Source organism: Proteiniborus ethanoligenes (genome assembly GCF_900107485.1).
Classification (GTDB): Bacteria; Bacillota; Clostridia; order Tissierellales; family Proteiniboraceae; genus Proteiniborus; species Proteiniborus ethanoligenes.
Map to the genome: position 1 here is coordinate 1 of NZ_FNQE01000024.1, position 57,671 is coordinate 57,671.

Annotated in this window: 54 protein-coding genes and 1 other RNA gene (1 of these 55 running past the window's edge); 52 read left to right on the top strand and 3 right to left on the bottom strand. The window is 30.4% G+C overall.

Features of this window, described 5'->3' with window-relative positions:
- A partial coding sequence (locus BLV37_RS10395; protein ID WP_143031505.1) for a transposase occupies nucleotides 1-223 on the top strand: 223 nt, incomplete at its 5' end.
- A 118-nt stretch (nucleotides 224-341) separates the two neighbouring features.
- Here the strand turns inward: BLV37_RS10395 and BLV37_RS10400 are convergent.
- Nucleotides 342-1,331 carry a hypothetical protein gene (locus BLV37_RS10400; RefSeq protein ID WP_208975250.1) on the bottom strand — a complete coding sequence of 330 codons (990 nt, stop codon included), beginning with the start codon at nucleotides 1,329-1,331 and terminating at the stop codon, nucleotides 342-344.
- Nucleotides 1,332-1,639: 308 nt separating this feature from the next.
- On the opposite strand from BLV37_RS10400, the gene BLV37_RS10405 reads away from it, so the two are divergent.
- Nucleotides 1,640-2,326: a Crp/Fnr family transcriptional regulator gene (locus BLV37_RS10405; protein WP_091731024.1), complete on the top strand. Its 687-nt coding sequence runs from the start codon at nucleotides 1,640-1,642 to the stop codon at nucleotides 2,324-2,326.
- 33 nt (nucleotides 2,327-2,359) lie between these two features.
- Here BLV37_RS10405 and BLV37_RS10410 read toward each other — a convergent pair whose 3' ends face one another.
- Complete coding sequence (locus BLV37_RS10410; protein ID WP_091731027.1) at nucleotides 2,360-2,770, bottom strand: hypothetical protein; 411 nt, start codon at nucleotides 2,768-2,770, stop codon at nucleotides 2,360-2,362.
- Nucleotides 2,771-3,096: 326 nt separating this feature from the next.
- On the opposite strand from BLV37_RS10410, the gene BLV37_RS10415 reads away from it, so the two are divergent.
- The 8 genes from BLV37_RS10415 (at nucleotide 3,097) to holA (ending at nucleotide 13,448) form a co-directional block, all read left to right on the top strand.
- Entirely contained in the window at nucleotides 3,097-3,288 is a 192-nt protein-coding gene (locus BLV37_RS10415) for a DUF4177 domain-containing protein (RefSeq protein ID WP_143031506.1), read from the top strand.
- Between the two features lie 213 nt (nucleotides 3,289-3,501).
- Nucleotides 3,502-4,461 carry an AAA family ATPase gene (locus BLV37_RS10420; protein ID WP_091731032.1) on the top strand — a complete coding sequence of 320 codons (960 nt, stop codon included), beginning with the start codon at nucleotides 3,502-3,504 and terminating at the stop codon, nucleotides 4,459-4,461.
- A gap of 13 nt (nucleotides 4,462-4,474) precedes the next feature.
- On the top strand, nucleotides 4,475-5,614 hold the full coding sequence (locus tag BLV37_RS10425) for a DUF58 domain-containing protein (protein WP_176967956.1): 1,140 nt from the start codon (nucleotides 4,475-4,477) through the stop codon (nucleotides 5,612-5,614).
- A gap of 11 nt (nucleotides 5,615-5,625) precedes the next feature.
- A complete protein-coding gene (locus BLV37_RS10430; RefSeq protein ID WP_091731036.1) occupies nucleotides 5,626-7,026 on the top strand; it encodes a DUF4129 domain-containing protein in 1,401 nt (466 codons plus the stop codon).
- Nucleotides 7,027-7,496: 470 nt separating this feature from the next.
- Nucleotides 7,497-8,735, top strand: coding sequence for an arginine deiminase (gene arcA / locus BLV37_RS10435; protein WP_091731039.1), 1,239 nt, complete (start codon nucleotides 7,497-7,499; stop codon nucleotides 8,733-8,735).
- A gap of 24 nt (nucleotides 8,736-8,759) precedes the next feature.
- A complete protein-coding gene (gene argF, locus BLV37_RS10440) occupies nucleotides 8,760-9,752 on the top strand; it encodes an ornithine carbamoyltransferase (protein ID WP_091731041.1) in 993 nt (330 codons plus the stop codon).
- 180 nt (nucleotides 9,753-9,932) lie between these two features.
- Nucleotides 9,933-12,395 carry a DNA internalization-related competence protein ComEC/Rec2 gene (locus tag BLV37_RS10445; protein ID WP_091731043.1) on the top strand — a complete coding sequence of 821 codons (2,463 nt, stop codon included), beginning with the start codon at nucleotides 9,933-9,935 and terminating at the stop codon, nucleotides 12,393-12,395.
- Between the two features lie 18 nt (nucleotides 12,396-12,413).
- Entirely contained in the window at nucleotides 12,414-13,448 is a 1,035-nt protein-coding gene (holA, locus tag BLV37_RS10450) for a DNA polymerase III subunit delta (protein ID WP_091731046.1), read from the top strand.
- A 48-nt stretch (nucleotides 13,449-13,496) separates the two neighbouring features.
- Here the strand turns inward: holA and rpsT are convergent, their stop codons facing one another.
- Nucleotides 13,497-13,760, bottom strand: coding sequence for a 30S ribosomal protein S20 (rpsT, locus tag BLV37_RS10455; RefSeq protein WP_091731048.1), 264 nt, complete (start codon nucleotides 13,758-13,760; stop codon nucleotides 13,497-13,499).
- Nucleotides 13,761-13,964: 204 nt separating this feature from the next.
- Between rpsT and gpr the strand changes: the two genes are divergently transcribed.
- From gpr to BLV37_RS10660, 42 genes are all read left to right on the top strand, one after another.
- The gene (gene gpr, locus BLV37_RS10460) at nucleotides 13,965-14,939 is read left to right on the top strand and encodes a GPR endopeptidase (RefSeq protein ID WP_091731051.1); all 975 of its coding nucleotides are present in this window, start codon (nucleotides 13,965-13,967) and stop codon (nucleotides 14,937-14,939) included.
- Nucleotides 14,940-15,045: 106 nt separating this feature from the next.
- A complete protein-coding gene (gene spoIIP / locus BLV37_RS10465) occupies nucleotides 15,046-16,323 on the top strand; it encodes a stage II sporulation protein P (protein ID WP_091731054.1) in 1,278 nt (425 codons plus the stop codon).
- Nucleotides 16,324-16,401: 78 nt separating this feature from the next.
- Entirely contained in the window at nucleotides 16,402-16,953 is a 552-nt protein-coding gene (gene lepB, locus BLV37_RS10470; RefSeq protein ID WP_244270524.1) for a signal peptidase I, read from the top strand.
- Between the two features lie 45 nt (nucleotides 16,954-16,998).
- A complete protein-coding gene (locus BLV37_RS10475) occupies nucleotides 16,999-17,337 on the top strand; it encodes a hypothetical protein (RefSeq protein WP_091731056.1) in 339 nt (112 codons plus the stop codon).
- An 81-nt stretch (nucleotides 17,338-17,418) separates the two neighbouring features.
- Nucleotides 17,419-19,227, top strand: coding sequence for a translation elongation factor 4 (gene lepA, locus BLV37_RS10480; RefSeq protein WP_091731059.1), 1,809 nt, complete (start codon nucleotides 17,419-17,421; stop codon nucleotides 19,225-19,227).
- Between the two features lie 127 nt (nucleotides 19,228-19,354).
- Nucleotides 19,355-20,491, top strand: coding sequence for a radical SAM family heme chaperone HemW (hemW, locus tag BLV37_RS10485; RefSeq protein ID WP_091731062.1), 1,137 nt, complete (start codon nucleotides 19,355-19,357; stop codon nucleotides 20,489-20,491).
- Nucleotides 20,492-20,644: 153 nt separating this feature from the next.
- Nucleotides 20,645-21,679: a heat-inducible transcriptional repressor HrcA gene (hrcA, locus tag BLV37_RS10490; protein ID WP_091731064.1), complete on the top strand. Its 1,035-nt coding sequence runs from the start codon at nucleotides 20,645-20,647 to the stop codon at nucleotides 21,677-21,679.
- 84 nt (nucleotides 21,680-21,763) lie between these two features.
- Nucleotides 21,764-22,336: a nucleotide exchange factor GrpE gene (grpE, locus tag BLV37_RS10495; protein ID WP_091731066.1), complete on the top strand. Its 573-nt coding sequence runs from the start codon at nucleotides 21,764-21,766 to the stop codon at nucleotides 22,334-22,336.
- 26 nt (nucleotides 22,337-22,362) lie between these two features.
- Nucleotides 22,363-24,192 (top strand): molecular chaperone DnaK, encoded by a 1,830-nt coding sequence (dnaK, locus tag BLV37_RS10500; protein WP_091731068.1) that lies wholly within the window; start codon nucleotides 22,363-22,365, stop codon nucleotides 24,190-24,192.
- Between the two features lie 131 nt (nucleotides 24,193-24,323).
- The gene (gene dnaJ / locus BLV37_RS10505) at nucleotides 24,324-25,454 is read left to right on the top strand and encodes a molecular chaperone DnaJ (RefSeq protein WP_091731071.1); all 1,131 of its coding nucleotides are present in this window, start codon (nucleotides 24,324-24,326) and stop codon (nucleotides 25,452-25,454) included.
- Between the two features lie 160 nt (nucleotides 25,455-25,614).
- Nucleotides 25,615-26,571, top strand: a complete 957-nt coding sequence (gene prmA / locus BLV37_RS10510) for a 50S ribosomal protein L11 methyltransferase (protein WP_091731073.1) — start codon at nucleotides 25,615-25,617, stop codon at nucleotides 26,569-26,571.
- The gene (locus BLV37_RS10515) at nucleotides 26,564-27,313 is read left to right on the top strand and encodes an RsmE family RNA methyltransferase (RefSeq protein ID WP_091731076.1); all 750 of its coding nucleotides are present in this window, start codon (nucleotides 26,564-26,566) and stop codon (nucleotides 27,311-27,313) included. The genes prmA and BLV37_RS10515 overlap by 8 nt, the downstream gene beginning before the upstream one ends.
- A complete protein-coding gene (gene mtaB, locus BLV37_RS10520; protein ID WP_091731079.1) occupies nucleotides 27,310-28,614 on the top strand; it encodes a tRNA (N(6)-L-threonylcarbamoyladenosine(37)-C(2))-methylthiotransferase MtaB in 1,305 nt (434 codons plus the stop codon). The genes BLV37_RS10515 and mtaB overlap by 4 nt, the downstream gene beginning before the upstream one ends.
- 84 nt (nucleotides 28,615-28,698) lie before the next feature.
- Complete coding sequence (locus tag BLV37_RS10525) at nucleotides 28,699-29,043, top strand: histidine triad nucleotide-binding protein (RefSeq protein WP_091731081.1); 345 nt, start codon at nucleotides 28,699-28,701, stop codon at nucleotides 29,041-29,043.
- A gap of 113 nt (nucleotides 29,044-29,156) precedes the next feature.
- The gene (rpsU, locus tag BLV37_RS10530; protein WP_091731084.1) at nucleotides 29,157-29,339 is read left to right on the top strand and encodes a 30S ribosomal protein S21; all 183 of its coding nucleotides are present in this window, start codon (nucleotides 29,157-29,159) and stop codon (nucleotides 29,337-29,339) included.
- Between the two features lie 13 nt (nucleotides 29,340-29,352).
- On the top strand, nucleotides 29,353-29,796 hold the full coding sequence (locus BLV37_RS10535) for a GatB/YqeY domain-containing protein (RefSeq protein ID WP_091731086.1): 444 nt from the start codon (nucleotides 29,353-29,355) through the stop codon (nucleotides 29,794-29,796).
- Nucleotides 29,797-29,931: 135 nt separating this feature from the next.
- Nucleotides 29,932-31,020 carry an endonuclease/exonuclease/phosphatase family protein gene (locus BLV37_RS10540; protein WP_091731089.1) on the top strand — a complete coding sequence of 363 codons (1,089 nt, stop codon included), beginning with the start codon at nucleotides 29,932-29,934 and terminating at the stop codon, nucleotides 31,018-31,020.
- A gap of 112 nt (nucleotides 31,021-31,132) precedes the next feature.
- Complete coding sequence (gene yqfC / locus BLV37_RS10545; protein WP_244270525.1) at nucleotides 31,133-31,411, top strand: sporulation protein YqfC; 279 nt, start codon at nucleotides 31,133-31,135, stop codon at nucleotides 31,409-31,411.
- Between the two features lie 11 nt (nucleotides 31,412-31,422).
- Nucleotides 31,423-32,628 carry a sporulation protein YqfD gene (gene yqfD, locus BLV37_RS10550; protein WP_091731094.1) on the top strand — a complete coding sequence of 402 codons (1,206 nt, stop codon included), beginning with the start codon at nucleotides 31,423-31,425 and terminating at the stop codon, nucleotides 32,626-32,628.
- 2 nt (nucleotides 32,629-32,630) lie between these two features.
- Nucleotides 32,631-33,611: a PhoH family protein gene (locus tag BLV37_RS10555; RefSeq protein WP_176967957.1), complete on the top strand. Its 981-nt coding sequence runs from the start codon at nucleotides 32,631-32,633 to the stop codon at nucleotides 33,609-33,611.
- A 22-nt stretch (nucleotides 33,612-33,633) separates the two neighbouring features.
- On the top strand, nucleotides 33,634-35,730 hold the full coding sequence (locus BLV37_RS10560) for an HD family phosphohydrolase (RefSeq protein WP_091731096.1): 2,097 nt from the start codon (nucleotides 33,634-33,636) through the stop codon (nucleotides 35,728-35,730).
- Complete coding sequence (gene ybeY, locus BLV37_RS10565; protein WP_091731099.1) at nucleotides 35,731-36,189, top strand: rRNA maturation RNase YbeY; 459 nt, start codon at nucleotides 35,731-35,733, stop codon at nucleotides 36,187-36,189. It begins immediately after the preceding gene.
- A 20-nt stretch (nucleotides 36,190-36,209) separates the two neighbouring features.
- Nucleotides 36,210-36,575 (top strand): diacylglycerol kinase, encoded by a 366-nt coding sequence (locus tag BLV37_RS10570; RefSeq protein ID WP_091731101.1) that lies wholly within the window; start codon nucleotides 36,210-36,212, stop codon nucleotides 36,573-36,575.
- Between the two features lie 62 nt (nucleotides 36,576-36,637).
- Complete coding sequence (locus BLV37_RS10575; protein WP_208975252.1) at nucleotides 36,638-37,729, top strand: DUF3048 domain-containing protein; 1,092 nt, start codon at nucleotides 36,638-36,640, stop codon at nucleotides 37,727-37,729.
- Nucleotides 37,730-37,741: 12 nt separating this feature from the next.
- Nucleotides 37,742-38,146, top strand: coding sequence for a cytidine deaminase (locus tag BLV37_RS10580; protein ID WP_091731104.1), 405 nt, complete (start codon nucleotides 37,742-37,744; stop codon nucleotides 38,144-38,146).
- 5 nt (nucleotides 38,147-38,151) lie between these two features.
- Nucleotides 38,152-39,039 carry a GTPase Era gene (gene era, locus BLV37_RS10585; RefSeq protein WP_091731106.1) on the top strand — a complete coding sequence of 296 codons (888 nt, stop codon included), beginning with the start codon at nucleotides 38,152-38,154 and terminating at the stop codon, nucleotides 39,037-39,039.
- A gap of 109 nt (nucleotides 39,040-39,148) precedes the next feature.
- On the top strand, nucleotides 39,149-39,289 hold the full coding sequence (locus BLV37_RS14835; RefSeq protein ID WP_143031507.1) for a YqzL family protein: 141 nt from the start codon (nucleotides 39,149-39,151) through the stop codon (nucleotides 39,287-39,289).
- A 26-nt stretch (nucleotides 39,290-39,315) separates the two neighbouring features.
- Nucleotides 39,316-40,059: a DNA repair protein RecO gene (gene recO / locus BLV37_RS10590; RefSeq protein ID WP_091731108.1), complete on the top strand. Its 744-nt coding sequence runs from the start codon at nucleotides 39,316-39,318 to the stop codon at nucleotides 40,057-40,059.
- Nucleotides 40,060-40,076: 17 nt separating this feature from the next.
- Complete coding sequence (locus BLV37_RS10595) at nucleotides 40,077-40,571, top strand: DUF4342 domain-containing protein (protein ID WP_091731110.1); 495 nt, start codon at nucleotides 40,077-40,079, stop codon at nucleotides 40,569-40,571.
- Between the two features lie 272 nt (nucleotides 40,572-40,843).
- On the top strand, nucleotides 40,844-42,235 hold the full coding sequence (locus tag BLV37_RS10600; protein ID WP_091731113.1) for a glycine--tRNA ligase: 1,392 nt from the start codon (nucleotides 40,844-40,846) through the stop codon (nucleotides 42,233-42,235).
- Nucleotides 42,236-42,390: 155 nt separating this feature from the next.
- Complete coding sequence (gene ccpN / locus BLV37_RS10605; RefSeq protein WP_425287124.1) at nucleotides 42,391-43,023, top strand: transcriptional regulator CcpN; 633 nt, start codon at nucleotides 42,391-42,393, stop codon at nucleotides 43,021-43,023.
- A gap of 11 nt (nucleotides 43,024-43,034) precedes the next feature.
- Nucleotides 43,035-43,850: a pyruvate, water dikinase regulatory protein gene (locus BLV37_RS10610; protein ID WP_091731119.1), complete on the top strand. Its 816-nt coding sequence runs from the start codon at nucleotides 43,035-43,037 to the stop codon at nucleotides 43,848-43,850.
- Between the two features lie 194 nt (nucleotides 43,851-44,044).
- Nucleotides 44,045-45,061: a deoxyguanosinetriphosphate triphosphohydrolase gene (locus tag BLV37_RS10615; protein WP_091731122.1), complete on the top strand. Its 1,017-nt coding sequence runs from the start codon at nucleotides 44,045-44,047 to the stop codon at nucleotides 45,059-45,061.
- Nucleotides 45,062-45,199: 138 nt separating this feature from the next.
- A complete protein-coding gene (dnaG, locus tag BLV37_RS10620; protein ID WP_091731125.1) occupies nucleotides 45,200-47,032 on the top strand; it encodes a DNA primase in 1,833 nt (610 codons plus the stop codon).
- A gap of 25 nt (nucleotides 47,033-47,057) precedes the next feature.
- Entirely contained in the window at nucleotides 47,058-48,170 is a 1,113-nt protein-coding gene (gene rpoD / locus BLV37_RS10625) for an RNA polymerase sigma factor RpoD (RefSeq protein ID WP_091731127.1), read from the top strand.
- Nucleotides 48,171-48,256: 86 nt separating this feature from the next.
- Complete coding sequence (locus BLV37_RS10630) at nucleotides 48,257-48,967, top strand: HAD family hydrolase (RefSeq protein ID WP_244270526.1); 711 nt, start codon at nucleotides 48,257-48,259, stop codon at nucleotides 48,965-48,967.
- Nucleotides 48,968-48,991: 24 nt separating this feature from the next.
- On the top strand, nucleotides 48,992-49,684 hold the full coding sequence (locus tag BLV37_RS10635; protein ID WP_091731133.1) for a tRNA (adenine(22)-N(1))-methyltransferase: 693 nt from the start codon (nucleotides 48,992-48,994) through the stop codon (nucleotides 49,682-49,684).
- Nucleotides 49,678-50,784 carry a Nif3-like dinuclear metal center hexameric protein gene (locus tag BLV37_RS10640; RefSeq protein ID WP_091731136.1) on the top strand — a complete coding sequence of 369 codons (1,107 nt, stop codon included), beginning with the start codon at nucleotides 49,678-49,680 and terminating at the stop codon, nucleotides 50,782-50,784. The genes BLV37_RS10635 and BLV37_RS10640 overlap by 7 nt, the downstream gene beginning before the upstream one ends.
- Nucleotides 50,785-50,823: 39 nt before the next feature.
- Nucleotides 50,824-51,567, top strand: a complete 744-nt coding sequence (locus tag BLV37_RS10645) for a zinc ribbon domain-containing protein (RefSeq protein WP_091731139.1) — start codon at nucleotides 50,824-50,826, stop codon at nucleotides 51,565-51,567.
- 104 nt (nucleotides 51,568-51,671) lie between these two features.
- An RNA gene (gene rnpB, locus BLV37_RS10650) (RNase P RNA component class A) lies at nucleotides 51,672-52,062 on the top strand.
- Between the two features lie 186 nt (nucleotides 52,063-52,248).
- Complete coding sequence (locus BLV37_RS10655; RefSeq protein ID WP_091731141.1) at nucleotides 52,249-57,057, top strand: ATP-binding protein; 4,809 nt, start codon at nucleotides 52,249-52,251, stop codon at nucleotides 57,055-57,057.
- A gap of 13 nt (nucleotides 57,058-57,070) precedes the next feature.
- Nucleotides 57,071-57,671, top strand: partial view of a hypothetical protein gene (locus BLV37_RS10660; protein ID WP_091731144.1) — the 5' portion only. 1,337 nt of this gene lie beyond the right edge of the window; the window shows 601 of its 1,938 coding nt (coding positions 1-601); the start codon lies at nucleotides 57,071-57,073; the stop codon falls past the right edge of the window.

A 57,671-nucleotide genomic window follows, 5' to 3' on the forward strand; every position in this document is an offset into this window, starting at 1 on the left:
CAAGACCACTAGAATGTCAAAGAGAGGTTCAAAATTACTTCGTTATGCCTTAATTAACGCTGCTTGGAATGTTTCACTTAACAACAAAACATTCAATGATTACTTTATGCTTAAAAAGTCTCAAGGTAACAACCATTATGCAGCTCTTGGTCATGTTGCTCATAAGTTGGTACGTGTTATCTTCAAAATTCTTAAAGATAATGTCGCTTTTAATTTAGACTAAATCAAATTTATTTTAAAGCCTATATCTAATAGGTTTATTTAAGCGTGCCCTTTTTTGGATAATTATTTATTTACATATTTTCAAACATTTTTACTTGACATTTCATAGTTGGTCTCCTTTACAAGGTAGAAAAGTTTTTAATTAATAGAATATTTTCTTTATCAAAATACATTATTTTTTTATTCTTATCTATCACTTTATAGTATTTACCCGTTAAATTCAATAGGTAATCTACAGTTTGGGTTGTATCCTCTAAAATGCCTACGTCTATGTTTTCAGATAAAATCTTACCTTCTGCCATAATAAAGGATTCATATTGTTCATTCCAAATCAGTTTTGTATCAAAGTGTGCTTGAGTTATAAGCTTAAAATCTTGAGGGAAGTCGGGAGTAGATGAATTAAGAGCTTCATATTTAAATATTGATTTTGAAATACTAATTCCTATATAATTTTTTTCTGCAATTATATTATCAACAACTGCATTTTCTGCTATTTTATACCACTTAGGCTCAGCAGTTTCAGGAGCATTCCATCTTTCAAAAAAATAAGCAGTATAATCTGTTGATTGTCGAAACACTTCAATAAACTTGTTATTGCTTTGGGAAAAAATTCTAATATAATTATCAATAAAAAATGCACCTATTATTTCATCTAGTACTTCTTCAATAATAATAAAAGATTTATCGAGAGTATTTATTCTAATTGAGGATACATTTTTTATATAGGCAAGATTTTCAATCTTATTATGGAGGATATATTTATCTTCATGTAATCTATATACACCCACAGCTCCCTGGTCCTTAGATAAGTTTATCCATATTATTAGGTCCTCAGAATCATCATAAACTATATCTACTGGATATAGATATAGTTCAATAAACTCAATATAATCTAACCAGTTGTCATATCCTATATCTTGTAGAACAATTTTTTTAATTGCTTCAGTAGAAGTAGCTTTTAAATGTATATCGTCTGAAAAGAAATTATCTATTAGTTTTTTGCTTAATATATTATTTATTGAAGTCATTCGATTAAAAACAAAAACATGAGATTTAGATTCTTCATGTAGCTTAAATATAATTAATGACAAGATAAATAAAATTAACAAAACTATAAATATATGGCTTTTTATCTTCACAATTAATCACCTCAGCTCAATAAATTAAAGGTAATTGAAATTCTAAAATTATACTTATGGCTTTATATAATTACTATTTTCACCAGCTTATATTTATTCGATAAATATAGGGAATTAGAGGGTTTTGCTTAGCATTTTTTAAAAAGAATTTTCCTAAAGTAAATTTCAACAAAACCTATCTTTAAATGTGATTATAGAAGCTTTTGTTTTATTAGTCTATTTAGTATAATAAAATTAAGTTAAACTATATAAAATAAGAAAAAACAATAGGTGATATTATGACTGTGATTGAATATTTGAAAAAAGTTCCCATATTTGAGGGGATGAGATATGAAGAACTAGAAAAGCTTGAAAGAATAACAAAAGAAAGAGCATATAAAAAGGGTAGTGTAATTATTGTAGAAGGTGAAAAAGGGGAAGATGTATTTATTATAAGAACTGGTAAAGTTAAAATATTTAAAACTACTAATGAAGGGAGAGAAATAATACTAGACATTAAAGGGAAATCTAAAATGTTTGCAGAAGTAACATTATTTAGTGAGGGTAAAAATCCAGCTACAGTAGTAGCCATTGAAGATAGTGTAATTCTAAGTATAAATAATAATGAGCTAGAAGAAATAATAAAGCAAAATCCAGATATGGCATTGAATATTATTAGAGTTTTAAGTAAAAGATTGAAAGAATCACAATCAAGAATTAAAAACATGGCTTCAAATGATACATATATTAGAACTGCACAAGTACTAATAAAATTAACAGAGAAATATGGTGTTGAACTAGATAATGGAACTATTGAGTTAAAATTAAATATTACTAGAGAAGAATTGGCTAGTCTAGCTGGTACATCTAGAGAAACTGTAAGCAGAGCACTAAGTCAATTTAGGAAGGAAAAAGCTATAAAAATATCTGGCCGACAAATCTTAATTTTAGACAAAAACAAACTAATCTCTTGGTATAATGGGTGATATTAAAAAAGAAAACCAAACAGGTTTTCTTTTTTAATACTCGTCATCATATAAATCATCTTCATCATACTCTTCATCATTATATAAATCATCATCGTCATCAAAATCGTTATCAAGGTCTTCATCTAAGAAATTTATGTAAGTATCCTCAATATATTCATCTAATTCTCCACTTTGTATTTTGTCTATTTTGTCCTTAACATAATCTAAAATATCATATAATCCTTCACTCTCAAAGGCCTCTGAAACTTCATCTAAAATTTCAACAATAAGGTCTACAATATTAGATAAACCCAAAACAGGCTCCTCTGAATCTTCAAATTCTTTTTCAGAAGTAATATTGGAGATAATATCCAGTGCTACATCAACACCTTCAAGATTGGCATAGTAGATTTCATCATATAGCTTACTTAGTTCATTTAGTTCAATTTTTACCTTGCTCATAATAACCTCCTAAAATAATTAATAATGATATTATAAAATATTGTTTTAAGTATTTTAAAAATAATACATGTAAATATAAAAATATTTTATTTACACAAAGCTGTGTGAAAATAATGAGACAAAGAGGTCTTTTAAAATAAATATGTAGGATACGTTAAATAAATGACAACAATAGTTTGCTTTTGTTTTTTCAAACATAATAAATTTTACTTCAAAGATGCTATAATTTCAATAATTATTATGTATTAAAATCAAAAATAATCTCATTAGATGGTACAATTATAAACATTATTTTTATGTTATAATACAAATGGAGGTAGATTAATTTGAAAAAATTTGAATATAAAGTTGAAAACATAAAAGCATTTGGTGTAACTTCACTAGTATTGACTAAAGAACATGAAAACAAATTCAATTCTTTAGGCGAGGAAGGCTGGGAACTAGTAACATTGAATTCACTTAACAATCCTAGAAACTTAATAGCAGTCTTTAAAAGAGAAATAAGTGGGGGAAAATAAATGGGAGATCTTATTTTTTTTATTAATTTTTCATATGATTCAAAAGCAACGGGGAATCTTTATATTTTTATAGGTATTTTACTTTTCATTTACTCTTTTAATAGAATGAATAGAAAACGAAATAAAATGTAACAAAAATTTAAAGGATTATAAACTAGTTGACTGATATAATATAATAAATATTCTAAAGATTTAAAAAATGGGGGAAATTGTATGGAGATTAAGAAAATTAGTGAGATAGCTTCAAAGGTTAGAAGCAATATTCAAAAGGTAATAGTAGGTAAAGATACTGTTATTGATTTAATATTGACATCAATAATAAGTTCAGGGCATGTATTACTAGAGGATGTGCCTGGACTAGGGAAAACAATGTTAGCAAGATCTTTAGCGAGGTCTGTTGATTGTGATTATAAAAGAATACAGTTTACTCCTGATTTGCTGCCTTCAGATATTTTAGGATTAAATTATTTTAACCAAAAAACAGGTGAATTTCAACTTAAAGAAGGTCCTATTATGAGTCAGATTGTATTGGCAGATGAAATTAACAGAGCTACTCCAAGGACACAATCAAGCTTGTTAGAAGCCATGGAGGAGCATCAAGTTAGTATTGATGGAACAACCTACAGGCTCAAGGAGCCTTTTTTTGTGATAGCTACACAAAATCCTATTGAAACATCAGGCACCTTTCCTTTACCAGAAGCACAACTCGATAGATTTTTTATGAAGCTTTCAATGGGATATCCTAAGTTTGATGATGAGTTTGAAATACTTATGAGATTCAAAGACAAGGATCCAATGAAGCAAATAGGTGCTGTAATTACTCCAGAAGAAATAATAGAAGCAAGACAATCCTACTCAAGGGTTTACGTAGATAAAGAGATAGCTGAGTATATTTTAAAAATAGTTAGAGCAACAAGAGATAATGATGAAATAGAATTAGGAATAAGTCCAAGGGGAAGCTTAGCACTATTTAAGGCCTCACAGGCCTATGCTGCTATCAATGGCAGGGACTATGTATTGCCAGACGATGTAAAGTTGCTTACGAAGCCAGTGTTTACTCATAGAATAATTTTAAACTCCCACGCAGAAATAAAAGGTAGAACCATAGATGATGTATTAGATCATATTATTTTGAAAATTAATGTTCCTGTAGAAAAAAATAGTAATATATAGGAGCTGAATGTTTATGGGTATAACAATAACCATACTTATTCTTCTTATAGTTTCGTCGGCAATTTTAAATAGATGGGAAAGAATATCATTAAAAAATTTTGAATATAAAAGATATCTTGATAAAGAAAGGGTTCTAATTAAAGAACCAGTTAGACTTACTACTGAGATGACAAATCATAAGCTTCTTTTTCTTCCTTGGATAGAAGTAAATGCTAATATCCCTAAGGAAATTATATTTAAAAACCAAAGAGTAGTTTCTCATGCAAATAAAAACGAAAATATTTATAGTGTAGTAACATCATTATTAAGCTATCAAAGAATAAAGAGACATTATACTATCTATTGTTCAAAACGTGGATATTACTCTTTTAGTAACGTAAGATTATCCATTGGAGATTTATTTGGATTTGCAGTTGCCAATAAGGATATTCATTATCCTATGAGCTTAATTGTTTATCCTGAAGTCAAGCCGCTTAGACAGTTACTAGTTCCGTTTAAAAGCATACAAGGAGAGGTATCAGTTAGACGCTGGATAAGCCCTGACAATATAGCTGTAATTGGGGCAAGAGAATATACATCAGATGATAGCTTCAATACTATAGATTGGAAGGCCACTGCTAGGACGAATACATTACATGTAAAAAAACTTGACTATACAGCTGACCCATCTATGCTCCTTTTATTGAATGTACAAACAAACGATATATATTGGCAAGATGTGGATGGTGATATTATTGAAAAAGGAGTAGATATTGCTGCTTCAATTACTCAAAAAGCAATTGATGAAAAGGTTGATGTAGGTTTTTCTTCAAACGCATTCTTTTATGGAGATAAGAGAGAGATTTTTATTAAACCGAAAAACAGTAGAAATCAAAAGATGATTATATTTGATGCATTAGCTAAGACCTCATATTTACCTATTGATAATTTTACGAATTATTTAGAAAAAAACATAAGACTCATAGATAAAAATAGTGTAATTATAATTATAACATCTCATATATCTAAAGACTTAATAAAGAAAACAAATCACATGATAAAATGTGGGTATTGCATAAAGCTAATATTATTAAAGGATTCTTTAAATACAGAAGGGTTATCTAAAGAAGTAGATATTGCTTTCAGCTATAATTATGAAAGAAATATTAAATAAGAAGGTGGCATATGTACACTAAGCTCAGCAATTTATTCAATTTAATAGTTAAAGGCTTGTTTGAGACTGCTGTAATATTAAATACAGGAGTTTTATTCTCTTACTTTTTTTTAAATGTAGATAGCCATTTAGCAATCAGCAAAATTATTATTTTTTCTTTAGTTAATTATTTATGTGTATATGGATTAAATATTTATGTGTTCAAGGAAATGGGGATTTCAAACAGAAATAAACTATCTATATCAGTAGCTGCAATAGGATTATCCTTAATAAGCTCTATTATTACAGCTGATGAAATAGTAGTTATTCATATAATTATATATTTTACAATCTATTTGTTCGTTTGGTATAGAGGCTTAATCAGTATTACAGAAAAAACAGATTTAACTTCTGCAAAAAGTAGCTTTATATTAAACACAGTAATATTTGTAAGTATGATTATATTTTTAAATATATTTGCTGGGGATAGCATTACTACACAAAGAATAAAAATGTATTTCATACTTTATATAGGGGCAGCTTTATCTTATTTTGCTAGAGTTAATCTTGAAAATGCATATAATAAGAGAAATATTAATTCCTTAAATAAAATGAAAAATATAAAAATTATTAAAATAATCTCAACATCGATTATTTTAATAATCTTATTATTTACTTTAACTGGATTCTTTGGTATTTGGAATAAGATACTAGGCAGTAATATTGTAATAAGCATGGGCAATATAATATTAAAAGCCATAGAAGTAATACTATATCCTATAGTATGGCTTATTATGAAATTAGCTGAAAGTGTATTCAAAAGAGGTGATTTTGCTGGATTCCCTATATTAAATGCACCCGAAGGAGCAGAAAAAGCAGAAGATACTGCAGCGGAAATATTGTCTCCAGGGACTCAAGCTTTTATTAATACCTTATTCAATATAGCTAAATGGGCAGTTTTAATAATAATTATGTATCTAATCATTAGAAAAATGATAAAGGCTATAAACAGAAAAGATTTCCTTGAAGATGAAGAGGAAGATGAGGAAAGAGAATTTATCCTTACACCTGATGAGGTTAGAAAAAAAGTAAAAGATACGTTAAACAAATTAGCTACAAATATATCAGGTCTATTTTCAAAGAATAAAGAAAATAACAGAGGAATACCGGTAATTAGGAGCATTTATCTAGACATAGTATTGATTCTTGAAGAAAAAGGCTATAAATTACTAAGCTACCTTACTCCTAAGGAATATTTATCTACCCTTGAAAATACTAAGTATATAAATGCAGGAATGAAGGATTTAACCCAAGCATACAATGATTTTAGGTATGGAGGCAAGGAACCTACAGACGAAAAAGTCAAAGAACTTATAGATATAAAACGGGCTATATATGAATTAAGCAAAGAGAAACAAAATGAAAAAGACTAAAAAGGAGATTAATTTATAATCAAATCTAAAAAAGCAAATAGATGTTTTGAACTCTATAGATGTGGCCTTAGTTGTATTAAGGCTTTTTTTGTGCGAAAAAGCATTTTTATGATGAATAGGAAGGTTCTACTTTGAATTATTTATATAAAAGAGCTTTCTTACGATTTATTAACAAATCTGAAAATTTCAATAATACAGAAAATATATTTTTTTTATTGTATATTTATTTATGATTTTAACCATAGTAAAGGAAAACCTTTTCCTCAAACCCTTAATTCTAATATTTGGAACTTAACCAGGTAAAGAAAGCTATCAAAGTATTGCATAAATATTCAGCTGTTGTATAAATATATTTTTGCGAGAGCTTGACAAGAAGTGAAATATATTAATATAATCAATTTAAGCAAAGAAATTTTTTACAAATTAATGAAAATTATGCATAAACCCTGTATAAAAAAGGAGCTGATTTGGTGTCGGAAAGTAGAAAACTTCTAAATGTGTATTCAGAAATAGGGAGATTAAAAACAGTGCTACTGCATCGCCCAGGTAAGGAGCTAGAAAATCTTGTTCCAGACTATTTAGAAAGATTATTATTTGACGATATTCCTTATCTAGACCTAGCTAGGAGAGAGCATGATAATTTTGCTGAATTGCTTAGAGGCAACGGTGTTGAGGTCTTGTATTTAGAAGACTTAGCTACGGAATCTATTATGGATTCTAATACGAGAGAATGTTTTATTGAGGATTTTTTAGACGAAGGTAATGTAGTTGGAATAGGTACAAGAGAAGTATTGAAAGAGTACTTTGAAAAATTCAATAATAAGGAATTAATTGATAAGCTAATGGCTGGAGTTAGAAAAAGTGAAATCTCCAAGCTAATCAATAGGTCCTTAGTGGATTTAGTAGACACAAATTACCCTTTCGTATTGGATCCTATGCCAAATCTATATTTTACTAGAGATCCTTTTGCTACAATAGGTAATGGAATAGCACTAAATCGTATGAAAACTCATGTTAGAAATAGAGAAACTATATTTGCTAATTATATTTTCCAAAATCATCCTAGATTTAAAAATGCTAATGTCCCTACCTGGTTTGATAGAAAAGAAAATTCACCTCTTGAAGGAGGAGATATACTAGTATTAAATTCCAAGGTTATAGCAGTAGGTATTTCTGCTAGAACAGATGCCGCTGCTATAGAGAAATTTGCAGAAAAAATTCTATATTCAGATCAGCCCTTTGAAACTGTTCTTGCCTTTGATATTCCAAAGAAAAGAGCTTTTATGCATCTTGATACAGTATTTACAATGGTAGATTTTGGTAAATTTACTATACACCCTGAGGTTGAAGGTAGTCTTACGGTTTATGCAATAACTAGAAGTGATAGATTCTACGGTGAACTATTTATTGAAAAGGAAGAATCAACTCTACAAAATATATTACAAAAATATCTTGAGGTTGATAAGATTACTTTAATTCGATGTGCTGGAGGAAATGCCATAGATGCAGCTAGGGAGCAGTGGAGTGATGGCTCTAATACATTAGCTATAGCCCCTGGGGAAGTTATTGTATATGCTAGAAATTATGTTACAAATAAACTATTGGAAGAACATGGGATAACAACTCATGTAATATCTTGTTCAGAGCTATCTAGAGGACGTGGTGGTCCAAGATGTATGAGTATGCCTTTAATTAGGGAAGATTTATAATAAAAAATTTAAGGAGGAGTTTTAATGCCATTTAATTTAAAGGGACGACATTTTTTAACCCTTAGAGATTTTACACCTAAAGAAATAGAATATTTAATTGATTTATCTTCTGAATTGAAAAGATTAAAGTACGCGGGGATAAGACCAAAAAATTTGGAGGGAAAAAATATCGCTCTAATATTTGAAAAACCTTCTACAAGAACTAGATGTGCTTTTACTGTAGCTGCAGTAGATGAAGGGGCACATGCTGAATATCTAGGAAAAGGAGATATTCAACTAGGAAAAAAAGAATCGGTAGCAGACACTGCAAGGGTTTTAGGGAGAATGTTTGATGGAATAGAGTTTAGAGGCTTTAAACATGAAACAGTAGAAGAATTAGCAGAGTATGCAGGAGTACCCGTGTGGAATGGCTTGACAGATAAATATCATCCAACTCAGATATTAGCAGATTTTTTAACTATAAAAGAGCATAAGGGATACCTAAAAGGCATTAAGTTTGCATATGTGGGTGATGGAAGAAACAATATGGCTAATTCTCTTATGATTGGCGGGGCTAAAATGGGAATGGATCTAAGAATAGTATCTCCAAAGGAACTATTCCCAGAAGATGAAATCGTAAATGCTGCTAGGGAAATTGCTAAAGAAACAGGAGGATCTATAACTATTACAGATTCTATTGATGAAGGGGTAAAAGCTGTAGATGTAATATATACAGATGTGTGGGTATCAATGGGAGAAGAAGAGTACTTTGAAGAGAGAATAAAACTTCTAAAGTCATATCAAGTTAATATGGACATGCTAAAGAAAGCTGATGAAGATGTATTGTTTTTACATTGCTTGCCAGCATTCCATGACTTGAAAACCTCTGTTGGGCAAGAAGTTTATGAAAAATACGGACTTACTGAAATGGAAGTTACAAATGAAGTATTTGAAAGTAAGCACTCTGTAGTGTTTGATGAGGCGGAAAACAGAGTACATACTATAAAAGCTGTAATGGTAGCTACCTTAGGAAAATAATTACATTTAAAGAGAAGACTATTAAAATTCAATGCAATGATCTGTAAACTCCCTTATTTGTTAAAGCCTATGTCTTAATTTACTAGATATAGGCTTTAATTTTTGTATCTAGGGGATAAATGTTATGCTATAATACAGATAAATAAGCAATATACTATAACATTGTAAATAGGAGTATTTATGAAGAGATTATTTCTTGTACTACTTATTCCTTTTATTATAGGTATATATATTTCATATTGTGTAGAAGTGGATATTACATCAATATCAATTATTGTTGTTTTACTTGTTGCTGGCTTAACCATGTCTATTATTACAAATAGAGCATATTCTTTAGTCTTATTATTCTTATTTTTCTTCATTGGAATGCTAATGACTGAGAAAAGCTTAGATAAGAATCTAATAGGCTTTACTGATAAAAGCATCACATTGGAGGGAACTATAGAAAATAGGAGCATAATTAACGAAGAAAAAAGCATATACATTGTTAAAGTAATCAATCTATATAGTGATAAGAGCGTATATGAAATAAAAGATGAAAAAGTATTGATTAATTATTACAATAAAGGAACATTAGCTATTGGAGATAAAATAAGAGCTAAGGGCGTACTTTTACTACCTAGAGAGAATACAAATCCTAGGCTGTTTAACTATAGGTTATATTTGCAAACAAAAGACATTCATGCCATTCTTAATACTGATAGCAACTCGTTAATTACTATATCAAAAGGTGAATTAAATAGAGGGGATATATTAAGACGAAATTTTCATACTAGAATCATAGATATTTTAGATAATGTTCTTAGTGAAAAAAATAGTAGCTTGATGAAGTCGGTATTATTAGGTGATAAAAGCTTTTTAGATGACGATACCCAAAGTAGACTTAGAGATTTAGGAATTTCACATATTTTAGCTGTTTCTGGACTTCATATAGGAATTATATATTTGTTTGTATCTGGTATACTTAGGCTTTTAGGCCTTCATAAAAAAATTTCTGTTTGCTTTGCTTTGATATTAGTATGGACATATGGATTCTTAATCTATTTTCCCACATCGGTTTTAAGGACATTAATAATGTTTAGTCTTTTATCCTTATCCACCTTAATCTATAGGAGAAGTGACTCTATCAACACACTTTCATTTGCGGCTATAGTTTTATTATTTTTTAGACCCTTATGGATATTTGACATAGGTTTTCAGTTATCTTTTATCTCTACTGCTTCTATTCTAATATTTACTCCAAGAATTAAAGACTTATTATCCATATACAATAAGAGGATAGCTAAGCTATTATCTCCGTTAATAGCAGTACAAATAGGAATATTTCCTATATTAGCACATCATTTCAATACATATGCATTATTGTCCATTTTTTCAAATCTTATATTGATACCCATATTTTCAATATCACTTATATTATGCTTCATACTAATCCCTATACATCTTATATCCATAGAAATAACTGTGGCTCTGGGGAGTTTATTGAATCTAACCTTAAACCTACAGGATTTCATAATTAATATATTGGACAAGGTTCCATTTATGAATTTGCTCTTGCCATCATCAGGAGTCATATCTATTTTATCCTATTATTTATTGTTTCTTGTTTCCTTGAGAATTATAAATATAAGATTATTTCCATCTAAAATAAATAAGATAGTTTTCAATTATTTAATTTTCGTCCTGCTAATAAGTATGGCATTTATCATAGTTTCAAATGAAACAGTATTAGAGTTTATAGATGTAGGACAAGGTGACAGTTGTCTAGTTAGGACTAAAAATGAGGTGTTTTTAATTGATACAGGAGGTTCAGTCTTTGGAGATTTTGATGTAGGAGAAATGATATTAGTACCCTATCTAATTAAGAAAGGTATTAACAAAATTGATGCAGTATTCATAACACATTTTCATGAGGATCATTCTAAAGGTATGATACCATTGATGAAAAATATAAAAATAGATAATATATTTATTGGATATGAAAATCTGGGAAGTGACATATTTAATGAAATCAGTTATTTAGCTGGAATATATAATATAAGTGTATATAAAATATTAGAAAATGATATGATTCATTTCGATGAAAACAATATTATTAAGGTTTTAAATCCTTCTTATGATATGACAATAAATAATATACAAAATGAAAATGATTTATCCTTGGTCTTACTTCTGGAATCACATAAAAAAAAGATACTATTTACAGGTGATATTGAAAAGGATATAGAATATAAAATGGTTAACAATCATTATATTGATAATGTAGATATTATTAAGGTACCTCATCATGGCAGCAAAACATCTTCTACTTTAGAGCTGATAAGCTTAGCAAGACCATCATATGCAGTAATACAAGTAGGCAAAAATAATTTTGGACATCCGGCTGATGAAATAATCGAAAGATATGAAAGCTTTGGAACGAGTATTTTAAGAAATGACAAAAATGGTTTAATAACTTTTATATTAAGTAAAAACAATATAGAAATAAAAACATTTATTAAGGACAAATCCACATTAAATGATATAATTGTAAATTATAGAGACAGAATATTATATCTATGCTTATATATATTTGGGTTAATAATTTCATGTATTATATATAAAAATAGCAATGATTCCAGAAATACACTATTGGAAGAGTAATAACAAGGAGTGAATATGATGAGCTATAAAAATGTACTGAAGGATATCAAAGATGATAATTTGAAAAATTTATACTTACTATTTGGTAGTGAAATGTATCTAAAAGATTATATTTTATCTAATATCAAAAAAAAATATATAGATGAAGCATTTGAATCCTTAAATTATATACATATTGATGGAAAAGAAGCTAATGCAGCTTCAATAATTAATGCCTGTGAAACTTTACCATTTATGGCAGATAAAAAAATAGTTGTTGTAGAAGAGCTTACTTTATTAACCTCAAAAAAAGAAGAATCACGACTAGATGAGGATGAGCTGTGTAAATATTTAGAAAACATAAATATTTCTACGTGCTTAATTTTTATATCAAGTGAATTGAAAATAGATAACAGAAAAAAAATAATTAAGATCATAAATAAACAAGGGAATATAGTTGAATTATCTAAACTAAAAGATTTAGACCTAACTAAATGGACTCAAAGCATTTTTTCTAAGAACAAAAAAAATATTTCAATGGGGAATATACAATATTTTTTACAGCAGGTGGGATACTACGATAATAATAGTGAGAGGACATTATACGATTTAGAAAATGAGATAAATAAAATATGTAGCTATTTAGGAAGCGAAAATACAGTAGAAAAAGAAGATATTGAAAAAGTTTTAGTTAAATCTCTCCAAAACGACATATTTGCTTTGGTAGACGCACTGGGTCAGAAAAAATCAGATATTGCTTTGTCTATATTTAATGACATGGTTTTAGATAATGAGCCTATCCCAAGAATATTTCCTATGATAATCAGACAGCTTAGACTTCTTGTTATTACAAAACTCTGTGAAGAAAAGGGCTATGGTCAGGGAGATATATCAAAAAAAGTTGGTTTACCTCTTTTTGTAACTAAGAAGCTAATACTTCAAACTAGAAATTTCACCTTAAACAATCTCCATAAAGGGATTAAAGTAGCTCTTGATGTAGATAGATCTATAAAGACAGGAAAGATGGAAGGAAAATTAGCAATAGAAATGTTTATAACAGAATTTAGTTCTTAGGGTCAAAAACTAAAATACTTCGGGCTTAGCCCGAAGTTGTTTTTGTCATTAGACAGCTTGATTTAATCTTTTTGCTAGACGACTTACTTTTCTAGCAGCTGCATTTTTATGAATAGTATTTTTTGCAGAAGCTCTTGAAAGCTTCTTTTCTACTATTTTAAGTAAAGCTTTAGCTGAATCGATGTCTCCGTTTTCTAGGGCCTTGTTGAATTTAGTAATATATGTTTTAATTTCAGACTTTCTAGCCTTATTTAAAGCAGTCTTTACCTTGATAACTTCAATTCTCTTTTTAGCTGATTTAATATTTGCCAACAGGTTCACCCCCTTCAAATACTTTAACAAAAGTAATTTTACCATGAAGAGATATAAATTGCAAGAAAAATATGCTATTTCTTTTATATCCAAGTTTTATTTAAATTATTCATATATACAAAAAGTATAAATATAACTAGCAAGTGCAATTATATTATATATACATTAAAATGCACAGAGATAATAAATTATGGAGGTGTTAAAGTGTTTCAATTAAGAACTGACCTAGCTATTGAAGCAAGAGAGATATTTCAAAGTAAAAATAGAGAAGAACTAAGGGGAGTAGAGGTAGGAGTAGAAAAAAATAAAAACTATGAAATTACTAGAGTTAAAATACTTAATGAATACGGGGAAAAAAAACTTGGAAAGCCTAGAGGTACATATATTACCATTGAAGTACCTTCACTAAAAAAGGCAGACCAAGAGTTAAAGGATGAAATAAGTAAGGTTTTGGCAAAGGAACTCAAGGCTTTGATTAAACCTAGTAAAAGCATGAAATCCTTAGTAGTAGGCTTAGGTAATTGGAATGTAACTCCAGATGCATTAGGTCCAAAGGTTATAGACAAAGTTTATGTGACCAGGCATCTTTTTAAAGCATACAACAAGACAGAGGATGAGACCATGTCAGATGTTTCTGCGATATCACCAGGAGTTATGGGAGTAACAGGAATAGAAACAAGTGAAACAATAAAAGGAATTGTAGAAAAGACTAAGCCTGATATTATAGTAGCAGTTGATGCACTAGCTTCTAGAAAAATGGAAAGGGTTAGTACTACAATTCAAATTACTGATACTGGCATAAGTCCAGGCTCTGGAGTTGGGAATGAAAGAAAAGCATTAAATGAAGAAACCTTAGGTGTTCCTGTAATAGCCATAGGAATACCTACAGTCGTAGATGCAGCTACAATGGTTAATGATACTATGGAATTAATGGTAAGCTCTCTAAAAAAACAAGCAGATAAAGAAACAAGTTTTTACTCTATGCTAGAAGAAATGGAATCTGGAGATAAATATGAATTTATCAAGGAAGTATTAGCTCCATATATGCCTAATGTTGTAGTCACTCCTAAGGAGATAGATGAGCTAATAAGCAATTTATCTTTAATAATAGCCAATGGAATAAACATATCCTTACATCATGGAATTGATTTAAAGGATGTAAATAAATACATAAACTGAAACCCTATGATTGTCATAGGGTTTTCTTGTAAATTACTATAATCATAATACCCTATTGTATGGAATATAATTTGGTATAATATTTTTACTTTAAGGAGCGAGTATTATGATAAAAAACACCAATTTAGATAAAGGAATAGCATATATTTTGATTGCTGTATTATGTTTGACAAATTTATTTCTAGGGGTAAAGGTTATTGGCAAATTCTCTACTATCAAAAAGTTAAAAACAATGCATGAAGAAGATATTCTAGAAGACAAGGTCATTTCGGTATTTAATAATAAAGCTATGAGCCTTGATGTTGAACTGAAGGACAATGTAAATAATGGCATTAGTAAGCAAAATGGAGATAGAGCTATTAATAAGGGAGATAATGATTTCTTCTTAAGACTATTGCTAAATTCAAATGTCTACATGAAGAGAGTATATGACATGCAAAACAGAGAGGATAGCATTTTACTAACTAAAGGGAATATTTTTGAAAGATTATCTGCATTGTTTAAACCAGATTTCTATATAAAGCCACATCTTCCAGCTATGGTAAGTGCTTTTAATAATACATATACTTGGGAAGAAATAAAGGAAGAGGGAGAGCATGATGAATTAGAAGGATATATTATTCTTAGCGACATAATATTTATTGAGGATCCTGAAGAAAAAAATGATTTTGAACAGGAGCTTGAACTTATAGGTAAAAAACATGAGGAAAAAGTCTATGTTGAGCCTCCAAAAACTGTAGCTTTAGACCATGAAAATCCTTATATTCTTTTATATCATACTCATGGAACAGAAGCATATTTGCCTATTACTACAGGAAGATTTCATACTGAAAAAAGAGAGTATAATGTAATAACAATAGGAGAGATTATTGGGAGAAGTCTTGAAGAAAAGGGACATAAGTTAAAGCATATCGATATTTATCATGATATACCATCCTATAATCAATCATACATTAGGTCACTAGCAACAATAAAAGAAGAACTAAATAAAAATGAGAGCATTAAAGTAATATTTGATATCCATAGAGATGGCATAGAAGGCGAATCTGCCAGCACAACAAAAGCACAGGAATCTGCTAGAATTTCGATTAATGACAAAAGTGTGGCTACTTTTTCTCTGGTTATAGGACCAGATAACCCAAACAAAGAGCAGCTTATTAAATTTGCAAATTATATTAGACATATTTCTGAAGGCATGTATCCTGGACTATGTAAGGGTATAATAATGAAGCCAAGTGGTAAGTTTAATCAATATGTAAGTGACTATTATGCATTGATAGAAGTAGGCAGCAATTTAAATACAATAGAAGAAGCAAAAGAATCTGCGAAATATATAGGGGAAATTTTACACAAAGTAATTGAAAGCATAGATGAGGGAGAATAAATTTATTACCCAAACTATTATTTTATATAAATAAATGTTATAATTATTCTTAGCAATTTTGTCTAAGGGGGTAAGGACGTGGAGGAAAAACAAAAGAATAATATTAGGAAAGAAATATTTGAATGGACAAAGAGCATTGCTTTTGCATTAGTAATAGCCATCTTAATCAAAACTTTTTTATTTAATACTACTTATGTTCTAGGATATTCAATGTACCCAACACTACATGAAAGGGACAGGCTATTTACAAATAAAATAGTATATAAAATTAGTGAGCCTAAGCATGGAGATATTGTAGTGCTTAAAGCACCTGATGATCCAAGCAAGGATTATATAAAAAGGGTTATAGGTGCTGCTGGTGATAAAATTGAAATAAGAGATGGAAGAATTTATGTAAATGGAAAGCTTTATGTAGAAGACTATATCTCTGAAGATGCATATACTTACTGTTATGATAATAATTCATGGGAGGTACCAGAAGGATATGTATTCGTACTAGGAGATAATAGGAACAAAGGAGCTAGTAAAGATAGTAGATACTTGGGACCAATTCCAATTAGCTCAATAAAGGGAAAGGCCTCATATAGATATTTTCCATTTGATAGTAGATTTGGCTCATTATATAAATAGGAATAAAAAACCAGATAATTGCCAATAATATTTTTGGTGATGGTTTTGGAAAGTAGACTAGAGAAATATAAAAATATTAAGCTGGAAAAAAGGCAAAGAAGAATTAAGAAAGTTATTATTATCCTTTCTATTATAATCCTTATTTATGGGATGAATATAGTAGACAGAGCTGTTAGAGATATGATGTGTATCTATGACAGACAGCTTTATTTCTTTAATCATGATAATGACTTTTACAGACTTCATTTGTTTGGGCAAGATTATTTAGTTGAAAAAAAACAAATAAATGATAAAATATATAAAACAAAAGGTATCATAGAAGATTTTACTAAGCTAGTCAATGATTATTCGGACAAGGTATTAAAAATAATAAGGACCAGGTAATATTTCTGGTCTTTTATCATTTTACAACTTATGCTATAATTGAAAAGGGTATTTTTCCTGTAAATGAGGAGGATAGATATAATGGAAGATAGGCAAAAGAGGATTAGAAATTTTTCAATAATTGCCCATATAGATCATGGCAAATCCACACTAGCAGATAGACTAATAGAAAAAACGGGTTTACTTACTTTAAGAGAGATGCAGGATCAACTTCTTGATAATATGGATCTGGAGAGGGAAAGAGGAATCACAATTAAGCTACAAACAATAAGACTTGTATATAAGGCAAAAGATGGAGAGGAATATATTTTAAATCTAATAGATACTCCTGGACATGTGGATTTTAACTACGAAGTGTCAAGGAGCTTAGCTGCATGTGAAGGTGCAATACTTATAGTAGATGCAGCGCAAGGTATTGAAGCACAGACATTAGCTAATGTGTATTTAGCTTTAGATCAAAATCTAGAAATAGTTCCAGTCATAAATAAAATAGACCTACCTGGTGCAAGACCTGATGAAATTAAAAAGGAAATAGAGGATGTAATAGGGCTTGACTGTGAAGATGCACCACTTATATCCGCAAAGGAAGGAATAAATATCGAAGATGTTTTAGAAAGTGTAGTGAACAAAGTTCCAGCACCAGAAGGAGATAAAGATGCTCCATTAAAGGCTCTTATTTTTGACTCCTATTATGATAGCTATAAGGGAGTTATAGCTATGACAAGGGTAAAGGACGGAGTTATAAAGCCAGGCATGGAAATAAAAATGATGGCAACAAATAAAAAATTTGAAGTAACTGAAGTAGGAATATTTGCGCCAAAACAAACTGTTGTAAAAGAACTAGTGGCTGGCGATGTTGGCTATGTAGCAGCTAGTATAAAAAATGTTAAGGATGCAAGGGTAGGAGATACTATTACAGAGGCTTCAAGGCCTACAGATAAGCCTCTACCTGGTTATAAAAAAGTTACTTCTATGGTTTATTGTGGTGTGTATCCAGCAGAGGGTGAAGACTATAACAGCGTTAGAGATGCCTTAGAAAAGCTTCAAGTTAATGACGCCGCATTAGTATTTGAGCCTGAAACATCTGTTGCATTAGGCTTTGGCTTTAGATGTGGCTTTTTGGGACTGCTTCATATGGAAATAATGCAGGAAAGACTAGAGAGAGAATTTGATTTAAATATAGTAACAACAGCACCTAGTGTTATATATAAGGTTAAGAAAAAAAGCGGAGAAATGCTTGAGCTACAAAATCCTACAAATCTTCCAGAGGAAACAGAGATAGAATATATGGAAGAACCTATTGTAGATGTTACAATTATGACTCCAACTGATTATGTAGGCTCAATTATGGAACTATGTCAGAATAGAAGAGGAATCTTTAAAAACATGGAATATTTAGAGCAAACAAGGGTAGTAATGCACTATGAATTACCTCTTAATGAAGTTATATATGACTTTTTTGATGCTTTAAAATCAAAAACAAGAGGATATGCTTCTCTTGATTATGAGCTTAAAGGTTATAAAAAGTCAGAATTAGTAAAACTGGATATCTTAATTAATGGAGAGCTAGTAGATGCTTTTTCTATTATTGCTCATAAAGATAAAGCATATGAAAGAGGAAGAATGATTTCTGAAAAGCTTAAAGATGTTATACCTAGACACCAGTTTGCAGTGCCTATTCAGGCTGCTATAGGCTCTAAAATTATAGCCAGAGAAACTGTAAGAGCACTGAGAAAAGATGTACTAGCAAAATGCTATGGTGGCGATATATCTAGAAAGAAAAAGCTTTTAGAGAAACAAAAAGAGGGAAAGAAACGAATGAGGCAAATTGGTAGTGTAGAGGTACCACAAGAAGCGTTTCTAGCAGTTTTAAAATATGATGAAAAATAATATATAAACAGTAGGGATACTTGCTCATGGCAAATGCCAGGGCGGATTCTATTGTTTTACTTTTGTGCTTAGATTAAGCTAAGGAAGTTTTTCCTTGGCTTTAAATATTTTATAAGGAGTGTTTTCTATGGGTGATATTGGAATTTATGTTCATATTCCATTTTGTCAAAGCAAATGTTATTACTGCGACTTTTGTTCATATCCTAGTATTCTGGATAACTCTGAAAAATATATTAGTTACTTAAAAAGAGAGATAGACATATATGAAGAAAGATTAAAGGATTATAGCATAAGCACAATATTCCTTGGCGGAGGTACACCTACAGCAATAAATGGAGAGTATATTTATGAAATAATGGGATATATTCACAAAAAATTAAACACTAATAGAATAAAAGAGGTTTCAATCGAGTCAAATCCTAAGACTTTAGATGACGAAAAGTTAAATATATATAAAAATGCAGGTATAAATAGAATAAGTCTTGGTGTTCAATCTATGAATGATACTATGTTAAATAAGATTGGCAGAATTCACACAGCAGAAGATTTTATTAATACGTATAGACTTATTAGAAAACACGGCTTTGACAATGTAAACTTTGATATTATGTTCAACTTGCCAGGACAAACAATACATGATTCTATTAAAACCTTAGGTATAATTACAGAGTTAGAACCAGAGCATATATCATACTATAGTCTAAAAATTGAAGAAGATACTCCATTTTATCATATGTATATGAATAAGCAAATTGTATTGCCGGATGAAGATACCGAGAGGGAAATGTACCATAAGGGAATAGAGCTTTTAGAAAAGAAGGACTACATCCATTATGAAATATCTAATTTTGCCAAAAAAGGATATGAAAGCAGACATAATTTAATTTATTGGAGAGCTGAACCATATATAGGCTTAGGCTTATCTGCACATTCGTATTTTGAAAAATTTAGATATGGAAACACAGAAGACCTAAATATTTATTTTGAACAATTATCTAATGGTCAATTACCCATAGAAGAAAAAGAATTTATTGACGATAATATGGAAGTGGCAGAATACATTATTTTAGGACTTAGATTAATGCAGGGAGTCAATATTGAAGATTTTAGAAAAAGATTCTGTATAGATATTTTAGATAAATATGGAGAAATTATTGATAAATTTATCAAGAAAGGCTTACTAGAGAAAAAGGATAATAATATAAAATTGACGAAAAAGGGTCTAGATTTATGCAACTTAGTATTCATGGAAATACTTCCATAGAATAGAGACATAAAAAATTAGCAAAAGGTATTGACAAATTAATGTAATAATGATATTTTAAAAACATAGTTATTAGCACTCAACGACATAGAGTGCTAATAACTTGACAGGTATTTGTTATACCTATTAAATAAATTAGGATGTGATTAGTGTATGATGCTTGATGAAAGAAAAATTAAAATTTTGCAGGCAATTATACAAAGCTATATAACTAATGCTGAGCCAATTGGCTCTAGAACCATATCAAAAAAATTTGACCTAGGTGTTAGTTCTGCTACTATTAGAAATGAAATGTCCGACTTAGAGGAGCTTGGATATTTAGTTCAGCCGCATACTTCAGCAGGCAGGATACCTTCTGACAAAGGATATAGACTATATGTAAATCGATTGCTAGAGTCAAATGATTTGGGCTTCATATTGAGACATGATCTAAAGAATAGATTAATAAATGAAATTGGTGAGATTGATCAGCTCATATATAATGCTGCAAGGATATTATCAAAGGTAACAAACTATACTTCTCTAGCTATAGCACCACAAATAAAAAAGAGTCAGCTTAAACATATTCAATTAATACCAATAGACGATTCTAAGATATTAGTAGTAATTGTAACTGATTCTGGAATAGTAAAAAACACTGTACTTAGAACCGAGCATAGTATTTCATCTGATCATTTGAATATTATTAATAACTTCTTAAATATTAAATTAAAAGGCTTAAATATTGGAGAAATTGGGGCAGAGGTTTTAGACCAGCTAATTAAGGAAATTTATGATTATAAAAATTCCATATTAGACATTCTACCTACTATAGTCTATGCCTTAGATGATATAGAGGGAATAGAGGTTTTTGCAGATGGTGTAAATAAAATATTTAATTTTCCAGAATATAATGATGTAGAAAAAGCTAGAGATTTTATATCGTTTATTGAAAACAAACCATTTATTATAGATATGATGTTAAGCGGGGAACATAATGATATTGAAATAAGCATAGGAAATGAGAATGCTTATGATGAAATAAAAAATTGTAGTGTTATTACTGCAACTTATAGTGTTAATGGAAAGACCATAGGTAAGATTGGAGTAATCGGGCCTACCCGTATGGATTATTCCAACGTAATAAGCGTTGTTAGATCCTTATCATTAGATTTAAATGAAATAATTAAGAATTATTTTATAAAATAAGGTGTAAGACTTTTAGTCTTGCACCAAATATAATAAATGGAGTAAATAAAATGGGACCAATATTATCGAATGGAGGACTTATGAATGGTTAAGAAATCAAATGAAGATATTAAGGAGCAAAATTTAGAAAATGAAAGCGTAGACAGTAATCTAGAGGCCAATGCTGAAGAAATGAATGAAGATAAAGAAATAAGTTTAGATGAGCTAATGGACAAATACAATAAAAAAACAAATGAATGGGAAGAACTTTCAAATAGGTACATTAGACTTCAAGCAGATTTTAATAATTTCAAAAAGAGAACTGAAAAAGAAAGAGAAAGTACATATCAATTTGCTACACAAGATATTATGACTTCCTTACTTCCTGTTCTGGATAATTTTGATAGGGCTCTTGGAGTAGATATAGAAGAAACTAATGTGAAGAACCTGTATAAAGGTGTAGAAATGGTTCATAATCAGCTTTTAGAAGTACTTCAATCTAAAGGCTTAGAAGAAATAAGCTCATTAAATGAACAATTTGATCCAAACTTTCATCATGCAGTAGTCCAAGAGGAAAGCGAAAATCATGATGAAAATACTATAATAGAAGTTTTTCAAAAAGGCTACAAAGTAAAAGATAAGGTTATTAGACCTAGTATGGTTAAGGTTTCAAAATAAATTAGTCTATATAAGGAGGAATAAACATGTCAAAAATAATTGGAATTGACTTAGGAACAACAAACTCTTGCGTTGCTGTAATGGAAGGCGGCGAGCCAGTTGTAATACCTAATGCAGAGGGCAATAGAACTACACCTTCTGTAGTTGCATTTACAAAAGATGGAGAAAGACTTGTTGGGGAAACAGCAAAAAGACAGGCTGTTACAAATCCTGATAGAACAATTGCTTCAATAAAAAGATATATGGGTAAGGATCATAATACATTGATTGATGGGGTACAGCATACTCCACAAGATATATCGGCTATGGTACTTCAAAAACTTAAAACTGATGCAGAAAATTATTTAGGAGAAACAGTTACAGATGCTGTAATAACAGTTCCAGCATACTTTACAGATAGTCAAAGACAAGCAACAAAAGATGCAGGAAGAATAGCAGGATTAAATGTTAGGCGAATAATCAATGAGCCTACTGCTGCATCTTTAGCATATGGGTTAGACAAAGATGAAGAACACCATAAAATAATGGTATTTGATTTAGGTGGGGGTACTTTTGACGTATCTATACTTGAGCTTGGAGATGGAGTATTTGAGGTTATCGCAACTAATGGAGATAATCATCTTGGTGGAGATGACTTTGACCAAGTAATTATTGATTATATGGCAGAGCAATTTAAAAAAGAAAATGGTGTAGATTTAAGAAATGACAAAATGTCTCTTCAAAGACTAAAAGAAGCTGCAGAAAAAGCAAAAAAAGAGCTTTCAACTGTTATGACTACAAGTATTAATCTACCATTTATCACTGCCACTCAAGCAGGACCATTACATTTAACTATGGATTTAACAAGAGCTAAGTTCGATGAGCTTACTGCACATCTTGTAGAAAGATCTATGGAACCAGTAAGAAAGGCCATTCGTGACTCTGGTTTATCTCCTGCAGAAATAGATAGAGTTATTCTTGTTGGTGGTTCTACAAGAATTCCTGCAGTACAGCAAGCAGTAAAAAATCTTACAGGAAAAGAACCTCATAAAGGAGTTAATCCAGACGAGGTAGTTGCATTAGGAGCAGCTATTCAAGCGGGTGTTCTTAGTGGTGAAGTTAAAGATTTATTACTACTTGACGTAACACCATTATCACTTGGTATTGAAACATTAGGTGGAGTATTTACAAAATTAATAGAGAGAAATACAACTATACCAACAAAGAAAAGTCAAATATTCTCTACAGCTGCTGATAGTCAAACTGCAGTTGATATACATGTGCTTCAAGGAGAAAGAGAAATGGCTAGTGGCAACATTACACTAGGTAGATTCCAATTAACAGGAATTCCACCAGCACCAAGAGGAATACCTCAAATTGAAGTTACATTTGATATAGATGCTAATGGTATAGTAAATGTGTCTGCTAAAGATTTAGGCACTGGAAAAGAGCAAAAAATCACTATTACAGCTTCAACAAACTTATCAGAAGAAGAAATTCAAAAAAAAGTTAAAGAAGCTGAACAATTTGCAGAAGAGGATAGAAAAAACAAAGAAAATATAGAAGCAAGAAATCATGCAGATTCATTAGTATATCAAACTGAGAAAACTCTTAAAGAGCTAGAAGGAAAAATAGATGATTCTGAAAAGACCAAAGTACAAAGTAAACTTGATGAACTGAAAAAGGCTCTTGAAGGAACAGATACAGAAAACATTAAGAAAAAAACAGAAGAGTTAACTGCGGAGTTCCATCAAATATCGCAAAAACTATATGAGCAAGCTGCACAGCAGGGAGCACAAGAAGCGCCTAATCAAGAAGCTAATCAAGATGACAATGTTGTAGATGCTGATTATGAAGTAGTAGATGACGACAAATAATATAAAAAGCTAAGTCCTTTGGGATTTAGCTTTTATATTGACTATTGACATATTAAAATAAATAACATAAACTAGTAAGCGTTTAATGGAACATAATAAGTAAAACTACGTCATTAGAAGGTGATGAAAGATTGAGTAAAAGAGATTATTATGAGGTATTAGGCATTGATAGAAATGCTTCTGAGACGGAAATAAAAAGAGCCTTTAGACAGCTAGCAAAAAAATATCATCCAGATCTGAATCCTGACAATAAGGAAGCAGAGCAAAAATTTAAAGAGATTAATGAGGCATATGAAGTCCTAAGTGATTCAGATAAAAAAGCTAGATACGACAGGTTTGGTCATGCAGGTGTAGACCAAAATGGAGGCTTCGGTCAAGGCTTTGGAGGCTTTACAGGAGGCTTTGGAGATATTTTTGAAGATATTTTTGATATGTTTGGGGGCGGATTTTCAAGTACCAGAAAGAATGCGCCTAGAAAAGGTTCAGATATTAAATATAGACTTGATATAGATTTTGAAGAAGCTGCCTTTGGAGCAGAAAAGGAAATTGAGTTCAGCAGAACAGAGAACTGTTCAAAATGTAATGGTACGGGGGCAGAACCAGGAACTAATAAAACTAAGTGCTCAAAATGTAGCGGTACTGGAGAAATAAAGTATGCACAAAATACTCCCTTTGGTAAGATTGTAAGAGTAGGCACCTGTGATATATGTCATGGCTCTGGTGAAATAATAGATAAGCCCTGTACTACATGCTCTGGCTCAGGGAAAGAAAGAAAGACTAGAAAAATTAATATTAAAATTCCAGCAGGAGTAGATACTGGCTCAGTCATACCCTTAAGAGGTGAAGGAGAGTCAGGAGAAAAAGGAGGTCCTTCAGGGGATTTATATATATATATTAATGTAAAACCCCATGAAATATTTACTAGGGAAGGAAATGATATTTTCTGTGAAGTCCCTATATCGTTTGTTCAGGCTTCACTTGGAGCAGAAATAGATATACCTTCACTTGAAGATGAAATAAAGCATGTTATTCCAGAAGGAACTCAAACTGGAACTGTGTTTAAATTTAAAAATAAAGGTATCCCTAATGTAAGAGGATATGGAAGAGGAGATCAATACGTTAAGGTAGTAGTTAAAGTACCTACAAAGTTAACTGAAAACCAGAGAGAACTATTAAAGCAATTTGCAATAGAAAGCGGAGAAAGGGTTAGTGAGCATAAAAAAGGCTTTTTTGATAAAGTAAAGGATGCTTTTACTGGGTAATAACTATTTCGTTTTTATTCAAGCTGGAATAGAAACGGATTTCTAATATTTTTTGATGACCAGTTTGATTATGAATGTGTTTTTTAACATATATAGGGTATTATAATATTTGATAAAAGCTAATTATCTAGAACAAATTAAAGAGAGGTGTGTGAATGATATGAAATGGATTGAGATACAAATTAAAACTACATCAGAGGCGGTTGAAGCTGTAACAAGCATATTATATGAGGTAGGGGCAGGAGGACTAGCCATTGAAGATCCTAATGATATCATTTCATATGCCAATAGTGATGAAAACTGGGATTTTATCGAAGCAAGCTTGTTAGAGCAGCAATATGATGGAGTAATTGTGAAGGCATACTTCCCAGAAAGTGAAGATTTAATAGACAAGATTGAACTTATTAAGCAAAATGTTGAAAAAATTCCGCAATTTAATTTGGATAAAGGCTTAGGTGAAGTAACTACTACTGAGGTCTACGAGAAGGATTGGGCTGATTCATGGAAAAAATATTATAAACCTAAAAAAATTGGAGATAGAATCGTCATAAAACCTTCTTGGGAAGAATATGAGGTTGAAGATAACGACATAATAATAGAATTGGATCCAGGTATGGCTTTTGGAACTGGAACCCATGAAACTACAATAATGTGTATTAAACAGCTTGAAAAATACGTTAATGAAGGAAATGTTGTATTTGATATAGGCTGTGGAAGTGGCATATTATCAATAGCTGCTGCAAAGCTTGGAGCTAAAAAAGTCATAGGTGTAGATTTAGATGAGCTATCTGTAAAAGTATCCAATGAAAATGCTAAGATGAACAAAGTAGAAAATATTGTGGATATTAAACATGGTAATTTATTAGATGTAATTAAAGAAAAAGCAGACTTAGTTGTTTCTAACATTGTTGCTGAAATTATAACTGTTTTATCTAAGGATGTTACTAAATTTTTAAACAAGGAAGGCATATTTATTACATCAGGAATAATACATGAAAAAACTCAAACGGTTAAAGAAGCTATGATAGAAGAAGGCTTAGAAATACTAGATACAGTAACTATGGGAGAATGGGTATGCATAGTTGCAAAATTAGGAGAAGATAAAAAATATGCATAGATTTTTTACTGATATAAAAAACATCCATGAGGATAAGATAACAATAATAGGTGAAGATGTTAAGCATATTAAAAATGTTTTAAGATTAAACGTAGAAGATATAATAACCATATGTGATAAAAACAAAACAGAATACACATCAAAAATATTATCAATAAATAAAGAAAGTATAGTTTGTCATATATTAGATTCTACTACATCTATTTCAGAACCTCCTGTAGATGTAGTATTGTATCAAGGGATACCAAAGTCTACCAAAATGGATTTGATCATTCAAAAAAATACAGAGCTTGGAGTAATCAAAATAATACCAATAATAACAGATAGAACTATTACAAGGATACAAGATATAAAAAAAGAGGAAAAAAAACTTGAAAGATGGAATCGGATAGCAGAGGAAGCAGCAAAACAGAGCAAAAGAGGTATTGTTCCAGAGGTAGGAGGGATTCTACCTTTTAAAGAGATGCTTAAAGTACTTAAAAATGAGAAATTAATTATAGTTCCTTATGAAAATGAAGAGAAATTAGGAATAAAAGAAGCACTTAAAGGATTTGATGGTGAAAAGATTAATATAATAATAGGGCCTGAAGGTGGATTTGAAGAATGGGAAATTAATTCGCTCAAGAGTATAGGCTCTAAGATAGTTTCCCTTGGTCCTAGAATACTTAGAACAGAGACGGCTGGCTTTACTGCTTCTACAATAGTTTTATATGAACTAGGAGATTTAGGGGTGATCCAATGAAAAAAGTTGCTTTCCATACTCTTGGCTGCAAGGTAAATCAATACGAAACAGAAGCAATGGCTGAGCTTTTTAAGAAAAATGACTATATCATAGTAGATGAAAATAATATTGCTGATGTTTATGTTATAAATACTTGTACTATTACTAATTTAGGTGATAGAAAATCAAGACAATTTATCAGACGGGCGAAAAATAAAAATACAGATGCGGTTATTGCTGTAGTAGGATGCTATGCACAAACATCTCCTGACGAGGTAATGAATATTGAAGAGGTTGATATCGTAATAGGAACTAAGGATAGAAATCGGATAGTAGAATTAACACAGCAAGTAGAAGAAGATAGAAAAAGGGTTAATATTGTAACTGATATTATGGATCAAAAAGAATTTGAAGAGATGAATATTGAGGATATAGAAGGAAAAACTAGGGCTTTCCTTAAAATTCAAGAGGGCTGCAACCAATACTGTTCATATTGTATTATCCCATATGCACGAGGTCCAATTAGAAGTAGAAAATTGGATAATATATTATTTGAAGTGAAAAAACTAGCTGATAAAGGATTTAAAGAAGTTGTATTAACAGGTATTCATGTTGCTTCATATGGTAAGGATACAGGACAAATGGAACTTATAGATGTTATTGAAAGAGTTCATGAAGTATCAGGAATTGAAAGAATTAGGTTAAGCTCAATAGAACCTACGATAATGACCAAAGCATTTATGGATAGACTAATTAAATTGCCTAAGGTCTGTGATCATTTTCACCTTTCACTACAAAGTGGTAGCGATACTGTTCTGAAAAGAATGAACAGAAAATATACAACAGAGGAATATAAAAAAATCGTAGATTTAATAAAATCATATATGCCGAATGTGGGTATAACTACAGATATAATAGTGGGATTCCCAGGAGAAACTGAAGAAGAGTTCAACGCAACATGCAGATTTGTTGACGAAATAGGTTTTTCAAGAATACATGTATTTCCCTACTCTCCAAGAAAAGGTACTCCAGCTTCAAAGTATAAAAACCAAGTAAACAGCGATGTAAAGCACTATAGAAGTAAAAAACTAATAGAGATAGGAGAAAAAAACACTAATGAATTTATTAGAAAATTCATAGGTAATACATTAGATGTGTTATTTGAAGAAGGGTCTAGGCTTAAACCAAAATTTATAGAAGGCTATACAACAAATTATATTAGAGTTCTAGCTAAAGGACATAGTTCATTAGAAGGTAAAATATTAAAAGTAAGCTTAGAGGAAATAGAGGACGAAATTTTGATTGGTAATATATTATATTAGTGAAGGATTTTTGTATATGTTTGTTGAATATTTATGTTAGTATATTATTAGTTTTGTTTAAACCGGATCAAGGAGGTGAATCGGGTGAGTGATTGTATATTTTGTAAAATCATAAATGGAGATATACCTGTAAACAAGGTTTATGAAGATGACAAAGTAATAGCATTTAACGATATAAACCCGCAAACTCCTATTCACATATTAATAATACCTAAAGAGCATATACCTTCTACAAACCATATAGGTGAAAATAACGCATATATTCTAAGTCATATATTTATCGCAATAAATAAAATTGCTAAAGAGAAGGATTTAGATAAACAAGGATATAGAATAGTAAATAACTGTGGAAAAGATGGTGGTCAAACAGTAGAGCATTTGCATTTTCACTTATTAGGAGGGAGACAATTACAATGGCCTCCAGGTTAAAATTAGAGTTGCATAATTTTGATATTTAATGTATAATAATCTAGTGCCGAATTCCACTTACTGCATATAGTATAGTAAAGACCTGTTGTAGTGGTTGAGGGGAGGGAGAACGAATGTCAGAAATCAAGATTGGGGAAAACGAATCATTAGATAATGCTTTAAAAAGATTCAAAAGACAATGCGCTAGATCTGGCGTATTGGCAGAAGTTAGAAAAAGAGAGCATTATGAAAAACCAAGTGTAAGACGTAAGAAGAAATCTGAGGCTGCAAGAAGAAAGAATACAAGATATAAATAAGAGGTGAAACATAATGTCCCTAAAAATTAGATTAATGGATGATATGAAAAATTCCATGAAGAACAGGGATAAACTTAGAAAAGATGTTCTCACAATGGTAAGAGCAGCTATTAAACAAATAGAAGTTGATGAAAGAGTAGAGCTTGATGATGAGTCTATCATTGATGTTATCTCAAAACAGGTTAAGCAGAAAAAAGATGCTATTGAAGACTTTAAAAGAGGCCAAAGGCAGGATTTAGTGGAATTGACAGAAAAAGAAATCGATATATTATTAGAATACTTACCCAAACAATTGACTGAGTCAGAATTAGATGAAATAGTTAAAGCAGCCATTGACGAAACAGGAGCTAACTCCCTTAGAGATATGGGTAAAATAATGTCAAATGTAATGCCTAAAATAAAAGGTAGAGCAGATGGCAGTATGGTAAATAACATAGTAAAACAATATTTTAAATAGATGAAAACCTGAACACAAAAGTGTTCAGGTTTTCTTTTTATTAGATTCTTAGGATTTACCATATTCTTAAGGTTGTTAAGCGTATAAAGAAATGTTATAATTTTTTAAATAATTCGAAAAATAGGGGGACAGGCTATGATGAGGAAGGTATTTTTAAATTTAATATTGCTTATTATATTGTTTAATCTTCCCCCTATTTACCGTGATACTTATTCTCAACCTAAAACTATACTAAGAGTAATAAAAAAAAATGATGATTTTTTTATTAGAGTATTAACCCCCTTAAATATAAAGGAAATTAAGGTTGAAATCCTATCTGTTCAGGGTGCTAATAAAGCTATTATTTATAGAGAATACTTTGCTATAAGAGAATATTTTGGAAAAAAATACAATGAATTTGTTATTTCAAGTAAAAAAAACAACATAGCTGATTCAGATGTTATAAAGGTTACAGCTAATATGAAGGTTGTAGATGAAAAGCAAATTTCAGAAATTCCTTATGATATAATTAAAATTAAGGATGATAAGGAAACTAGTCAAATAAGAGTAATGACTTATAACATACATCGAGGAAGAAATAAAATAGGCAACAGCAACATTAAAGATATAGAGGATTTTGTACGGCACTATAATCCTGACATTGTAGGATTTCAGGAAGTTGACAAAAATGTTCTAAGAACTAATTTTGAAGATCAACTCAAATTGATTGCTGATAATCTTTCTATGTACTATTATTTTGGCTCTAACAAAAGCTTTTTAAAGGGAGAGTATGGGAATGGAATATTGAGCAAATATCCCATAGAAAACCCTGAGAATATTATTATGCAAGGTGGAGAGCCTAGGGGATTGCTGAAAACAACAATTTCAATAAATAAAGATAAGAAAATGACTGTTATGGTAACTCATTTAGGATTAGATAATGAGGATAGACAAAAACAATTTAATACTATATTAGATTATATAAGTATTTATGAAGACAATTTAATACTTATTGGAGATTTTAACGTAACTGACTTAGATAGAAATATTATTAGGATCCAGCATCAGTTTAATGATCTAGGAAGTAAAATAATGTATAGACACATGAATACATTAAATACCTTTAAGAATAAGAGCAGGGTAGATTATGTGTTCACAAATAAATCCATGAGAGTAAAGGAGTATAAAGTGGAAAAGGTTGAGTATTCTGATCATTTCCCAGTTATTGTAGATATTGAATATTAAACAGATAGTAAAGTATGCTTACATGCATACTTTTTTGTGTTAAAGGTTTTACACTAGGTTAAGAATACAAATATTAATAAATGCATAGATTTATATATGGAGGAGGATGATGTTGAAAAGAAAAATAAACGAGCTAAAATCCAATGTTTCCGAAATACTTGAACTACCTAAGGATATAACTCTAGACTTGCCTAAAATAACAATGATAGGAAATATACAGCTATATATTGAAAATCATAAAGGAATTATTGAATATGGAAGCACTAGAATTAGAATAAATACTAATGGCGGAATTATTAGAATAATTGGGAAAAAAATGATAATAAAGACTATAATTACTGAAGAAATTATTATTTATGGAGAAATAGAAGCCGTAGAATTTGCACAATAGGAGGGGATTCATTGTTAATTATTCGCATATGGAATTATTTCCGTGGATATGTTATTATAAAAATTGAGGGACTTACTCTTGAAAAGTTCATTAATCTTGCAATAGCTAAGAATATTCTATTGTGGGACATAACAAGAATAGATTATACTACTTTAAAAGCGAAAGTAAGTATACCAGGCTTTAAAGCTTTAAAAGATGTAGTGCAAAAAGTGGGCTGTAGGGTAAGTATTATCGAAAAAAAAGGCTATCCTTTTTTTATTAGTAAATTTAAATATAGAAAAATGCTTGGTATAGGCTTAGTATTATCAATTATAGTAGTTATTTTTTTTACTTCTTTTATATGGTCAATTGAAATCGTTGGAAATGAGAGAATAAAAGACGATGAAATAACAAAGATTTTATTATCAATGAAAATAAAAGAAGGTGCAAGAAAGAGTGTAGTAGCCAAGTCAGAAATCAGTAATATGCTGCTGTTAAAAATACAAGACCTATCATATGCAAGCGTTGAAATACATGGTACTAGAATGATGGTAGAGGTTAGAGAAAGAAATCTAGGACCGGAGGAAATAAAGGAAGATATACCCTGCAATATTATTGCTTCTAAAAAAGCAGTTATAGAAAAAATAATAGTAAAAAGGGGAAAAGCCATAGTTAGAGAAGGAGAGGTTGTAAAAGAAGGTGATGTTTTAATATCAGGGACTATAAATGATGAGAGGATGGAATCACCTCTTTTAGTCCATTCAGAGGGTAGTGTTATAGCCAAAACTTGGTATAAAGAAATAATAGAAGAGCCAATAATAAAATCAATAAACGAGGAAACAGGCAAAACATTTATTACAAGAGAGATAAAAATTGGAGACAAAATAATAGGATTAATGAGTGGAGAAATACCTTTTAAAAATTACATAGAAGAGAAAAAAGTTAAAGAAATTGGGGATTTAGGTATAATAAAGCTTCCTTTATCTGTTACACAGCATGTTTTTAAGGAAGTTAAAGTTATAAATATAAAGCAAGATATAGATGCTTTAAAAAAGACAATAGCTGTGAGAGGAACACAACAATTAATGAAAAAGTTGTCTAAAGAATCAAGTGTGATCTCAAAGGACGTAAGGTATAGTATAGAAGATAATATATTAATTACAGAAGTCATTATTGAAGTTAATGAGGATATTGGAATTAAAGAAAGAATAACTACTTTAGAAAATCAGGAGGACTAATATTGGAAAGAGAGATACAGGAGAGAAGAGTAGATATATCTAATAGTAATTATATTTCAGAGCTCTTCGGGAAATTTGACGAAAATATAAAATTAATTGAGAAGGAATTCAACGTAGATATTGTTTCAAGAGAGGGAGAAATTAAAATTATAGGTGAAGAGCCTTATATTTCTCTTACAGAAAAGCTAATAAATAGTCTTACTGAAATAATTATGAAACAAGGAAGGCTAACTAAACAAGAAATAATATATACAATAGGGCTTCTTTTAGAAGGCCAGGAAGATACTTTAAAAGAGCTATTGAATCAAACACTTTGTATTACTGCTTCTGGGAAATCTATTAAACCTAAAACCATTGGCCAAAAATTGTATGTAAACTCTATTAAGACAAACGATATAGTATTTGGTATAGGCCCTGCTGGTACAGGAAAAACCTATTTAGCAATGGCAATGGCAATAACAGCATTTAAAAATAAGGAAGTAAATAGAATAATTCTAACTAGACCTGCTGTAGAAGCCGGTGAAAGTCTTGGATTTCTACCTGGAGACTTGCAAGAAAAGGTAGATCCATATCTAAGACCACTTTACGATGCTTTGTATGATATATTAGGGCCAGAAACCTATTCTAAATACATGGAAAGAGGGCTTATAGAAGTTGCACCTTTAGCTTATATGAGAGGTAGAACATTAGATTCTTCATTTGTTATATTAGATGAAGCACAAAACACTACCAATGAGCAAATGAAAATGTTTCTTACAAGATTGGGTTTTGGCTCAAAAGCCATAATAACAGGAGATATAACTCAAATTGACTTGCCCAAAGGTCGAAGCTCTGGTCTAAAGCAGGTAGCAGATATACTAAAAGATATAAAAGGAATAGAATTTGTATACCTAACTAAGAAGGACGTTGTAAGGCATCAGCTTGTGCAAAGGATAATTGAAGCTTATGATATATTTGAGAATAAAGCTGATACCCAAAATTAATTAGATTTAGGGAGGGAAACCTATGGTTTCTTCTAAAAAAAATACGGACAAGCCATCACAAAATAAAATATTAGCATTTTTTAAAAAAAATCTAATAAAGCAAATATTTATTATGATTTTAACTACTATAGTCTTATACTTTATTATTGGAGATAGCATGGCCCCTGAAAGAATTTCAATCAAAATAGGAGACTTTGCTCCAGATGATATAAGGGCCACAAAAGAAATAGTAGATGAAAAAACTACTGAAAAGCTTAGACAAGAAGCTATGAAGAGAGTTGAACCAAGACATAGGATTGATACATTTGTACAAGTAATGATAAAAAATGATATAAATAAATTTTTTAGTCATTTAAAGGAAATAAAAAATGTAGAAGAGGGGACTTATGCTGATAAAATAGAAATACTTTCACAAGTATCGAATTTAAGCCTAAGCTCTGAAGACTATAGAATAGCTCTTACTATGGGGGATGAAGACATCTCCACCTTGGAAAACAACATATACGATATAATAAGTCAAGTTATGAATATAGGAATAAAAGAAGAGGAACTGGAGTATGAAAAACAGAATATAACAAGAAATTTTGAAGAGCTAGAGCATCTACCTGCTAATGCAAAAATTTTAGGCATAAGTATTATTAATAAGGTGCTTAAACCTAACAGATTTTTAGATGTGGAGACTACTTTAGAAAAAAGGAAAGAAGCAGCTGACCAAATTGAGCCTGTAATAATAAAAGAAGGACAGATTATTGTTGAAAAGAAACAATTAGTAGATGATAGGATTTATTCACTAGTTAAAAAGACAGGGCTATTAAAAGAAATAGAGGGACCTGATTATAAGCTTATTGCGGGAACCATTATAATAATTCTACTGTTAGAAGGCATAATAATAACCTATTTATTCTTATTTGATAAAAAGGTTTTTTATGATACAAAACTATTACTAGTATTGGCAATTATTATTTTATCAACAATTGCCATATCTAAAGGGATTCATAGAATATCTGGCTATTTAATGCCGATTTCATTTGCAACTATGCTCATATCTATTTTAATCAATCCTAAGCTAGCAATATTGGTAAATGTAGTTATTTCTGTTCTAATTAGTGCAGTAACAGGAAATGATATAAACATAATGAGCATCCTTATTATAGGAGGTACAGTAGGAGCTTTCGCAATAACTAATACTTATCAGAGATATAATATACTTTTAACTGGATTATTAGTGAGTTTGGTTAATATATTTATAATAACATCCTTTGGATTACTAAACGGTACGGAATTTAGAGATATTTTGTTTACATGTGTTTATGGTGCAATAAACGGTCTATTTAGTTCAGTGCTTACTATAGGCTCTTTACCTTTATGGGAAAGTTTATTTGGTATACTAACCCCATTAAAGCTACTAGAATTATCTAATCCTAATCAACCATTACTTAAGAGATTATTATTAGAAACACCCGGCACTTACCACCACAGCATAATGGTTGGGAACCTAAGCGAGGCTGCTGCTGAAGCAGTTGAAGGTAACCCATTAATAGCTAGAGTTGGGGCTTACTATCATGATGTAGGCAAGTTAAAAAGACCTTTCTTTTTTAAAGAAAATCAGTTTAATGGAGAAAATCCCCATGATAAAATTAATCCTAGCTTAAGCACACTAATTATTACAAATCATACAAAGGATGGAGAAGAACTGGCTCAAAAGCACAAACTCCCTACTACTATAAAAGATATTATTAAGCAGCATCATGGTGAAACATTAGTGGCTTATTTTTATCACAAAGCATTAAGTGGTGAAAATGGAAACAACATAAAAGCAGAAAACTTTAGATATAATGGACCAAAACCCCAAACTAAAGAGGCTGCCATTGTTATGCTAGCTGATTCGGTAGAAGCAGCATCTAGGGCTATGCCTGATCCTACGAAAGGTAAAATTGAAGGATTAGTGAGACAAATATTAAAAGATAAGCTAAATGATGGACAGCTTGATGAGTGTGGTTTAACATTAAAGGATTTAAATACTATAGCCAACTCCTTTGTAAAGGTTTTGTTAGGAATTTTTCATGAAAGAATTGAATACCCAAGATTAGATTTAGCTGAGCTGAAGGGAGATAAATAAATGGAGATAATAATTGATAATGTGCAGGATAAGTATCAAATAGATGAATCTATTAATGACCTGATTGAAAAAGTTATATTGGAATGTTTAATACTAGAGAATAAAGGGACAGATTATGAAATAAGCGTATCCTTTGTGGATGATGAAAATATTAGAGAGCTTAATCGAGATTATAGAGGTGTAGATAGAGCTACAGATGTCCTATCCTTTCCTCTTGATGAAGACGAATTTCAAATTCCAGAGGATAATATTCTTCTTGGTGATATAGTAATTTCAGTAGAGACAGCGAAAAGACAATCTGAAGAATATGGTCATTCTTTAGAAAGAGAGATTGCATATCTTACAGCACACAGTATGTTCCATTTGTTTGGATATGACCATATGGACGAGAAAGATAAGAAAATCATGAGAGACAAGGAAAAAAATGTTATGAAGTCACTTGGTATTTTCAAAAAATAATTTTAATATTAGGTGCTACTATGAAAGTAAGAAAATTAATCCATAGCTTCAAATATGCAATATCTGGGATAATATATACATTAAAAACTCAAAGGAATATGAGAATACATTGTATTGTTGCTGTGTTAATATTAATTATAAGTTTACTGCTCAAATTTAATAGATTTGAATTATTAATATTATGTTTTTCTATTTCTTTAGTAATTGTTACTGAAATGATTAATACAGCAATAGAAAAGTCAATAGATATATACACAAAGGAATATCATCCTTTGGCCGAAACAGCTAAAAATGTAGCTGCAGGTGCTGTGCTAATTTCTGCAATCAATGCTGTAATTGTAGCATATTTGCTTTTTTTTGATAGGATAACACAATATATCTTTTAGCTTTAAGCATTGAGTATGATATTTAACATCATAAATATAAACATACAATAGGGGGCATCCATATGCATAAAAAAACGCACATAAAAATAGTTTTAATTTTATTATTAATTTCAATGTTTATAACAGCCTGTAGCAAAAAAGATAATGATGCAAGCAACATAGATGTAAGTATAGGAGAAGAAAATAGCATAGATAAAGAAACGAACAATACAAATGAAGAGGAGAACGAGGAGGAAGAAAAAATAGAAGTAATATCGTCCGATGGAGTACCTTCACCTTTAAGCGGATTATATGTGGAAAAAGAACGATTAGAAAGAAGACCAGTAGCTGTAATGTTTGATAATGACCCTAAAGCTAGATGGCAGGCGGGACTTAGTCAAGCAGAAATAGTCTATGAATTTTTAGTTGAAGCACCTTATACTAGATACATGGGTATATTTTTAATAAATGAACCTGAGATTATTGGGCCTGTAAGAAGTGCCAGACCTTATTTTATAGCTACATTATTAGAATATGATCCCTTATATGTAAGGGTCGGGGGTAGCGAAGAAGCAAAAGCGGATGTAAAGAAATATAAGGTAGCAGATATAGACGGACTCTATAGTGGAGCATTTTGGAGAGATACAAAAAAAGGGAAAAAAGCACCAAACAATTTGTATACAAGCATGGAAGGCATTAGAAAAGAGCAGGACAGGCTTAAGTATGAAGAAATTGGAGATTATAAAAGCTTTTCTTTCTATGATAAAGACACAGATATAGAAGGTATAACAGCAAAAGACGTACTTATTAAATATTATTCTAAAAACATTACAAAATATGAATATGATAGTGAAAGTAAAGTATACAAAAGATATAAGGACGGAAAGCTACATGTAGATGAAATTGATGAAAGTCCTATTATTGCAAAAAACATAATAATACAAGAAGCAAACACCAAAGTTATTGACGAACTGGGAAGATTAGAAATAAAAGTAATAGGAGAAGGTAAGGGTAAATATATTACTAATGGGAAATGTATAAATATAACGTGGAAGAAAAAATCTTTAGAAGATAAAACAACTTATTATAACGAAGATGGTGATGAAATTAAATTTAATCCAGGAATTACATGGATACAGTTGACTAAGCCAAACCCTGATATAGAAATCAATTAATGAGGTGATCATATGGATATTAAAAGTTTAATTGAAAAAGCAATCGAGGCTAGAGAGAGAGCTTATGTGCCTTACTCAAACTTTAAAGTAGGAGCAGCATTGCTTTCAAAGAATGGCAATGTTTATACAGGATGTAATATTGAATCTGCTTCTTATACCCCTACAATCTGTGCAGAGAGAACTGCAATATCTAAAGCAGTTTCAGAAGGTGATAGAGAGATAGAAGCCATAGCAGTCATTGGTGAAATTGATAACTATACATATCCCTGTGGAGTTTGCAGACAAGTAATTAGAGAATTTGGTAAAGACGCAACATTAATAATAGCAAAAAACAAAGATGAATATAAAACATATAAACTGAAAGATTTGCTGCCACATAGCTTTGGACCAGAAGATCTTCAAAAAAATGAGGAGTGAAATACATGAAATATAGATCAGGCTTTGTAACAATTATAGGGAGACCAAATGTAGGAAAGTCTACATTACTAAATCATATTTTAGGTGAAAAAATGGCAATTGTTTCTGACAAGCCACAAACTACTAGAAATAAAATACAATGCATATATACAGAAAATGATTTTCAAATAATTTTTATTGATACTCCAGGTATTCACAAGCCTAAGAATAAGCTAGGTGAATACATGGTAAATGTTTCAAAGGATACTCTTAATGAAGTTGATGTAATATTATGGCTAGTAGATGAGAGTCTTGAAATGGGACCTGGAGATAAATTTATACTTGAAGAATTAAAAAATATTAAAACAGATAAAATATTAGTAATCAACAAAACTGATAAACTGAAATCCGATGATATTGAAATAATTAAGAATAATTATAGGGAGTTAGATATATTTAAAGATATTATACCTATATCAGCTATAACAGGAAAAGGTATAGATTCTTTGATTAAAGCAATATTAAACCTACTTCCTGAAGGGCCGCAGTACTTTCCAGCTGATATGATTACTGACCAGCCTGAAAGACAAATAGTGTCTGAAATCATTAGAGAAAAAGCACTTAACTATCTTGATGAGGAAATTCCACATGGAATTGCTGTAGGAATAGAATCTCTAAGAAAGAGGGAAAATCAAGACATAATAGATGTTCAAGCCACTATATATTGTGAACGAGAATCACATAAAGGAATAATAATTGGGAAAAATGGCAGAAAGCTTAAAGGTATAGGGAAAAGTGCTAGGCAAGATATAGAAGCCCTATTAGGAAGTCAAATATATCTTGAACTTTGGGTAAAGGTAGAAAAAAATTGGAGAGAAAAGGAGAAACTCCTAAAACAATTTGGATATAGATAAACAAAACACATTTTGTTCATTTTAACTTTAATAACACAATTTGTATAGAATTAAAATACTACATAGCAGTAAACTAATATATACATTAACTAATTAAGGAGGTTAAAGTATGTTAATGAATGAAATGTGGCAAATATTTGAAACAACAGGCAATATAAATGCATATTTGTGTTACAGAGATTACAGTATTTTATTTAATAAAAATAGTGAAGAAATATGCTCTGTTACTAAGGATGAGAAAAGAGCGTGATAAGAGTTAAAACCTGAGGTGACTAAATGTTATTTAAGACAGAGGGATTAGTGCTAAGGCAGACAAAATATGATGAATGGGATAAAATACTAACTATATTCACTAGAAACAACGGAAAGGTTCAGGCTATTGCAAAGGGTGCAAGGAGACCGAAAGGAAGCTTAGTAGCGTCAACACAAGTTTTTAGCCATAGTGATTTTTTACTATATCAAGGAAGAAGCCTATATCATGTAAACCAAGCTGATATCATTAACTCCTTTTTCTCACTTAGAGATGATTTATATAAACTAGCCTATGGAACATATATTATTGAATTGGTAGATGCTGCATCTATAGAGGGCGTAGAAAACACAAAGCTTTTTGATCTCTCCATTAAGACTCTTAAGGTTCTTTCAGGATTAGATAAGGATTATAAAAAGCTACTTGCTGCATTTGAACTAAAATATATTACCTTCATTGGCTATAGACCACAAATTAGCCGTTGTGTATTGTGTAATGGAGAGTTGGGTAATATAATAAAATTCAGCTCTCAGCAGGGAGGAGCAATATGTCAAAGCTGTTTTCAGGATGGTATTGGAGGAGCTACAGTAAGCAAGGATATACTGATTAAAATGAAAGAATTGCTTTTTGTTCACTTAGATAAAATCAATGATTTAAAAATGTCTATAAAGGATATAGATATTATTGAAAAATTAATTTCAAATTATATTATGAATCATATAGAAAAAAATAATTTTAAGTCTTTAGAATTTTTAAAAACTCTTGAATAAAGAAGGGAGGATTCAAAATGGATATTACATTAGAAAAAATTGACAAAATCAGAGAAAGAACTGGTGTTAGCTATAAAGAAGCTAAGGAAGCTCTTGAAAGAAATAATGGGGATGTACTAGAGGCACTAATAGATCTAGAAGAAAATAAAAACTCTTGGAGCGATAATTTATCTAATAAGGGAGAAGCTGTAATAGAGAACCTAAAGGAAGTTTTGAGAAAGGGCAATGTTACAAAAATAGTGGTTAAAAAAGACGAAGATACTATCTTAAACCTACCAGTTACTGCAGGTGCCATAGGAGCTTTAATAGCGTTACCTGCAACCGCAATAGGTCTTGCGGCAGCAATAGTTTCTAAATGCACTATTGAGATTACCAAAGAAGATGGCGAAATAATTAATATTAGCGAGAAAGCTGAAAAAACAGTAGATAAAGTTAGAAAAGGTTTCAAAAAAGAAGATAAGTTTAGTTCGTATAGAAAAGATAGTTCAGATGAAGAAGAATCAGAAGAGTAGTATTGACAATATTCAATATGTTTGCTAAATTATGAGTTGTAAATAGAAATAAATGTTGCAATGACAAAGGGGTTAGTTGAGAACAATTATTAAAGAGAGTTGGATATGGTGGGAGCCAATATAATTGCTTAACTGATGGAGCTTTCGAGCAATATCTAATAAGTGGATATCTATACATAGATATCAAGTAGGGTGGAACCGCGGAAGTAACCTTTCGTCCCTATAGGGATAAGGTTACTTTTTTATTTTAATATATCAAGGAGGAAGCCGTTATGGAAACAAAAAAAACTATGGATAAAATAGTATCCCTTGCTAAATCTAGAGGATTTATATTCCCGGGCTCTGAAATATATGGTGGTCTTGCAAACACATGGGACTATGGTCCTTTAGGAGTAGAGCTAAAGAACAATGTAAAGAAGGCTTGGTGGAAAAAATTTATTCAAGAATCGACTTATAATGTAGGTCTTGATTCTGCAATTCTTATGAATCCTCAAGTGTGGGTTGCTTCAGGACATGTTGGAGGATTTAATGATCCGCTAATGGATTGTAAAAAATGTAAAGCTAGATTCAGAGCAGATAAGCTAATAGAAGAATTTATTATTAAATCTGGCAAAGAACAGATTAATGTAGATGGCTGGTCTAATGATATGATGGAGAACTACATAAAAGATAATGAAATAAAATGTCCAGAATGTGGTGCTTTTGACTATACATCTATAAGACAATTTAACCTTATGTTTAAGACTTTTCAAGGTGTAACTGAGGATTCACAGTCTGAAATATTCTTAAGACCAGAGACAGCACAAGGTATATTTGTTAACTTTAAGAACGTTGCTAGAACCTCGAGAAAAAAAATACCTTTTGGTATAGGGCAAATAGGTAAATCTTTTAGAAACGAAATAACACCAGGAAACTTCATATTTAGAACAAGAGAGTTTGAACAAATGGAGCTTGAGTTCTTTTGCAAGCCTGGAGAAGATTTAAAGTGGTTTAATTACTGGAGAGAGTTTTGTAAAAATTGGTTAACTAGCTTAAATATGAGTGATGAAAATATTCGACTTAGAGATCATGAAAAGGAAGAGCTCTCTCACTATAGTAATGCTACAACAGATATAGAATATTTATTTCCATTTGGCTGGGGAGAATTATGGGGTATTGCCGATAGAACAGATTTTGACTTAAAGCAGCATATCAGTGTTTCAGGTCAAGATTTAAGCTATCAAGATCCTGTAACAAATGAAAAATATATCCCATATTGTATAGAACCTTCTGTAGGAGTTGATAGGGTTACTTTAGCATTTTTGGTTGATGCATATAATGAGGAAAAGCTAGAAGATGGAAGCGATAGGATAGTCTTAAATCTACATCCAGCATTATCTCCATTTAAAGCTGCAATACTTCCTTTAACTAAAAAATTAAGTGAGCCTACGCTTCAAATCTATAATAAGCTTTTAAAGAAATACATGGTTGATTATGATGAAGCCGGCAGTATAGGTAAGAGATATAGAAGACATGATGAAATAGGCACACCAATCTGTATTACTTTTGATTATGATTCAATTGAAGATGGCTGTGTTACTATAAGAGATAGAGATACAATGGAACAACAAAGAGTGAAAATAGATGATTTAGAAAGAATAATAGGTGAAAAATTAGAATTTTAATAACAATATAGTTATAATAATAAGGAAGTCAAAATAAAAAAGACTTCCTTTTATTATAGCTTGTGTAACAGTTTATTTGTAACTATAGATTTATTTTACAAGTTTTGATAAAATAACTTTAGAATATTACCTAAAAGGTTAAAGAGGTGATCGATATACAGCTTTCAGAACGACAAGAAAAGATAATAGATATAGTAAAAGCTAATCAGCCAATAACTAGTGAAGAAATAGCAAAAAGATTAAGCTTTACAAGAGCAACCATAAGGCCAGATTTAGCTATATTGACTATGTCAGGAATACTAGATGCAAGACCTAAGGTAGGATATTTTTATAGTGGAAGGGAAGCCATGAGTTTTTTTACTAACCAGATAAACTCAATGAAGGTTTCAGATATTAAGTCTCTTCCAATAGTAGTTGATGAACAAACAACCTTATATGATGCGATAGTTACATTGTTTCTAGAAGATGTAGGTTCAATTTACGTTACATCAGAGGGATTTTTAACAGGAGTAGTTTCTAGAAAGGATTTTTTAAAAAATTCAATTGGTGGTGTAGATTTAAACAAAATACCCGTAGGGGTTATTATGACTCGTATGCCTAATATAGTGACTATTACTCCGGAAGATAGTATCATAGATGCAGCTGTAAAAATTATGGAACACCAAGTTGATAGTTTGCCAGTAATTGAAGAAACTGTAATAAATAACAAACATGGATATAAGGTAATAGGAAAAATTTCAAAAACTAATATAGTTAGAGTTTTTGTAGATCTATGTAAAAATAATTAGGGGGGGTTAATATGCACAATAATACGATAATATATATATTATCGGATTCTATAGGAGAAACAGGTGAACAAGTTGCAAAAGCAGCAATAAGTCAATTTAATTCAGGAAAATATGAAACAAGAAGATTTCCATTCATAACTGATGAGGAACAGATAAAAGAAATACTCACAGAAGCAAGAAATGAAAAATGCATTATAGTATTTACTATGGTAATAGACAGGCTTAAAGATTATATATTAGAAAAAGCTAAAGAGTATAATATACAGGCTGTTGATCTTATGACTCCAGTATTAGATGCTATTAAAAATCTCGTTGGCTTAGAGCCAAAGAGAGAAGCAGGTACAATAAGAAAGCTAGATGAACAGTATTTTAGAAGAGTAGAAGCCATAGAGTTTGCAGTAAAATATGATGATGGAAAAGACACAAGAGGAATAAAAAAAGCGGATATTGTGCTAGTGGGTATTTCAAGAACTTCAAAAACACCTCTTAGCATGTACTTAGCACATAAAAATTTAAAAGTTGCTAATGTCCCTCTAGTTCCGGAAGTACCACCACCAGATGAACTGTTTGAATTAGATTCAAGAAAAATAATTGGATTAACAGCAAATCCAACTAAGTTAAATGAAATAAGACAGGAAAGACTGAAAGCATTAGGGCTAAGTAATAGTGCAAATTATGCAAGTTTGGATAGGATAATAAGTGAATTAGAGTATTCAGATAAGATTATGAAAAAACTAGGTTGTCCTGTAATAGATGTATCTACTAAGGCAGTTGAAGAAACAGCAGGAATAATACTAGAAATGAAAAAACTATCGAATGATATATAAATCAAGTTGAGTATTGTATTTTAATGCAGTACTCTTTTTAATTGGATAAGTGGAGAACATAAAAGCTAAATAAATATTAATATAAAAATATAGTTACAATAAAGGATTATATATAATTTTGTGGTATATATATAATAAAAATAATTATATTGGAAAGAATCAAAATAATTTCTATTTTGAGAAGGTGCATATTTATGAATATCAGATTAAAAACTGAAGAAATGGAGAGTATTACCCTATCCAAGTATGCAACTTTAAGCAAAAACTCTAAGGGAAGAGTGAGAGAAGAGCAAAAATGTGATATTAGAACTGATTTTCAAAGAGATAGAGATAGAATAATTCATTCAAAAGCTTTTAGAAGACTTAAGCATAAGACACAAGTTTTTCTTGCCCCTGAAGGAGACCATTATAGAACTAGATTGACACATACACTTGAAGTAGCACAAATATCAAGAACTATAGCTAGAGCACTGGGCTTAAATGAAGATCTAACCGAAGCTATAGCTCTAGGACATGATCTAGGCCACACGCCATTTGGACATACTGGAGAAAAGGTATTAGATGAAATACACAAAAAAGGGTTTAAACATAATGAACAAAGCTTAAAAGTTGTAGATTTACTCCAAAGCTCTGGAGGGACAAAAGGATTAAACCTTACCCATGAAGTTAGAGACGGAATATTAAATCATACAGGGGACACAATTCCCATTACATTAGAAGGACAAATAATTAGATATGCTGATAGAATCGCATATATTAACCATGATATAGATGATTCTATTAGGGGAAACATTATTACAGAGAGTATGCTACCAAAGGAGTGTGTAAGAGTATTAGGGCTTAAATCAAGGGAGAGAATAAACACTATGATAAATGATATAGTCATAAATAGTTATGAAAAAAATCATATTATAATGAGCGAAGAAATAAAATATTATACAGACAAGCTGAGAAAATTTATGTTTAAAAATGTTTATTTAAATGCAAAAGCAAAAAGTGAAGAAGAAAAGGCACAAAGAATAGTTAAGCAACTATACGAATACTATATGGAAAATTTTAACCAACTACCTAAAGAGCATAAAGACTTTTACACAGATCTTATATATGACGAAGAAGATATTATTTGTGATTATATTGCTGGAATGACTGATAGGTATGTTATAAACATATATAAAGAAATATTTATACCTAAATCTTGGGATAAATATTAAAAAGAAGGATATAAAAAAAATATGTCGAATATAGTTCAAGATATTTTTGATTAAAATTAGATTACAAAATAAATACACTTAAATATTTAAGAAGGAAAATGAAAATTTATGACGAATAGTAAAACAAAGGTGATATAAATGCCTTATATTTTTAATGAAGATAATATAAGAGAAATCAGAGAAAGTAATGACATAGTAGATATCATATCACAGCACATAGCTTTAAAGCGTACAGGCTCAAACTTTGTTGGTTTATGTCCATTTCATAATGAAAAAACACCATCTTTTTCTGTATCGCCTTCAAAACAAATGTACCATTGCTTTGGGTGTGGTGCGGGTGGAGATGTAATAGCTTTTATTATGGAATATTCGAAACTGGACTTTGTTGAAGCATTGAAGCTATTAGCAGAGAGAGCAAATATAGTATTAGATGAAAAGGGGACAAATGTAAACACAAAAAAAGAAAAAGAAAAAAACATGTTATATAGTTTAAACAAAGAAGCTGCAAGATACTACTTCAATAACTTAACAAAGGATAAAACAGCTTTAAAATATTTATATGATAGAGGTATACAAGATAAAACAATAAGAACATATGGATTAGGTTATTCAAATAATAGCTGGGATGATATATATACCTTTTTAAAGAGCAAAGGCTATAGTGAGATTGACATTGAAAAAGCAGGTCTAATAATAAAGCATAGGGATGGGAATAGATACTACGATAGATTCAGAGGAAGAGTAATGTTTCCAATCATTGATGTTAGAGGGAGAATAATTGGATTTGGGGGGAGAGTAGTACGAGACGGGCAACCAAAATATTTAAATTCTCCAGATACAACTGTTTTTTCAAAAGGATATAATCTTTATGGGCTTAACATTGCAAAAAAATATAGCAGGGATAAAATACTATTAGTAGAAGGATATATGGATGTTATTTCTCTTTATCAATATGGAATAAATTATTGCGTCGCATCTTTAGGAACTGCTTTAACCTTAAATCAGTCTAAGCTTCTTAAAAGATATAGTAATGATATATATATATGCTATGATTCTGACAATGCAGGACTAAGTGCAGCAGACAGAGCTTTGGATGTTTTAAGAGAAGAAAACATAAATGCTAAAGTTATTCTCCTTCCAACTGGAAAAGATCCAGATGACTTTATTAAAGAAAATGGAAGAGAAAGATTTGAAAATTTATTTAAAGATTCCTATAATTACTTGGACTTCAAAATTAATTTTTACAGAAAAAAATATGATCTTAATACTGTAGAAGGAAAGGTTAGTTTTACTACAGATATATCCAGTATGCTTAAGAATATTAAAAGCCCCATTGAATTAGATGCATATGTAAAAAAAGTGTCGCAAGAAACTAATATTTCTGTAGATGCAATTAAAGAAGAAATAAATCATAATAGGGATTCATATGTCAATTCCGTTATAAAGGACAAGTATATTAATGTTAATTATAGGAATAATAATAAATACAATATTTTGCCTGTAAAATACAATTTAGAATCAGGGCATTTAATGGCAGAAAAAAAACTACTTTATTTTATTATAAATGATAAAAATATATATAATCATATAAAAGATAGATTTAGACCAGAAGATTTTTTAAATCATGTATACAGAAGAGCCGCAGATATTACCTATGAATTATATAACAGTGGAGAAAAAATAAATTCTGAAAAGATAGCTATTCATTTTGAAGGAGAGGAACTAGAAAAGTTAAAAGAAGTGTTTAATCTAAAGCTAGACTTTGACGAAGAGGAAAAGTTCAAGGCAGTAGAAGATTATATAAAAAAAATATACTATTATGAGCTGAAAATTAAAAAAAATGACATAAAGGAACAAATAGCCGAAATCCAGAATAATAAAGCAAGGATTAAAGGAGATGTTGAGAAATTAATAAAACAGTTATGTATGGAAATAATCGAGATAGACAAAGAACTGAAGCTACAGCAGTAGTCTTTGCTGAAAGGAGGGGACTGAAATGAGTAATTTTGATAAGGCAAAAGAACCAAATGTAAATATTGTAAAAGGCTTAATAGAAAAGGGAAAAAAGCAAGGTATGCTCTCGTATAAAGAAATCATGGATACCCTTGAAGAATTAGACCTTGATACTGATCAAATAGATGAGGTATATCAAAACCTTGAAGACATGGGAATAGATATAGTAGGTGACAAGGAAGAAGATATTTTACTTGATAAAAGTATAGAAGAAGAAGATGAAGAAATAGATGCGGAAAAAGAAGATCTATCACCTCCAAAAGGGATAAGTGTAGATGATCCAGTTAGAATGTATTTAAAGGAGATAGGGAAAGTTCCTCTGTTAGATGCAGAAGAAGAAACAGAGTTAGCAAAACGAATGGAGTTAGGCGATGAGGAAGCTAAGAGAAGACTTGCAGAAGCTAACCTGCGTTTAGTAGTAAGTATAGCAAAGAGATATGTAGGTAGAGGAATGCAGTTTCTAGATCTTATTCAAGAAGGAAATCTAGGATTGATTAAGGCTGTAGAGAAATTTGACTACAGAAAAGGATTTAAATTCAGTACCTATGCAACATGGTGGATTAGGCAAGCTATAACTAGAGCAATAGCAGATCAAGCTAGAACTATTAGAATACCAGTACACATGGTAGAGACTATAAACAAGCTTATAAGAGTATCAAGACAGCTATTACAGGATTTAGGAAGGGAACCAACCCCTGAAGAAATAGCTAAAGAAATGAGTTTAGATGAAGAAAAAGTAAGAGAAATATTAAAAATTGCTCAGGAACCTGTTTCTCTCGAAACTCCTATTGGAGAAGAAGAAGATAGTCATTTAGGAGATTTTATACCAGATGATGATGCTCAATCACCTGCTGAGGCTGCTACATTTACGCTATTAAAGGAGCAATTAATGGAAGTACTAGACACTCTTACACCTAGAGAACAGAAGGTCTTAAGATTAAGGTTTGGACTTGATGATGGTAGAGCCAGAACTCTTGAAGAAGTAGGAAAAGAATTTGATGTAACAAGAGAAAGAATTAGACAAATAGAAGCAAAGGCTCTAAGAAAACTAAGACATCCTAGCAGAAGCAAAAAGCTTAAAGATTTCTTAGAATAAGCATTAACATAAATCATATAATAAAGATTCGCTAAAGCGAATCTTTAATTATGACATAAGAATTGAGCTAGAGAGGTGTTGAAATAATGGATACCATTTTATTTGATTTAGATGGAACCCTTCTTCCTCTTGATATGGATGAATTCATATTAAAATATTTTAAAAAGCTGTGCAATAAATTTGCAGATATTTTTGAACCAGACATGTTACAGGAAGCAATATGGTCATCTACAAGCTACATGATTAGTAATATAGAAAAAGAAAAAACAAATATGGATTGCTTTTTTGAAGATTTTCAAAAAAAGGTAGACAGAAGTTTAGATGAATTATTCCCAATTTTTGATGAATTTTATCAAAAGGATTTTGTTGATTTAGAGCATATTGTAAATCCAAATCCTATAGTAAAGGAAATTATTCAAATGCTAAAAGATAAAGGTTATAATTTAGTCATTGCTACAAATCCACTATTCCCAAAGGAAGCTATATACCACAGAATCCAATGGGCAGGTCTTGAAGCTAGTGATTTTGGACTAATAACAACCTATGAAAATATGCATTTCTGCAAACCTAATATACAATACTACGAAGAAATATTAGAAAAGACAAATAGAACCTCAGACAAAGTAATGATGGTTGGCAATGATGTGCAAGAAGATATGGTATCTTCACTAATTGGAATTAAAACATTTTTAGTCGAGGACTGTTTAATTGATAGAGAAGCACCATCATATAAAGTTGATTATAAAGGAAGCATGCAGGATTTTTATGATTTTGTTAAAAAGCTTCCTAGATTATAATATTTTCATAAGAGGAGCAAAGATATGAAATTGTCACCAAGACTACAAGCTATTGCAGACTATGTTCAGAAGGGGGCTACAGTAGCAGATATAGGAACTGATCATGGATATATTCCTGTTTATCTTGTAGATAACAATGTATCTAATAAAATCATTGCAACAGATATCAATATTGGACCATTAGAAAATGCTAAATCTTACATTGAAAAAAAAAGCTACGAAGAGATTATAGAGACTAGATTAGGCAATGGATTAGAACCCTTATCACCTAATGAAGTTGATACAGTAATAATTGCTGGAATGGGAGGTCTTTTGATTACTGAGATTTTGGAGAGCTCTCAAGTTGTGACACAAAAAATAAATAGATTTATTTTACAGCCCATGGTTGGCTCAGAAGAACTAAGAAGATACTTATATAGAAGCAAATACAAGATAATAGATGAGAAGCTGGCTAAGGAAGGACACAAGATATATGAAATAATAGTAGCAGCTCATGGCGAAGATAACATAGATAATGAAATATACTATGAAATAGGGAAAAAACTAGTTGAAAACAAGGATAAACATCTTAAAGAATTATTAGAAGTAAAGATAAGAAAGACAGAAAAAATTTTAATTGCATTAAAGGATAAAGAAACAGTAAACGGAAAGCTTAAGTATAAACAAATAGAAAGAAAATATAATGAATATAAGGAGGTGTTAGATACCATATGTTAGCTAAAGACATTATCAAGTTAATAAATAACATAGCACCTTCTAAACTAATAGATAAAAAATGGGACAACTCTGGTCTTCAGATTGGAAGTTTAGAAAAAAAAGTTAAGAAAATTTTATTAGCTCTTGATATTAGCCCTATCACAGTAAAATATGCCCTAGATAATCAAATAGACATGATACTGTCTCACCATCCATTTTTCTTCACACCAATTAAATCCATATCATCTGATGAGATTAAAGGAAAAATGATAGTAGATTTAGTTAATAATGACATAGTAGTATATAGTGCACATACAAACTTAGATTCTGCGGAAAATGGAGTGAGTGAAATACTTGCAAAAAAACTTAAACTAAGGGATATTAGTGTACTGTCTAATAGCTTTACAGAGAAACTTTATAAAGTAGTTGTTTATGTTCCTATTTCTCATAAAGATTCAGTAAGAGATGCTATGACTAATCAAGGGGCTGGGTTCATAGGAAACTATAGTCATTGTACATTCAATATTACAGGTACAGGTACTTTTATGCCTAGAGAAGGTACTAACCCCTACATAGGGGAAGCTAATAGACTAGAATTTGTACAAGAAGAGAGAATAGAAGCTATAGTATCAGATGAAGGTCTAACAAAAGTATTAGACTCTATGCTAAAAGCTCATCCATATGAAGAAGTTGCATATGATATTTACGAACTTTACAACAAAGGAAAAGATTATGGTTATGGTAGAGTTGGAGTATTGGAAAAAGAAAGTACCTTATTAGATTTTGCAAAACAGGTGAAAGAAACCTTAAATTGTGATAGTATAAAAGTATATGGAGATACAAGTAGAATTACAAAAAGAATAGCAATTTGTGGTGGGAGTGGGATTGATTTTTTAAATGATGTACACTTTAGTGGTGCGGACACGTATGTTACAGGAGATATTAAATATCATGATGCTCAAATTGCTTTAGAGAAAAACATAGCCTTAATCGATGCAGGTCATTTTTACACTGAAAATTTAGCAATGTCTTATATAAAAAATTATTTAGATGAAATGACTAAAGGAAAAGTAAGTACAATCAGCTTTGAAGAAAAAAGTATTCCTTTTATTACTGTTTAACTATAAACCTACATTTATTAGCCTTAAGGAGGTCAAAGGATGAGCCAGTTGGAACTTTTATGGAGGTTGCAACAACATGATAATAGATTGGCACAACTATTACTAAAGCTTAAGGAAATTGAAAACGAAAAGAGAATGGATGATTTAAAGGTTAGACTCAAGCAAGTAGAATATGACATAACACATCGAAAAACTCAAAAGGAAGTAGATGAAGTAAAGATACAAAGAGCTAGCAGTAAACTAGAACAGATGACTTGTAAATTAAGCGATGTGGAGAAAAAGCTTTATGACGGCAGCGTGTCAGATCTAAAGCAGCTAACCTTCATGAGCAAGGAAGCACAAGAGATAAAAAAAGAATCCATAAAGCTAGAGAAAGATATTTTAAATCTTATGGAAGAAACTGAAAAATTAGAGCAAGAATTAAACAAGTCAACTAGCCTATATAATGCGCTTAAGGCAGAAATGGAGAAAAACATAGAGGAATACAAAGCTGTAGCTGAAAGGTTAAAATTAAAAATAAAAAAAGAAAAAGCTGCTCTAGAAATAATATTATCTAAGTTAGATGAAGAGCAAAAGATAAAATATAGTACATTAAAAGAAAAAAAAGGGAAGGTTGTTGCAGAGGTGATTGATGGTAAATGCAGAGGATGTCATATTACTATCCCTTTATTTATTATGTGTAAGCTAAAAAACAAGGATGAAATAACTTATTGCGATAACTGTGGTAGAATTTTATACTATAGAGAACAGGGCTATATTAATACAGTAAAAACTAATGCCTAAAGAACTATAACAAAATAACTATAAAATGATGGAATTAGAAGGATTATTTTCATTTGACATAAGGCTTAGCATTATGCTATATTTAATGGAGTAAAAAGAATATTTAAGTAAGCCAGATGATCGCATGCGTTTGCATGAGGAAAGTCCGAGCTCCAAAGGGCAGGGTGCTGGGTAATACCCAGTGGGGGCAACCCCAAGGATAGTGCAACAGAGATATACCGCCAGAACTCTTTTTCGGTGTAACAACTGAGCATGTAGTGAAATAGTCCATAGAAGGGGCTATCTGGTAAGGGTGGAAAGGCGAGGTAAGAGCTCACCAGCAGCTAGGCGACTAGCTGGCTATGTAAACCCCATCTGGAGCAAGACCAAGTAGGGACTAGAAAAGGCGGCTGCCCGTCGCCATCCCAAAGGTAGGTCGCTGGAACCTATTGGCAACATTAGGTCTAGATAGATGATCGTCTAATACAGAACTCGGCTTATAGACTTACTTAATACAATTTATGAAAACTCAATGCTTAAAAGGCACTGAGTTTTCTTTTTGTTACATAGATTCCTATCTAAGGGTATCATCTAATACCACTATATCACTGTGAAAAGTGGAAAAATTAAAGGAAAATTGTAGAATCATATAGAATATAGAGGGATAAGGAAAGCAGCAGAATTAAAAAGGAGAGTGAATTTATGTTCAATAAGGATGAAAAAAATAATTTTCCTGAAATTATTAGTAATTTTCAAAAAATAATTTTAGATGGAAAATTTAATGAAAGTATAAGCTACATTCAAAATCAAAAATACATAAAGAGAATATCTCTAGAATATTTTCCTTCATTCACAAGAAATAGTGTTGGAAAGGAATTAGATAATAATCACTATGTAAAAATGGACAGTTCTGATAGATTGTTTTTTTATTTAATAATGCTTTTTTTTAGCCCTAGATATGCTAAGACCTGGAAGCATATTTTTAACCATTATAATTATGAAAAAATAAACGGATTAGATTTATTAGAACAAAAAAAATGTGGATATATGGTATATATATATTTCCTAGAATTAATTAAAAATCCAAAGGACTACGATTATAAAATATTAAAAGACTTTTGTAAAGTCAATAATTTCTGGATCGAAGCTCAAAGTGCTAATTTCAAAGAAATGAAGATAACAAAGGATAATGATAAAAAGAAAGAATTAATATATTTTTTTGCTGACAATATTGAAAAATTAAATAATGAACCCATATATGGTGAGTTTGATAAAAAGACATTCATTAAATCTGTAACAGACTACATAGATGTAATTAAAAATAGTATATTAGATGAAGGTCTAATGCATAAGGTATCTGCAATTAAATATGGAAATGAAGGGGATTTAGATAATGCCTTTGAAAATATGAAAAGAGCATATGAAGCCGGAGTGTCCTCTAGGACCATTTTTGAATGGGCCTCTGAAAATTCTTATCTCCCACAACTAAAGGAATATCTTAATACAAGATATAAAATTGACCCTAGCCTAAAGGATGTATACCAAATGATTAATTTATGCGATCTTATGCTTAGCATTCAAGGAATAGAGATAGCTGAATTAAAAAAATATGTAATAAGATTTGTAAAAAGATATCCGAATCCGCCTGGAGATAAGGAGTTAGGAGAGTTTAACATTTGCCTTTCTAAATATAATAAACAAATATGGGGCTTAGAAATATATACAATATTGCATAAAACCTTTCCTGGAGATCGTTATATTAAAAAGACAAATGCTGATTTGTTGATAGAGATGGAGAATCAACTTGATGAAGCTGTTTTTCTTTATTATGATGCTTTTATTCAGTTTAAAAATGAGAAAAAATTTAATTTAAAGCCTTTTAGAAAGGTGGCTATTACGTGCATATTAAAGGATAGAAATGATCTTACCCAAATGTTATTGACTTTATTAGATGGAGAAAACAATAAACTATGGATTCGTACAAAGAAAAACTTCAATACTTTAATTGTTCTAGGCAGAAAAATTAACGAAAAAAATAATAAATCTAAGGTTAACCTGTTTAATGAGTTTTGCATTGCTGTAGACAAGGGATCATTAACAGGTATAATATATTCTATTTGTAGGTATGATAATGAATTTTTATTGAATTATGATGAAGTTAAAGAAATACTTAGCAATTATAATCAGTATGAGCTGAAAAAAAGCCTGCTCAAATTTTTTGTAGAATATGATTTACACAGTGAGCTTAACATAGAATCTATATTAAGTTTAATAAAAACAACAAGTTTTAAAATGTATGAAATCCTAAAAGATATAAATGATAAATATCGCTCTGAAGTTTACTTATTAGAGCCCTATGTAGAGAAAATACTTACTAACAGGTTAACAGCTTGCTATGGCGAATTATTTCCTTTATTAGAAGCAGAAGAAAGGGCAAGGATTAAAGAAATAGTTACCTTATTGATGGTTGAATTATTTGGCTTTAACCAATTATATAAATATAAATATCCAGAATTTATAGGTGTATTAAATATACCTGAAGAAAAGAAAAAAGAGAAGATACTTGAACTTACTAATACCTGTTTAAAATATTATAATGATAATCCTGATTATTTTATTGGATACGGCCAAATGTTAATGAAAATAAAGCAATGGCGTGAGGCATTATTGAATTTTAAAGAAGCTAATAACCCTAAATTTGTAGAAGTATTTGATAGATCAGATTCTGCACTTGTATCTGAAAATATTTGCAAACTCTACATAATGGCAGAAGAAGGCAGAATTGATTATAATATAAAGGAATTAAGCTATGTATTAAAAGCTATTTCTATTGTCGTAAAAATGGATTCTAATCATGTTACTCTTAATAAACTAGAAGAGCTATTTAGGGATAAAAATGACCCTCTAATACATGTTATATCTTCATTTAATTATGCTTTAGAAAATAAGAGTATAGAAGCAGTTAGAGAAATTAACAAAGTGAAATTTTTTCTAGGAGAACTATATAACTCGTGCTTCAATATGATCAATAGCTTGTTAATAGGAGTAGAAAATGAAATAACTGAGGATATAAACTCTCCTCAAGAAGAAATAGCATCTACTGAAGAATATTTGATTGATGATTATTTAACAACTTACAATGATGACTATGATTTAGATAAGTTTTTTGCTCTAACTCATGACTCAAGCATGTTTCTAAGTACAAAAGATTTTTTGAATTTTGTGCCATATTTAGCTCTAGAGATAGAAAACTTCAAATTATCAGTAGATATGTATGAGATTTTGAAGCTGGAAATAAAGGATAGGTATAATGTTAATATCTTAGATGAACTTGAGCTAAAGTCATTATCTAATAAAAGCTTGCAAGTAATAAAAGCTGCAGTTGAAAAAGATAATATTAAGGATTTCTGTGAATTTGTACTAAAATATATTGAAATCAACAGTATAATCTTAGAAAAAAATAAATTGTATATACCGCTTTTGCATCTCTCTTTTGAGGCTTTATTAGTTACATATTATTCTTCAAAAATAGGGGTTGATTGGAAAATCTCCTTTGATACTGCAATAGATAATATACTTGTGGCCTATAAAAGCATTAATGATTCAAAAGAGTTATTCGAAAATCTTAAATTTACTAAATATATATGCACTTTTTTTAAGTTACAAGAAAATGGATACCTAAATAAAATAGCACCTTATAATTTAGATGCTTTTAAAAAGTTTGTACATATTTGGAGGTTAAAACTCTCCTATAATAACATAATTAATACAGTAGATAAAAGAAGAGTAATAGAGGAAATAAAAAATGAAATTTTAACAATAAGAGAGTCCTTTACAGAAATAAAGAATAATAAATATAGAAAAAAATATATTAGTATCTGTGATAATCTTGATTTAGCCTGTATAAAAGAAAGAGAAAGGCTTAGAAAAAGAGTAAACCTACAGTGCAAGCTTTTGAATAATATGGATAGCTTAGGGTTAGAGACAGTGCTCCATTTTCATGTAAAAAATACTGGTGAGGCTATAGCTAATGAGCTCAGTGCAAGCATAGAACTGCGTAAAGGTATAGAACTTATAGAATCTAAGTATTTAAATCTTGGAGGTTTAAGAAAAAATAAGGGTACTAGCTTTAAATTTGATTATTGTTTCAGCGAGGCGGGAGACTATGTATCAATAATCACCTTAAAATATATTGAAGATGGAGAAGGGGACTATTATACCTGTGAAATTCCCATCAGGATAGAGGATAGGATTAACAAATTTCAAAGAACTCCTACTTATTTGTACCTAACTGCTCCAGCAGGTGCTGAAAGCACATATTTTTACGGTAGAGAAGAAGAAATAAATGATATACATGATAATTTTTTAGACTTAAAAAGAGGAGATCATTCCTTTTTTATTCATGGTCTACGTCGTGTAGGGAAATCTTCCCTGCTAAATTATGTTAAGACAAGCTTAAATGAAAGGTGTTATTCAGTATTATGTAACGCAGATAGTGGCATATTGCCTAAAACTACAGATGAGCTTATTTATAAGCTTTTTGTAAGTAAAATTATTGATTCATTTAAATATGATTATGGCATTGATTTAGGAGAGGTATCCCTTGAGGAATTTTCTATGGGTAGTGGAGATTCAATGGAGAAGTTTGATGCTTTTTTAAGAAAAATCGAAGAAAACATTGGAGAAAAATCCTTGATAATCTTAATTGATGAATTTGAAGGGCTCCTAAGATCCTTTAACAATAGTGTTGAAAATATTCTACCAGATCTTAGAAGGATTGCTCTTGATCGTTTAAGAAAAACATGTTTTATATTTGCCGGAGGAGAAGACATTGTAAACAGGACAGAAGTAACAGTAGCACGTATTGCCGACTCTAGCAGGAGAATAAGGTTAGGATTTTTAGATAAAGCTGCTGCTATAAACTTGATTAAAGAACCAGTAAATGAGTACCTAGTCTATACAGATGAAAGTATAGAGTCCATAATGCAATATACAAAAGGGCATCCATATTATATTGTACAAATTTGCTTAAAAATACTTGACAAACTAAATAAAGAGAAGAAAGAAAACACTGTATATCCATTAGATGTTGAATTTGCAGTTCAAGAAATTTTAAAAGGCTCAGATTTGTTTATTAATATAGAAGAGATAATAGTAGATCCTTGTGAAAGAGCTATTATAATCTTGTTAGGAAGATTTCTTAAACATGATAATGACAGTTTAGACATAAAAAAGCTTATAGAAATATTTAAAGTTATCGATACCGAATACAACTTAGAGGGTAGATTTTTTAAAGACTACATTAAGGGTTCCGCAGATAAATTAGTGGAAAAAAACATACTAGAAAAAGCAACTGAAAAGGATGTAGCTTCCTATAAATTTACTCTTGAACTATGGCGACTATGGTATAAAAATGTAAGCGGAGCAAAATGGAAAGAGTGGTTAGAAGCAAATGATATGCAAATACTTTGCGGCATTGACGAGATAGAAGAAATAAATAGAATAATATAAAGGGGGATTTTATATGCTGAATAGCATATTAGCCAATAAATGTCCAGTTATTAATAGTGAAGACTATATTGGTGATGAGAATTTAGTTTTGGACATTTATGATATTATCAATGCAAAAAGAAATAACTTTGCAATAATAAATGATGACGGTGTGGGGAAGTCCTCACTGCTAAATTATATTAATTTTCCAGACACTAAAGAAAAGTATCTAGCTGAATTTAACAAAAAGACAACATTAATAGTCAAAACAGATAAAACAGATCCCAAAAGTGCTTTAGAATTTCTTGAAACACTGAGGAGATGTTTAAAATATGAAATTAAATATAACCAATATATCATAAAGGATATTAAAAGGGAATGTGATGAAATATTTCGTGAATACAAGGACTATTCAGAAGAGAACAAAATAAGAGACTGCTTATATGATATTTTTAGGTTTTTATATATAAAAAAAATAGGCACAATCTTTTTAATAGATGATTTTGACAAGATGATTAAAAACATTAAAGAGTATCAAAAAATGGAGATGGCACAAGAAAATTATTCTTTTCTTAGGGATGTGGCCAATGATACATCTTCATTTAATGTTCACTTTATAGTTACAAGTAGAGTAG

Excerpts from the sequence above, each read along its gene's own strand:
- BLV37_RS10405 (WP_091731024.1), top strand. The coding sequence starts at position 1,640 with ATGACTGTGATTGAATATTTGAAAAAAGTTCCCATATTTGAGGGGATG.
- BLV37_RS10410 (WP_091731027.1), bottom strand. The coding sequence starts at position 2,770 with ATGAGCAAGGTAAAAATTGAACTAAATGAACTAAGTAAGCTATATGAT.
- BLV37_RS10420 (WP_091731032.1), top strand. The coding sequence starts at position 3,502 with ATGGAGATTAAGAAAATTAGTGAGATAGCTTCAAAGGTTAGAAGCAAT.
- BLV37_RS10425 (WP_176967956.1), top strand. The coding sequence starts at position 4,475 with ATGGGTATAACAATAACCATACTTATTCTTCTTATAGTTTCGTCGGCA.
- BLV37_RS10430 (WP_091731036.1), top strand. The coding sequence starts at position 5,626 with ATGTACACTAAGCTCAGCAATTTATTCAATTTAATAGTTAAAGGCTTG.
- argF (WP_091731041.1), top strand. The coding sequence starts at position 8,760 with ATGCCATTTAATTTAAAGGGACGACATTTTTTAACCCTTAGAGATTTT.
- BLV37_RS10445 (WP_091731043.1), top strand. The coding sequence starts at position 9,933 with ATGAAGAGATTATTTCTTGTACTACTTATTCCTTTTATTATAGGTATA.
- holA (WP_091731046.1), top strand. The coding sequence starts at position 12,414 with ATGAGCTATAAAAATGTACTGAAGGATATCAAAGATGATAATTTGAAA.
- spoIIP (WP_091731054.1), top strand. The coding sequence starts at position 15,046 with ATGATAAAAAACACCAATTTAGATAAAGGAATAGCATATATTTTGATT.
- lepA (WP_091731059.1), top strand. The coding sequence starts at position 17,419 with ATGGAAGATAGGCAAAAGAGGATTAGAAATTTTTCAATAATTGCCCAT.
- hemW (WP_091731062.1), top strand. The coding sequence starts at position 19,355 with ATGGGTGATATTGGAATTTATGTTCATATTCCATTTTGTCAAAGCAAA.
- hrcA (WP_091731064.1), top strand. The coding sequence starts at position 20,645 with ATGATGCTTGATGAAAGAAAAATTAAAATTTTGCAGGCAATTATACAA.
- grpE (WP_091731066.1), top strand. The coding sequence starts at position 21,764 with ATGGTTAAGAAATCAAATGAAGATATTAAGGAGCAAAATTTAGAAAAT.
- dnaK (WP_091731068.1), top strand. The coding sequence starts at position 22,363 with ATGTCAAAAATAATTGGAATTGACTTAGGAACAACAAACTCTTGCGTT.
- prmA (WP_091731073.1), top strand. The coding sequence starts at position 25,615 with ATGAAATGGATTGAGATACAAATTAAAACTACATCAGAGGCGGTTGAA.
- BLV37_RS10515 (WP_091731076.1), top strand. The coding sequence starts at position 26,564 with ATGCATAGATTTTTTACTGATATAAAAAACATCCATGAGGATAAGATA.
- mtaB (WP_091731079.1), top strand. The coding sequence starts at position 27,310 with ATGAAAAAAGTTGCTTTCCATACTCTTGGCTGCAAGGTAAATCAATAC.
- rpsU (WP_091731084.1), top strand. The coding sequence starts at position 29,157 with ATGTCAGAAATCAAGATTGGGGAAAACGAATCATTAGATAATGCTTTA.
- BLV37_RS10535 (WP_091731086.1), top strand. The coding sequence starts at position 29,353 with ATGTCCCTAAAAATTAGATTAATGGATGATATGAAAAATTCCATGAAG.
- BLV37_RS10540 (WP_091731089.1), top strand. The coding sequence starts at position 29,932 with ATGATGAGGAAGGTATTTTTAAATTTAATATTGCTTATTATATTGTTT.
- BLV37_RS10560 (WP_091731096.1), top strand. The coding sequence starts at position 33,634 with ATGGTTTCTTCTAAAAAAAATACGGACAAGCCATCACAAAATAAAATA.
- ybeY (WP_091731099.1), top strand. The coding sequence starts at position 35,731 with ATGGAGATAATAATTGATAATGTGCAGGATAAGTATCAAATAGATGAA.
- BLV37_RS10570 (WP_091731101.1), top strand. The coding sequence starts at position 36,210 with ATGAAAGTAAGAAAATTAATCCATAGCTTCAAATATGCAATATCTGGG.
- BLV37_RS10575 (WP_208975252.1), top strand. The coding sequence starts at position 36,638 with ATGCATAAAAAAACGCACATAAAAATAGTTTTAATTTTATTATTAATT.
- BLV37_RS10580 (WP_091731104.1), top strand. The coding sequence starts at position 37,742 with ATGGATATTAAAAGTTTAATTGAAAAAGCAATCGAGGCTAGAGAGAGA.
- era (WP_091731106.1), top strand. The coding sequence starts at position 38,152 with ATGAAATATAGATCAGGCTTTGTAACAATTATAGGGAGACCAAATGTA.
- BLV37_RS14835 (WP_143031507.1), top strand. The coding sequence starts at position 39,149 with ATGTTAATGAATGAAATGTGGCAAATATTTGAAACAACAGGCAATATA.
- recO (WP_091731108.1), top strand. The coding sequence starts at position 39,316 with ATGTTATTTAAGACAGAGGGATTAGTGCTAAGGCAGACAAAATATGAT.
- BLV37_RS10595 (WP_091731110.1), top strand. The coding sequence starts at position 40,077 with ATGGATATTACATTAGAAAAAATTGACAAAATCAGAGAAAGAACTGGT.
- BLV37_RS10600 (WP_091731113.1), top strand. The coding sequence starts at position 40,844 with ATGGAAACAAAAAAAACTATGGATAAAATAGTATCCCTTGCTAAATCT.
- BLV37_RS10610 (WP_091731119.1), top strand. The coding sequence starts at position 43,035 with ATGCACAATAATACGATAATATATATATTATCGGATTCTATAGGAGAA.
- BLV37_RS10615 (WP_091731122.1), top strand. The coding sequence starts at position 44,045 with ATGAATATCAGATTAAAAACTGAAGAAATGGAGAGTATTACCCTATCC.
- dnaG (WP_091731125.1), top strand. The coding sequence starts at position 45,200 with ATGCCTTATATTTTTAATGAAGATAATATAAGAGAAATCAGAGAAAGT.
- rpoD (WP_091731127.1), top strand. The coding sequence starts at position 47,058 with ATGAGTAATTTTGATAAGGCAAAAGAACCAAATGTAAATATTGTAAAA.
- BLV37_RS10630 (WP_244270526.1), top strand. The coding sequence starts at position 48,257 with ATGGATACCATTTTATTTGATTTAGATGGAACCCTTCTTCCTCTTGAT.
- BLV37_RS10635 (WP_091731133.1), top strand. The coding sequence starts at position 48,992 with ATGAAATTGTCACCAAGACTACAAGCTATTGCAGACTATGTTCAGAAG.
- BLV37_RS10640 (WP_091731136.1), top strand. The coding sequence starts at position 49,678 with ATGTTAGCTAAAGACATTATCAAGTTAATAAATAACATAGCACCTTCT.
- BLV37_RS10645 (WP_091731139.1), top strand. The coding sequence starts at position 50,824 with ATGAGCCAGTTGGAACTTTTATGGAGGTTGCAACAACATGATAATAGA.
- BLV37_RS10655 (WP_091731141.1), top strand. The coding sequence starts at position 52,249 with ATGTTCAATAAGGATGAAAAAAATAATTTTCCTGAAATTATTAGTAAT.